This window comes from Actinacidiphila sp. bgisy160, from assembly GCF_057707815.1.
Map to the genome: position 1 here is coordinate 1 of NZ_JBYIQW010000004.1, position 57671 is coordinate 57671.

Here is a 57671-nt window from a genome sequence, read left to right on the forward strand (position 1 = left end):
GCCGCCCCCCCCTGTCCTCCCCCACCCCCGCGCACGCGGGGCATCGGACCCACGTGCGCGTCCTTCCCTATATGGCCCGGATCGCCGCCGCGTCGGCGGCCGGGACCGCGATCGAGTTCCGCGACGCGGCGGACGAACGGCGGGGTGGCCCCACGGTCAGGCGTCGACGTGCTCCTCGTCGTGCTGCTCCGCGGTCGCCTGCTTCCTCGACGCCATGAGGCTGGTCACCGTGGTGACGGCGAGGACCACGACGATGAAGCCGAGGGAGAACGGGATGCTGATCTCGGGGACGTGGACCCCCGACTCGTGCAGGGCGTGCAGGACGAGCTTCACGCCGATGAAGCCGAGGATGATCGACAGCCCGTAGGAGAGGTGGACGAGCTTCCTCAGCAGGCCGCCGATGAGGAAGTACAGCTGGCGAAGGCCCATCAGGGCGAAGGCGTTGGCGGTGAAGACGATGTACGGGTCCTGGGTGAGGCCGAAGATCGCCGGGATGGAGTCCAGCGCGAACAGGACGTCGGTGGTGCCGATCGCCAGCATGACCACGAGCATCGGGGTCATGACCCGCTTGCCGTTCTGCTGGATGAAGAGCTTGGTTCCGTGGTAGCGGTCGGCGACGCCGAAGCGGCGCTCGGCGGCCTTGAGCAGCCGGTTCTCCTCGAATTCCTCGTCGTGTTCCTCGGCACGGGCCTCCTGGATCAGCTTCCACGCGGTCCAGATGAGGAAGGCGCCGAAGATGTAGAAGACCCAGGCGAAGCTGGCGATGATGGCGGCGCCGGCGGCGATGAAGACCGCGCGCAGGACCAGCGCGATGAGCACGCCGAAGAGCAGGACGCGCTGCTGGTACTGGGACGGCACCGCGAACTTCGCCATGATCAGGACGAAGACGAAGAGGTTGTCGACGCTGAGCGACTTCTCGGTGATGTAGCCCGCGAAGAACTCGCCCGCGGGCTGTCCGCCGGCGAGGAGGAGCAGGCCGAGCCCGAACAGGGCGGCCAGGACGATCCAGACGACGGTCCAGATCCCCGCTTCCTTGACCGACACCTCATGGGGCTTGCGCCCGATGAAGAAGTCGGCGGCGATCAGGGCGCACAGACCGGCGATGGTCAGCGCCCAGAGGGTCAGGGATACATCCACGCGATGCCTCCGGCAGATGGGCTGGCGATTGTCAGCGTTGTCGCTGCCGGAGGTCTCTTCCACCCGGGCCCGTGGGCCGGGGCCGGTGTCCCGGGGCCGTTTCGGCCCGTGATGACGGGAGGCACCGCAATGCAGGGAGTACTCCCCTCCGCGTAAAGGAGAGTACATGAAATCCCAAGGAAAGGTAAAGAGAGTAAAGCAACGGTCAATCGTGATGGTTGTCGAGGAGGGCGAGGCTGGGCCCTGTCGCCCGATCGAACGGTCAGTGGCGGCCCGGGTCGTACGTCCGGCGGGCGGCGGCCACCTGGCGCAGCACCTGCGACAGGACCGCGCTGCCGGCCGGGGCGAGCAGCGGTTCGTACGTCCAGGAGTGGCCGACCCAGGGGTCGGCGAGGTGGTCGTCGGGCTGCGGGGTAAGGCGCATCAGCGACCGCCACAGCGGGTCGAGCAGCGGACCGTACTCGCGGGCGTCGTCGCGGTCGGCGACCACCACCAGGTGGACGCCGACCTGCGGGCCCTCGTCGGCGAGGTAGCGCAGCTGGTTGATCGTCCGGTCGTCGAAACCGTACGGGAAGTCGTTGACCACCAGCACCTGGCGGGCCGGGTCGACGCCCGGGGGGACCTCGAAGGGCACGCCGGCGCGCAGGGCCATCTGCACCAGGTCGACCCGCTCGGTGAGCCGGGCGAGCAGTGCCGCCACCCCGGCGGCGCCGGTGGCGGGCGGCTCGCGCAGCGCGCCGGAGTCCGTGAACGGGGTCAGCGCCGTCACGGCGGAGCCCGCCGGGTCGATCACGTGGACGGCGCACTCCCCCGCCGGGTGGGAGGCGAGCAGTCGGGCGGCGAGCGCCACGGCCACGTCCACGGCCCGGCGGCGGTCCTGGGCGCTGTCCACCCACAGACCCCGTTCCAGTGGCAGCCGTACGAGCAGGGGGACGCGCAGCTCAGGACGCTCGGGCAGGTGGAGGTCGCCGAGCCGGACCGCCATGGGCGGCTCGGCAGGGACGCGGTAGCCGTGCCAGACCGGGCTCTCCCAGCCCGCATAGGGCGCCGGCAGCGCGGGCTCGACCACCTCGGCCTCGGCGGTCAGCTGTGCCAGATCACGGTCGAGCACGGCACGGGCCCGGTCCACCAGCTCGGCCTGGCGGGCCCTGGCCTGGTCGCGGGCGGCCTCGGCGGCGGGGCCGACGCGGGTGCGCGGGTCGGCGAGGAGCGTGTCCAGTTCCTGGTCGAGCCGGGACTCGGCGAAGTCGACGGCGCTGCGGTAGGCCGCGATGGTGCGGGCCAGGTCCTCGAACATGCCCCAGACCTGGTTGTAGAGCCGTTCCTCCATGCTCCAGCCCGCGGCGTCACCCGCGACGGGCGCGGACGCCGGGGTCGCCATGTGCGGCACGGAGTCCGCGGGTGGCGGAGACGGGGAGGCCGGGGGAGGCGGGGGCGGGGAGGCCGGGGGAGGCGGGGCGGAGGGCGTGCTGGGCAGCGCGGGCGCGGGGCGTACGGCGTCCGCCACGCGGGCGGCCACCGCGTCCGCGTCGGAGCGGCCCAGCCCCTGGTCGCGCAACAGCTCGGCGAGCCCGCCCGCGTACCCCTGGCCGAGCGCCCGCACCTTCCAGGCGCCCTGGCGACGGTAGAGCTCCAGGACGACGATCGCGGCCTCGGCGCCGAGCCCGGTGGCGGTGAAGCTCACCACCGGTATCCCGTCGGGTCCGGCGACGGTCAGGTGGGGCGCGGGACAGGCCCCGAAGCGGGTCGGCGCCCCCGCGAGCGGCGGCAGCGCCAGCAGGACGTGGACGCGGTCCACGTCCGCCGGGACGGCCGCCAGGTCCGCGGTGACGCGCTGCTCGGCGGCGAGGCGCGCGGGCACCTCGATGCCGGGCAGCCGCGGCGCCCCGGGGTGGGCGACGGACCCGGGGCCGCTCACGCGCCCCTGCCCGTCGCCCAGCGAGACACCGGCCACCACCGGCGTGCCGGCCGACACCCGTACCTCCAGCGAGGTGCCGGGAAGCGGATGGTTCTGCCCGTGGACCAGCTCGATGGTCATGCCCGCGCCCCCCTGTGCCCGGTCAGAGCGCCGGCAGGATCGCCGGCATAAGGTCCTGGAAGGTGCGGCCGTTGGCCGCGGAGCCGATCGCGGTCATCGACCAGCCGTCACCGTTGCGCTGAACCTTCGCCATGATCTGGGCGGTGTAGCCACCGCCTCCTGTCAGGGTGTAGCGGGCGAGCTCCTGCCCGCTGGTCTCGTCGACCAGGCGGCAGAAGGCGTTCTGCACCTCCTGGAAGGTCTGCCCGGTGAAGGAGTTGACGGTGAAGACGATCTGGTCGATGTGCACCGGAACCCGCTGCAGGTCGACCAGGATCGACTCGTCGTCACCGCCCTGTCCGGCACCGCCGACCAGGTTGTCGCCGGTGTGCCGGACGGAGCCGTCATCGCTGACGAGGTGCCGGAAGAACACCACGTCCACGGGCTGCTTGTCGGCGAACAGGACCGCGGAGGCGTCAAGGTCGATCTCCCGGGTACGGGAACCGAAGAGACCGCGACGCGGGGCGGCCTGCCAGCCGAGCCCCATACGGACCGCCGTGAGGGTCCCCCCGTCCGACTTCTGCAGGCTGATCTTCTGACCCTTGGTCATATTGACCGTCACGCGCTGTCCCCTCTCAACCGTTTTGCCGACGTGCGGTTGCTCCGCACCCTATGGGGAGACGCACGGGTAGGGCACCGTGGTTCGGCAAGAGATTCGACAGCCGGTACGGTCAGGCCACCCCGGCCTCCCGCATCTGCCGCAGTTCCTTCTTCAACTCGCCCACCTCGTCGCGCAGCCGGGCCGCGACCTCGAACTGCAGATCCGCGGCGGCGGCGTGCATCTGGTCGGTCAGCTCGCCGATGAGCTCGGCCAGTTCGGCGGCGGGCAGGCTCTTGGCGGCGCGCTTCTCGCCCGCCTTAGCGGACAGCCCCGGCACCGGTGCCTTGCCGCGCGAGCGCTGGCGGCCGGAGCCCAGCAGCTCCTCGGTGTCGGCGTCCTCGCGGGCGAAGGAGTCCAGAATGCCGGCGATCTTCTTCCGCAGCGGCTGCGGGTCGATCCCCCGCTCCTCGTTGTAGGCGATCTGCTTGGCCCGGCGCCGGTTGGTCTCGTCGATGGCCTTCTCCATCGCCGGGGTGATCTTGTCGGCGTACATGTGGACCTGGCCGGAGACGTTGCGCGCAGCACGGCCGATGGTCTGGATCAGGGAGGTGCCGGAGCGCAGGAAGCCCTCCTTGTCGGCGTCGAGGATGGCGACAAGCGACACCTCGGGCAGGTCCAGGCCCTCACGGAGCAGGTTGATGCCGACCAGCACGTCGAACTCACCCGCACGCAGCTCGCGCAGCAGCTCCACCCGGCGCAGGGTGTCGATGTCGCTGTGCAGGTACCGCACCTGGATGCCCAGCTCCAGCATGTAGTCGGTGAGGTCCTCGGCCATCTTCTTGGTGAGGGTGGTGACCAGGACGCGCTCGTCGCGCTCGGCGCGCACCCGGATCTCGTGCACCAGGTCGTCGATCTGCCCCTTGGTGGGCTTGACGATCACCTCGGGGTCGACCAGGCCGGTCGGGCGGATGATCTGCTCGACGACGCCGTCGCCGCGGGAGAGCTCGTACTTGCCCGGGGTGGCCGACAGGTAGACCGTCTGACCGACCCGCCCCAGGAACTCCTCCCACTTCAGCGGCCGGTTGTCGAGGGCGGAGGGCAGGCGGAAGCCGTGGTCGACCAGGGTCCGCTTGCGGGAGGCGTCGCCCTCGTACATGGCACCGATCTGCGGCACGGTGACGTGCGACTCGTCGATGACGAGGAGGAAGTCCTCGGGGAAGTAGTCGATGAGGGTGTCGGGGGCGGAGCCCGCCTCACGGCCGTCGATGTGCCGCGAGTAGTTCTCGATGCCGGAGCAGGTGCCGATCTGCCGCATCATCTCGATGTCGTAGGTGGTGCGCATCCGCAGCCGCTGCGCCTCCAGCAGCTTGCCCTGCTTCTCCATGACAGCGAGCTGCTCGCCGAGCTCCTTCTCGATGCCCGCGATGGCGCGCTCCATGCGCTCGGGGCCGGCGACGTAGTGGGTGGCGGGGAACACGTACAGCTGCTGGTCGTCGGTGACGATCTCACCGGTGAGCGGGTGCAGCGTGTACAGGGCCTCGATCTCGTCGCCGAACATCTCGATGCGGACGGCTAGCTCCTCGTAGACCGGGAAGATCTCGATGGTGTCGCCGCGCACCCGGAAGGTGCCGCGGGTGAACGCCACGTCGTTGCGCGCGTACTGGATGTCGACGAACTTGCGCAGCAGGGCGTCCCGGTCGATCTCGTCGCCGACCTTGAGCCGGACCATGCGGTCGATGTACTCCTGGGGCGTGCCCAGGCCGTAGATGCAGGACACCGAGGCGACGACGACCACGTCGCGGCGGGTCAGCAGCGAGTTGGTGGTGGAGTGGCGCAGCCGCTCGACCTCCTCGTTGATCGAGGAGTCCTTCTCGATGTAGGTGTCCGTCTGCGGGACGTACGCCTCGGGCTGGTAGTAGTCGTAGTACGACACGAAGTACTCGACCGCGTTGTTCGGCAGCAGCTCGCGGAACTCGTTCGCCAGCTGGGCGGCCAGCGTCTTGTTGGGCGCCATGACCAGGGTCGGGCGCTGCAGCCGTTCGATCATCCAGGCCGTGGTCGCCGACTTGCCGGTACCCGTGGCGCCGAGCAGGACGACATCGTTCTCACCCGCGCGGATGCGCCGCTCGAGGTCGTCGATGGCGGTCGGCTGGTCGCCGCTGGGCTGGTAGGGGCTGACGACCTCGAAGGGCGCCACACTGCGTTCGATGTCTGATACGGGCCGCATGGGTCAACGGTACGACCCCCCACTGACAACCGGCTCCGACCGGCCCGGATCAGGGCAGGAGGCGGGGACGGCGCCCCGCGGCAAGGTCCTCCACCAGGCCCGGGAGCAGCATGGCCACCGCGATCAGCACCCACGCCACCCCGAACTGGAACCAGGTGCTGCCCAGCGGCAGCGACAGCTCGAAGGCCCTGACCCGCCACATCAGGTCGATCAGGGGGACGCTGAGCATGAGCGCGACCTCGTGCCACAGGTAGACCGTCACGGCCCGCGCGCTGACGATCCGCACCAGCCGGTCCAGCGGCCGGATCCGCCCGGCCGGCTCGACCAGGCCGGCACATGGCCGGAAGCGCAGCAGGAGCAGCACGAGGCCGGCCGACCACAGGGCCTGGGCGAGGGGGATCTCGTTGAGGTCGTGCGAGCCGTCCACGCGGTGGGACGAGGCCCACCAGGCGCCGGCCGCCATGGCGAGGGCGGCCAGGACCAGCACCAGTCCCGCCCGCACGCGGTCGAGCAGCCCGTCACGGTGGGCGAAGCCGAGCAGCCAGCAGGTGAGGAAGGTCGCAAGGTCGATGACCTCGCTCCCGGCCCGGCCTTCCGGCGGACTCCAGACCGTCTGCAGGAGCACGATGGGGACGAGGGAGACGACGAGCGTGGCGGAGGGCGACCGCCGGAACACGCGCAGCAGCAGGGGCGAGAGCAGGACGAACCACAGGTAGGCACGCACGTACCAGAGCACCCCCGTGGCCTGCTCGGCCCAGGCGCTGCCCGGCGGGTCCGCCACCGGCACCACCCACAGGAGCAGCCGCGCCCACCAGCGTGCTGCGTGGTGCTCGCCGGGCGCCCAGCCGTGGAACAGCATCGCCGGCACCAGGACGGCGCCAAGGCACCACAGCGGCGGCAGGAGCCTGCGCAGCCGGCGCCGCACCACCGGCAGTGCGGGCCCCTCCAGCGACCGCGCCATGAACGAGCCCGCGAGGGCGAACATCACGCCGAGGGAGGGGAACGCCAGGCTCAGCCAGGGCCAGCCGAACGTGTGGTAGGTGACGACGCGGACGAGCGCCAGGACGCGCAGGAGGTCCAGGTAGCGGTCGCGGCCGCCCGGGGCGCCAGGGACGGCGCGGGTGACGGCCCGCGCGCCGCGGCGGGCGGCGTGCCGGCCGGAGGCCCTGGGCCGGGGCAGGGAGGAGGTGTCGGACGCGGTCATCGGGCGGCTCCCGCGGACGCCTGCGGGGAGCCGACCTCGCCGGTGCGCTCGAGCTTCTGCCAGCGCAGCCGGCCTCCGGTCATGGCCGTGACGCAGGAGTGGATCAGGACGAGGTACATCAACTGCCGGTAGACGATCTGCTGCAGCGGCAGCATCAGCAGGTGCCGGTACCGCTCGCCGTCCAGGCGGAAGGCGTAGGCCGCGCACATCACCTGGACGCTCATCAGTGCGGCCCAGGAGACGAGCGACCTGACCGGGTCGACGAAGACGGCGCCGTAGACGGTCAGGAGGTCGATCAGCGGCGCGAACAGGGGCGTGACGATCTGGAAGAGCACGACCAGTGGCATGCCGACCCGGCCGAAGCGTCCGGAGGGCCCGCGGTCCACCAGGGAGCGCCTGTGCTTCCACAGCGCCTGCATGGTGCCGTAGCTCCAGCGGTACCGCTGCCGCCACAACTGGCCGATGGTGCCCGGCGCCTCGGTCCAGGCCCGGGCGTGCTCGGCGTACACCACGCGCCATCCCGCGCGGAGCAGGGCGATGGTGACGTCGGTGTCCTCGGCGAGGGTGTCCCCGCTCATGCCCCCGGCGGAGAGCAGTGCGGCGCGGCGGAAGCCGCCGGCGGCGCCCGGGACGGTGGGCATGCAGCCGAGCAGGTCGTACATGCGGCGGTCGAGGTTGAAGCCCATCACGTACTCGATGTGCTGCCAGGAGCCGATCAGCGTGGCGCGGTTGCCGACCTTGGCGTTGCCCGCGACGGCGCCCACGCGGGGGTCGGCGAAGGGTTGGACGAGCCGGTGCACGGTGTCGGGCTCGAAGACGGTGTCGCCGTCCATCATCACGACGAGGTCGTGACGGGCGCACTCCAGGCCGTGGTTGAGCGCGGCGGCCTTGCCCGCGTTCTCCTGGCGCACGACACGCACCTGGGGCAGGCCCATCGCCTCGACGATGCCGGCGGTGCCGTCGGTCGAGCCGTCGTCCACCACGATGATCTCCACCGGATGGGTGCTCGACACGAGCGAGCCGACCGTGTTGGCGATGCACTCCTTCTCGTTGTAGGCGGGCACGATGACGCTGACCGGTTCGGTGACCGGTGGCCCCCATCTGAAGCGGCGGCGGCCGCGGATCCTGGCGTGCCGGCGGGCGAGGACGAGTATCAGGGCGAAGCGGGCCAGGACGGCGACGCCGACCACGACGAGCAGCCAGAACAGGACGGGCATGGTGAACTCGGCCAGCGCCACGACCCCGACGAGGGCGCGACCCTGCCACAACTCGGCGCCGCTCGCCCGGTGGTTGGCGGTCGTGGCGCCCAGGCTCGCGGTCAGCGTGGTGAAGGTGTATCCCTTCGCCTTTATGGCGTCGATGTACGTGCCGAGCGCCGCCACGGTCTGGGAGCGGTCGCCCCCGGCGTCGTGGAAGAGCACCGAGGCGCCCTTGCCGCCGCTCGGGGTCGCGCCGCGGACGATGCCGGCGACGCCGGGGCGCCGCCAGTCCTCGCTGTCGGTGTCGACGAAGGCGCTGATGTAGCCCTTGGTGCCGAGGTAGCGGTAGACGGGCCACGTGGCGTCGTCGACGGCGTCGGGCTCGGAGGAGTACGGGGCCCGGAAGAGGGAGGTGGTGATGCCCGCGGCGCCCGCGAGCGCCAGTTGGGTCTGGGCGAGTTCGCGGTCGATCCTTCCCCTGCTCTGGTACGCCAGGTCGACGTGGGAGAAGGTGTGGACGCCGATCTCGCCGCCGGAGTCGACGATGTCGCGGATGAGCGCGGGGTACCGGGCGGCCAGCTGGCCCACGACGAAGAAGGTGCCCGGCACGTCGTGCTCGCGCAGTACGGCGAGCACCTTCGCGGTCCACCGGGGGTCGGGGCCGTCGTCGAAGGTGAGCGCGATCGTCCGGGGCGGCAGGGTGTGGCTGACGGGCTCGCCGTCGGCGTCGAAGGTCAGGACCGGCCCGCCGTCGAGGACGGAGGCGGGCACCCGGCCCGCGCTCCCGGACTCGTGGACACGGCTGTCGTTGCCGATCTCCGAGTGCAGGTAGCCGTCCAGCAGCAGCACGCACACCAGCGCCCACAGCCCCAGCACGGCCATGACGACGCGGGGTCTGGGTACGGCCTGCCGACCGGCCGACGCCACCTTGGTGATCGCGCCGGGTGCCGCGTGCCGGGCCGTCCGCGTCATGGCCGCTCAGTCGTCCCAGCCGTCACCGGGTACCGGGTCGCCGCCCGCGTCGCCCGGGGGGAAGGCGGGGGTGTCAGGACCGGGTGTCACGGGGACGGAGGCGGACGGCGGGGCACTGGCGGTGGGGGTGCGGTGGGTCGTGGGCCGCGGGGAGGTGCTCGCCGTCGCGGTGGCACCGGTCCCGCGGGGACCGGCGGAGGCCGTCGCACGGCCCGCGGTGGCGGAGGGGGTGACCTCGGCGGCCGCGACGACGGTGGGCGCCGTGGCAGGGCCGCGGACCGCGGGATTGGGGGCGTGGACGGCGGCCGGGGCGCTCGCGACGCGTTCCGCGGCACCGCCGGTTCTTCCACCCGCCCCGGCCTGCGCCGACGCGCCCCCGGGGACGTCGGCGCCCGGAATCAGGGTCGCCGGCGCGAAAGGGGTGCCTCCCACAAAAGCCACCCCGAGCAGCACGGCATATCCCGCGCAGGCGACCCCGACGGCCAGTCCGGCGCGCCGGATAATGCGCGCCCGGCGGCCCGAGGCGTCGACGAACACGGGCCCTTCCGCCGTGGACTGCCCACGGGGACACGCCCGCCGGGAGAGGAAATGCATGGGCGGAATGCTAGCAGTAAATCCCCTCCTTGAATTCCACGGATCCCCCCGGCGAATTAATCCCACGAATGAATCGCGGACCCTTTTCCAAAATTCCGGGGAAGTGAGATCCTGGATTTCCGGGGCAGATGGTCTCTCCGTCGTGAAGAGCCGCACGGCACAGCTGATCACCGGACTCGTGGCGGTCGCCGTCGCCGCCACGACCGCTTCCCTCCTCACCGGCACGGAGCCCGCCGGCTCCGCGGCACCCCGCGCGCCCGAGGGGAGCGAACCGGTGGCCGCGGTGGCCTTCAGCCCGTACGTGGACGCCTCGCGCTCCACCGCGTACGACATGGAGGGTGCTGCGCGCGGGATGGGGGCCGACGGCTTCGCCCTCGGGTTCGTGACCGCGCGCGACGGCTCCCGTGCGGCCGCCGCGTACACCCGGACGTCACATCGCCCCGGGCAGCGCCGTGATCCGTTCCAGCGGCCCGTACGGCCCTGCTGCCAGCGCCGTGCGCAGGGCGGCGACGACCTCGGCAGGACTGCGGGTGAGCGCGGCGGGCGCGACCCGCAGCACACGCAGTCCCAGCGACTCCAGCCGGCCGCGCCCGGCGCCCGGGCCGAGGTCCAGGACGAGGCCGTCGCGCACCCAGTAGGCGTCGGGCGTACCCAGGAAGGCGCCGTCGAACTGGAGGGTGGGACGCCACAGCGGCTGCCGCAGCCCGGACCGGGACACCAAGGCGCGGGCCTTCGGCTCGGCGGAGGCGGCGCGCGGGCCGGCGTCCATGGCGTCCAGCAGGGCGGCCACGGCGGGGCGCCGGGCGAGCACCGCACCGCCCAGTTCGGCGGCGAGCACGGGAGCGGGCACGCCGAGCGCTATGACCAGTTCGCGGACCACCTCCAGGGCCCACTCGGGGTCGATCGACTCCCGTACGCCGTCGGCCGCGGCCCGGGCCACCGGCGCCACGGGAACACCATCGACGGTCCCGGGCGCGGGGAGACCGCGGCCGTGGTGGACCCGCACCCAGGTGTGGGTGCGGATGCGGCGCTCGCTCGGGACGAGCACGTCCACCACCGGGAGACCGCACGGCGGCGCGGCCACTTCGACCCCGTGCAGGGCGAGCCCCGCAACACCGGTGATCATGGCCGGGACCTGCGGGTACCCGGCGAAGGCCAGGGCCGCCCTGGAGCGCTGGGCGGCACTGAGCGGACCGGGCTGGAGGACGACCACCCGTGGCAGTGGCCGCTGCCACCGGCCGCCGGGTCGGCACCATTCGCGCAGCCTGCTCTGCGGCACGCCCAGCGCGGCGAGCTGGGCGACAGTGGTGACCCGGTCCTGTTCACGGGCGAGGCGGCGGACGGCGGGGACGAAGTCGTTTCGCGTCATGCGCGCCCCATCCCCTCCCGGGACCTGTCAACCACTGCCTGTGACACACCTGTCGAGAACGGCCACCCTCCCGGGTGGCGGAGCGTGCGGCCGGTTGCCGTCGCCGGAGCGGGGACCGGCGGGACCGCGTCCGGACCGGCTGTCAGTGCCCCGTCCTACCCTGGGGACCGTGACGCAACCGCAGACCCCTTCCGCCGAGGTCGCCTGGACGGTGCTGGAGGCACCGATCGGGCGGCTGCTGCTCGCCGCGACCGGGCAGGGCCTGGTCCACGTGGCCTTCCGGACCGGGGAGGAGGAGGCGCCCGCCGTACTGGAGCGGATCTGCTCCCGGCTGGGCGCCGTGCCCTCGCGCAGGCCCGGGCCCGCGAGCGCCGCGGGAGTCCGGCTGGACGAGGCGATACGCCAGGTGGAGGCCTACTTCGCCGGGGAGCGACACACCTTCGACCTCGACCTCGACTGGTCGCTGACGACGGGCTTCAACCGCCGTGTGCTGCGCGAGTTGTCGGCCGGCGTCCCCTTCGGCAGCGTGGTCGGCTACCAGGACCTCGCGAACCGGGTCGGCGAGCCGGGCGCGGCCCGGGCCGTGGGGGTGGCCATGGGCTCCAACCCGCTGCCTGTCGTCGTCCCGTGTCACCGGGTCCTGGAGAGCGACGGGGGCATCGGAGGCTTCGGCGGGGGCCTGCGCATGCTCGACATCAAGCGCTCGCTGCTGGCCCTGGAGGGTGTCCTGCCGGAGCCGCTGTTCTGACGCGTCGTCAACGCACTGCGGGTGGCGACCGATGGCCGGCGCCGGCGATGGCATCTGTACTGATCAACGCCCGCCGCGACGGCGGGTCACACCGGCGGGGGCCGGGGAGGGGTGGAGAAATGAACGAAGAGGCTTTCCGGATCACCGAGGGCGCGCCGGACTCACCGGTGCTCCTCCACGTTCCGCACAGTGCCCGCGCCGTCCCCGGGCACGTCCGTGAGCGCATCCTCCTGGACGACGCCGGGCTGGCGGCCGAACTCGACCACATGACCGACGCGTACACCGACCTGATCGCCGCGCGCGCCGCCGCGCCAACCGGGGCCTGGCAGTTCACCAACCGCCTGTCGCGGCTTGTCGTCGACCCCGAGCGGTTCCCGGACGAACGGGAGGAGATGCGCGCCGTCGGCATGGGCGCCGTCTACACCCGCACCTCGCACGGGGCGCCGCTGCGCGAGGACGACCGCAAGCACGAACGGGCCCTGCTGGAAACCTACTTCGAGCCGTACGCGGCCGCCATGACGGCGGCCGTGCAGGACCGGCTGGAAGCCACCGGACGGGCGGTCGTCATCGACGTGCACTCCTACCCCGGCGCGCCGCTCCCCTACGAGTTGCACGGCGACGGGCCCCGCCCCGCCGTCTGCCTGGGCACCGACATCTTCCACACTCCGCCCTGGCTGCTCGACGCGGCCCGCGAGGCCTTCGCGTCGTGCGGCGAGGTCGGGTTCGACTCACCGTTCGCCGGCACCTACGTGCCGTTGAAGCACTACGGCGAGGTCCGCGAGGTGTCGGCGCTGATGGTCGAGATCCGCCGGGACGGGTACATGACGGAGCCCGGTGGCGCCCCTGGTGACGGGCTGGACCGGCTCGGTGACGCCCTGGCCGCCCTGGTCGCCGCCGTGGGCACGGGTCGGGGCTGAAGGGGACGGGCGGCCTCAGGTGACGCGGAAGCCGGTGAACTCCACCAGGCCGCGGTCCCCCGTGCCGCCGTTCCCCGCGGTCATGAAGAGCCCCACGTCCTGGGTCCGGGCCGCCGCGGGGACGGTCACGGTCGCGACCTTCCGCCACGTCGTCCCGTCGTCGGTGCTGCACTCCCCGGTGTAGGCGCGGCCCCGGCGGCGCAGCCTCAGCAGCACCGGGGCGCGCACCCCGGCGAGCCGCCGGTAGCGGTTCAGCCGGCCGCCGCCGTCGGAGTCGTACGACAGCGTCACCCCGTGCCCGGGGCTGACGGCCAGGTTCAGGAAGCCCGGGGCGGCCGGGTCGTCGAGGTCGTCGCGGACGACGATGCCCGCCCGCGCCCATGCGGCCGTCTCGGCCTGGCTGTCGACCCGGGTGGTGACCGTCACGCCGTCCCGCAGCGCGCCGCGCCGCAGGACCGCCGCGAACTCGGCCGTGCCCTTCCACAGGTCGCGCCCGGCGCCGTCGATGGCGAAGCGGTCGCCGAGTTGCCCGAAGACCGCGCCGGTGCCGTTGACGGTGCGGTACGCACGCTCCAGCGGGCCCGCGACGTACAGGTCCCCCGTGGCGACCGCGGGCACCCTCGCGCCGCCCGGCACCGGCTCGTACGCGGCCCGCGCCTCGTACCGCAGCGGCGACAGGGGCCGCTTCGGACGTGTCTCGGGCGCGGTGACATGCCAGGTCGCACGGCCGGTGCCGCCGGCCGCCACGCGCGGCAGCGACAGCGCCCCGCGCGGCACGGCCCGCACGCCGTCCGCGGTCAGGGAGAAGCCGACGGTGCCCGTCGGGGCGAGACCGTTGGTGTTGATGAACTCCGCGGTGACCAGGGTCCGGCCGCCCGGCACCAGGGTCGCGGGTTCCGCGGTCACGGTCAGCGTGCCCTGGTAGGGGGCGGCGGCGAGGGCCTGGTAGGCCCGCCGGGCAAGCGTGTGCGCGTCGCCGGTGGGCCGGGTGGGGTAGCTTCCGGTGCGTTTCGTCCAGGGCTCCTCGGCGCGGTACCAGTCGACGGCCCGCGGTGCGCGCCGGGTGGTGAGGGCCGCCGCGCACTCGTCCAGGAAGGTCCGCCAGCGCGGCAGGTAGAAGTCCGCGACCAGCCCGTTCCAGTCCCGATTGGCGTACTCGTGCAGTGACGCCGAGGTCGCGCGCCCGCCCCAGGTGGTGGTCAGCACCCGGGCGGTGCGCTCGAGTTCCGCGCGCTGCGCGTCCGCCTTGCCCCAGGCCCGGGCCTCCGCGAGCCAGGGGCCCAGCAGGAACGCGCGGTGGCCGCCCGCGACCTCGTCGGCCAGCCGCATCAGCCGCAGCCACAGCTCGGACAGCTGGCGGAAGACAGCCGCGTCGCCGCGCGCGAACGCGGCACGCAGTTGCGGCAGCAGCTGCCGGCTGCGGTTGGCGACGGCCTGCCGGGCGACGTCGATCAGGTCGTAACGGTAGGCGTCGCGGTCACGCGCCCCCGCGGAGACCGCCAGCAGCGCGGCGAACGCCGTGTCGAATCCGGCGGGATCGTAGGTGAGGGCGTTGGGGGCGTACACGCTGCCGGAGTCGGCGGTCAGTGAGGGGCGGGCGGTGAAGAGGCTGTCGTGGGCGTCTGCGCGCTCCAGCGCGTCGTGCCGGTAGGCGGTGCGGCGCAGGGCCTGCCAGGCGACGCGGGCCTGGCCGTCCGCGGCGCCGTAGCGGGTCCGCGCGTAGGTGTCGAACCAGGTCGGCAGGTCCACCCGCTGTTCGTGCCAGGGCAGTTCGCAGAACAGCTCGAAGGCGGCCGGGTCGCGCTCGGCGGCCTCCGGGAGGTAGCAGGTGCCGACCAGGGCGCTGCCGGGCTTGTCCCGCCAGCTGAAGAAGCGGTCCGCCCACACGTGCGTCTTGGCACCGATCGTCGTCCGGCCGCCGAAGTTGGGGATGGAGCCGAAGGCGTACGGGGTGCCCGCCCAGTCCCGCTCGCGGTCGGTGACCGAGGCGAACCGGTCGGAGACGCCGTCCACGACGAGCATCCGCTCCTTGTCGACGGCTCCCAGCAGATCGGCCCGCGGGTTCTTCTCCCAGCCGAGGATCACCCAGGTGGCGCGGGGGTGCGCCGCACGCAGCGCCGCCTGGACGCCGCGGGCGGCCGCGGCCACGGGCACGCCGCCGGCGGTGCCGCCCTCATGGAGCAGGTCCATCTTGAAGTACGCGGCCTCGCCGAAGAGCTCCTTCTGGTGCCGGTAGAAGGAGGCCGCCACGGCACCGAAGGCACCGGTACGCGGGTCCAGCCAGTCAGGGCGGGCGAAGCCGTGCCAGGTGCCCTGCGGGACGACGCGCGCCCCCGCGTTGCGCCCGGCGAAGCCGTCCGGGACGGTGCCGAAGTAGCCCGGCAGCACCGGGGTCATGCCCAGTTCGCGCAGCCGCGTGGTGATCCTGCGGCCCAGTGCGGCGCGGGCGTCGACGAGGCCCGGAGTCAACGGGCCGCCGTACCCGGACAGGTTCTGCAGCAGCCACCACGGCTGGTGCGACGGGGCCGGCAGCCAGGCCAGGGCCTCCCGGTCGGAGTAGCCGAACTCGCGCAGCACGCGCCGGTAGACGGCCTCCGCACCGGCGACGACCAGCACCTCGTTGCAGCCGTGCAGTGCGAGTACGTCGATGAAGCGCTCCCAGCGCGGCCAGTCGGCGTAGGGGGCGGTGTAACCGTCGTTGGTGTCGTTGAGGACGAAGCGGTGCGGCACGGTGGCGCGCCGGGTGATGCCGCCCGGGGGCGGCGCAGGGAGCGTCGCGGGCAGGGCGTCCAGACTGTCGCCCGCCCAGGAGACGCCCACGCCGCACACGTGCTTGAGGTACCAGCGCACACCGCACAGCAGTGTGGCCGGGGACGTCCCGGCCACCTCGATCCGGCCCCGCGCGCCGGCGATCCGGAAGCGGTCGGGCCCTCCGCCGTCCTTGCCGCCGTTCCCCCGGGCCTGCGCGGTCAGCCGGAACTGCCCCGCATGCCGTGGCAGCAACCGGCCCAGCGCGGCCCGCGCGGGAGCGGTGTCGAAGGCGCCGGCCATGGTCGCGCCCGCCGCCCCCGCCGGGAACACCGCGCCCGCGGCGGTCACGGCGGCCGAACCCAGCAGCATCCGCCTGGTCACTCGAGTCACGGCCGGCTCCCCACAGTTGAGGCTGCGTCAGAACACGTGCCCCGGAACCGTAACGAGAGCGACGATATGGATCAATGTGACGCGAGGGGCGCCCGGCGTAAAACCGGGCGAACTCCCCATTCTGGCTCACGCCGGGTATGGGAAGCGGGCCGCTTGCAGGTAGTCGGGCTTGGGGTCGAGCGCCGCCGCCAGCCGGAAGTGCCGCAGCGCCTCCCCCGAACGGCCGGAACGCTCCAGGGTGCGGCCGAGAGCGAAGTGCGCGTACGCGTTGTCCGGCTCACGCTCCAGGACGACCTGGAACTCCAGCTCGGCGGGGCGTAGCTGCGCGGACAGGAAGAAGGCACGGGCGCGCAGCAGCCGCGCGGCCGTGTTCTCCGGGTGGGCGGCGATGACCGAATCCAGCAGCTTCACCGCCCCACGGGCGTCGCGGACCGCCAGCAGTTGCTCCGCCGCGCGGAAGTCGATGACGTGGTTCTCGGGGCTCTGCTCGGGCACAGCCGCCTCCTTCCCCGGGCGCTCAACAGGTCACAACTACCCAACATCACCATCCGTATATGCATTCCCCTGCGGAACGCCGCGGAGGTCGCTCAGGCCTCCCCGTCGGCCGGCCGCCGTTCCGTCGGCACCGTGGGCCCGGCCGGGCCCTTCGGCGCCTCCAGAGGCTGCGGCGTCGCGCCGTCGACCTCGGTGACGGGCCGCGCGGGCTCGGCGGCCGGAGCCGGAGCAGGGAGCAGGGAGCAGCGGCCGGATCGGCGGGATGGCGTCCCGCCGGGTGGTTCCGGATCAGCTCTTGACGATCTTTTGACGCAACCGCTCCCACACCTGCCGGACCTGGGGCTCCAGCGCCTCCAGCGGCCCGTCGTTGTCGATCACGACGTCGGCGATCGCCAGCCGCCGCTCCCGGGTGGCCTGGGCCGCCATCCGGGCCCGGGCGTCCTCCTCGGCCATGCCGCGCAGGCGCACCAGCCGGTCAAGCTGAGTCTCGGGGGCGGCATCCACCACCACGACCACGTCGTACAGCGGTGCCAGGTCGTTCTCGGCCAGCAACGGCACGTCGTGCACGACGACCGCGTCCGTGCCCGCGGCCCGCTCCAGCGCCGCCGAGCGGTCCCGGACCAGGGGGTGGACGATCGCGTTCAGCGCCCGCAGCCGCTCGGGGTCGGAGAAGACGATCGCGCCCAGCTTCGGCCGGTCCAGGGTGCCGTCGGCGGCCAGTACCCCCTCACCGAACTCGGCTACCACCGCCGCCAGCCCGGGTGTGCCCGGCTCCACCACCTCGCGCGCGATCCGGTCGGCGTCGACCAGCACCGCCCCATAGGAGACCAGCAATCGCGACACCTCGCTCTTGCCCGCCCCGATCCCGCCCGTCAGCCCCACCTTGACCATGGCGCGAGACTATCGGGGCCGCCGTCCGCCCACGAGCCGGGTCAGGAGCCGTCGTCCTCGCGGTCGGCCAGGAAACGCTCGAACTCCGCCGCCAGGTCGTCCGCCGACGGCAGCTCGACCGGCTCGGCGATCAGGTTCTGCCGGCTGCTGCCGCCCGCCAGCGCGTCGTACTGGTTCTCCAGACCCTGCACCACCGCGACCAGCTCCGCGTCGCCGTCGGCGACCTGCCGGTCGATCTCGGCACGTACGGTGTGCGCCTCCATCCGCAGCGCGTGCGCCACCTGCGGCAGCACCAGGCCGGTGGCGGCCGTCAGCGTCTCCACCACGGCCAGCGCCGAGTCCGGGTAACCCGAACGTGCCAGGTAGTGCGGTACGTGCGCGGCGACACCCAGCACGTCACGGCCCGCCTCGGCCAGCCGGTACTCGATCAGCGACTCGGCGCTGCCCGGCACCTGCGCCTCGTCGAACCAGGTGCGGTGCCCCGGCACCAGGTCCAACCGGTTGCCGTGCGGCGTCAGCCCCACCGGGCGGGTGTGCGGTACGCCCATGGGGATGCCGTGGAAGTTGAAGGCCAGCCGCACGCCCAGACGCTCCACGATCTGCACCACCGCCGCGGCGAAACGCTCCCACTCGATGTCCGGCTCCTGGCCCGACAGCAGCAGGAACGGCGAGCCCGTGCTGTCCCGGACCAGCCGCAGCGCGATCTGCGGGGCCTCGTACCCCGACCAGCGGTCGCGCTTGAAGGTCATCAGCGGACGGCGCGCCCGGTAGTCAACCAGGCGGTCCGCGTCGAAACGCGCCACCAGTTGGTGCTCCTGCCGCTCCAGCAGCTCCTCGACGACCTGCGCACCGGTCTCCCCGGCGTCGATGTACCCGTCGAAGTGGTACAGCAGCACGGGTCCGGTCTCACCGAACGCCTCGTCGACCGCCTCTGCCCCGCCCGGCTCGTATGCGTACAGCCCCTGCGGATCCAGCACTGCGCACCCTTCCCTCGGTCTTCGTCAACTCTGGGTGCAACGGCCCGTACGGCCCGCGCATTCCCGCCCGGACTTGGCGAACGAACGCGGAAGGACCCGCCCTCCAGGGGAGAGCGGGTCCTTCCGTGGTGCGTGGGCGATACGCCCTGCGATCAGCTCTGGCCGCCGGCCAGCTTCTCGCGGAGCGCGGCCAGCGCCTCGTCCGACGCGAGGGCGCCGGACTGGTCGCCGGACTCCGAGGAGTACGAGCCACCGGCCGGGCCGGCCGGAGCCGCCTCGCCGGCCGCGGCCGCGGCCTCGGCGTCCGCCTCGCGGGACTTGATGACCTGCGCCTGGTGCTGCTCGAAGCGGGCCTGCGCCTCGGCGTACTGGCGCTCCCACTCCTCGCGCTGCTTCTCGTAACCCTCGAGCCAGTCGTTGGCCTCGGGGTCGAAGCCCTCGGGGTAGATGTAGTTGCCCTGGTCGTCGTAGGACGCGGCCATGCCGTACAGGGTCGGGTCGAACTCGACCGAGGCCGGGTCGGCACCGAAGGACTCGTTGGCCTGCTTCAGCGAGAGGCTGATGCGACGACGCTCGAGGTCGATGTCGATGACCTTGACGAAGATCTCGTCGTTGACCTGGACGACCTGCTCCGGGATCTCCACGTGGCGCTCGGCCAGCTCGGAGATGTGGACCAGACCCTCGATGCCCTCGTCCACGCGGACGAACGCACCGAACGGCACCAGCTTGGTGACCTTGCCGGGGACGACCTGGCCGATCTGGTGGGTCCGGGCGAACTGCTGCCACGGGTCTTCCTGGGTCGCCTTCAGCGACAGCGAGACGCGCTCGCGGTCCATGTCGACGTCCAGGACCTCGACCGTGACCTCCTGGCCGACCTCGACGACCTCGGAGGGGTGGTCGATGTGCTTCCAGGACAGCTCGGACACGTGCACCAGGCCGTCCACGCCACCCAGGTCCACGAAGGCACCGAAGTTGACGATGGAGGAGACGACGCCGGAGCGCACCTGGCCCTTCTGGAGGGTGGTGAGGAAGGTCTGGCGGACCTCGCTCTGGGTCTGCTCCAGCCAGGCACGGCGGGAGAGGACCACGTTGTTGCGGTTCTTGTCCAGCTCGATGATCTTGGCCTCGAGCTCCTTGCCGACATACGGCTGGAGGTCGCGGACACGGCGCATCTCGACCAGGGAGGCGGGGAGGAAGCCGCGGAGGCCGATGTCGAGGATGAGACCACCCTTGACGACCTCGATGACGGTACCGGTGACGATGCCGTCCTCTTCCTTGATCTTCTCGATCGTGCCCCAGGCGCGCTCGTACTGGGCGCGCTTCTTGGACAGGATCAGACGGCCCTCCTTGTCCTCCTTCTGGAGGACCAGGGCCTCGATCTCGTCGCCCACGGCGACGACCTCGTTGGGGTCGACGTCGTGCTTGATCGAAAGCTCGCGCGAGGGGATGACACCCTCGGTCTTGTAACCGATGTCGAGCAGGACCTCGTCCCGGTCGACCTTCACGATGACGCCGTCGACGATGTCGCCGTCGTTGAAGTACTTGATCGTCTCGTCGATCGCGGCGAGGAAGGCTTCCTCGGAACCGATGTCGTTGACCGCCACCTGCGGGGTGGTACGAGGGGCCTGGGCCTCGGTGCTGCTCGTCATTAGGAAAAGGGCTCCGGTACGGACATGAAGTCGTAGGTACTGCTACGCCGTAAGCCCGTTTCGCTCCTGCCGATTCCGGACAGCCCGCAAGGCCGAGAGGTTTACAACAGATGTGAGCGCAGCCTGCTCCGTCCGAGGCGCGCAGGCTCGCAGCGCAACTTGTAGCATACGGGGGCAGCCGGGCACGGTCAATGCACGAAGAGCACACCACGGGCGTAACACCCCGTACCGGGCACTGGTACATGGACGTGCAGCGGCGGCACCGCAGCCACAGGTCACCACAGAGGGTACGACGAGCAGCGCGATGATCCAAGCACCGGCCCCCCGGCCCGATCCCGAAGAACCCGAGGCCACGCGCCGTGTCGCGGGCACCACGGAGAGCAGTCGAGCCAACCGCGGATGGTGGGACCGCAACGCCGACGAATACCAGAACGATCATGGAGAGTTCCTCGGGGACGCCGATTTCGTCTGGGGCCCGGAAGGAGCAACCGAGGACGAGCTCCACCTCCTCGGACCCACCGCCGGACTGAAGGGCGCGGCCGTCCTGGAGATCGGCGCCGGCGCCGCCCAGTGCTCCCGCTGGCTCGCCGCGCAGGGCGCCCGGCCCGTCGCCCTGGACCTCTCCCACCGCCAGCTCCAGCACGCCCGCCGCATCGACGACGCACGCACCGCGTCCACCTCCGCCCCTCCCGCCCCGGCGTTCCCCCTCATCCAGGCCGACGCCGGCGCCCTCCCCTTCGCCGACGCCTCCTTCGACCACGTCTGCTCCGCCTACGGCGCCCTCCCCTTCATCGCCGACACCGCCCACGTCATGCGCGAGGTCCGGCGCGTCCTGCGCCCCGGCGGCCGCTGGGTCTTCTCCGTCACCCACCCCATCCGCTGGGCCTTCCCCGACGAACCCGGCCCCGAGGGGCTCACCGCCTCCGCCTCCTACTTCGACCGCACCCCCTACGTCGAACAGGACGAGACCGGGCACGCCGTCTACGTCGAACACCACCGCACCCTCGGCGACCGCGTCCGCGAACTCGCCGCCGCCGGCTTCCACCTCGTCGACCTCGTCGAACCCGAGTGGCCCGCCTGGAACACCGCGGAATGGGGCGGCTGGTCCCCGCTGCGCGGCCACGTCATCCCCGGTACCGCGATCTTCGTCTGCGTCGCCCCGTGACCCCCCGACCCGCGGGCCTCCGCGAGGACGCCCTCGCCGCGCTCCCGGTGCGCACCGCCCTGCCCGCCCTCCACGACGCCCTCGACAGCCACGGCTGCGCCGTCCTGGCCGCCCCGCCCGGCACCGGCAAGACCACCCTCGTCCCGCTCGCCCTCGCCGGACTGCTCGACGACCGGCCCCGCCGGACCGTCGTCGTCGCCGAACCACGCCGCATGGCCGCCAAAGCCGCCGCCCGCCGCATGGCCTGGCTCCTCGGCGAGGAGCCGGGCGGCCGTGTCGGCCACACCGTACGCGGCGACCGCAGGGTCTCCCCCGCCACCGTCGTCGAAGTCGTCACCACCGGAGTCCTCCTCCAGCGGCTCCAGCGCGACCAGGAACTCCCCGGCACCACCACCGTGCTCCTCGACGAGTGCCACGAGCGCCACCTCGACGCCGACACCGCCATGGCCTTCCTGCTCGACGTGCGCGCCACCCTCCGCCCCGGCCTGCGCATCGTCGCCGCCTCCGCCACCACAGACGCCGACGCCTGGTCCCGGCTGCTCGGCGACGCACCCGTCGTCCAGGCCGAAGGCCGCCTCCACCCCGTCACCGTCACGCACGTACCGCCGCCGCAGGGCATCCGCCCACCGCACGGCACGCGCGTCGACCCCGCGTTCCTCGACCACGTCGCCGCCACCGTCCGCACCGCCCTGCGCACCGCCCACGGCGACGTCCTCTGCTTCCTCCCCGGCACCGGCGAGATCGCCCGTGTCGCGGGCCTGCTCGCCGGCACGGACGCCGAGGTCCTCCAGCTCCACGGCCAGGCACCCGCCGCCGTCCAGGACGCCGTGCTCCGCGGCGGCGACGGCACCCGGCGCCGCGTCGTCCTCGCCACCTCCGTCGCCGAATCCAGCCTCACCGTCCCCGGTGTACGGGTCGTCGTCGACTCCGGCCTCGCCCGCGAACCCCGCACCGACCACGCCCGCGGACTCGGCTCCCTCACCACCGTCCGGGCCTCCCTCGCCACCGCCGCCCAGCGCGCCGGACGCGCCGGACGCGAGGCCCCCGGCACCGCCTACCGCTGCTGGCACGAGGCCGAGGACACCGCCCGGCCCCGCTTCCCCTCCCCCGAGATCACCGTCGCCGACCTCACCCCCTTCGCCCTTCAGGCAGCCGCGTGGGGCGACCCCGACGCCACCGGGCTCGCCCTCCTCGACCCACCCCCGCCCGGCGCCCTGGCCGCCGCCCACGACGTCCTCACGGCCATCGGCGCCCTCCGTCAAGGCGGCCGCACCACCGACCGCGGCGACCGCATGGCCCGCATCGGCCTCCACCCCCGCCTCGCCCGCGCCCTGCTCGACGGCGCCCCCCACACCGGCACCCGCAGGGCCGCCGACATCGTCGCCCTGCTGTCGGAACAGCCCCCGCGCGAACACGGCGACGACCTCGCCGCCGCCTGGCGCACCGCCCGCCGCTCCCGCGACGCCCACGCCGACCGCTGGCGCCGGGAAGCTCGCCGGCTCGCCGCCGCGGCCCCCGACCACCCCGCCACCGCGCTCACCGACGACACCGCCGCCGGCCTCGTCACCGCCCTCGCCTTCCCCGAACGCGTCGCCCGCCGCCGCGCGGGCACGGTGGCGGGCCCTGGCTCCGGCTCCGGCTCCCGCTCCGGCTACCTGATGGCCTCCGGCACCGCCGCCGACCTGGCCGACGGCACCCGACTCGGCACCCCCCAGTGGCTCGCCATCGCCGTGGCCGACCGCCCCGTCGGCTCCCCCTCCGCCCGCGTACGCCTCGCCGCGGCCATCGACGAGGACACCGCCCGCACCGCGGCCGCGCCCCTGCTCACCGAGAACGACGAGGTCACCTGGACCGACAGCGACGTCACCGCCCAGCACACCGACCGCCTCGGTGCGATCACCCTCACCGCCCGCCCCCTCGCCGACCCCGACCCCGCACAACTGCGCACCGCCCTCCTCGACGGCCTCCGCCGCGAGGGACCGCGCCTGCTGAGGTGGACCCGCGACGCCGACACCCTGCGCCGGCGCCTCGCCTTCCTCCACCGCGAGATCGGCGCCCCCTGGCCCGACGTCTCCGACGAGGCCCTGCTCTCCCGCGCGGACGACTGGCTCGCCCCCGAACTCGCCACCGCCCACCGCCGCGCCGACCTCGCCCGCGTCGACGCCGCCGCGGCCCTGGGCCGCCTCCTGCCCTGGGCCGCCGGCGACGCCGCCCGCCTGGACGAACTCGCCCCGGAGCGCCTGGAGATCCCCTCCGGCTCCCGGGTCCGCATCTCCTACGACGACGACCGTCCCGTCCTCGCCGCCAAGCTCCAGGAGCTCTTCGGCTGGACCGCCACCCCGCGTATCGCCGGCGGCCGCGTCCCCCTCCTCGTCCACCTCCTCTCCCCCGCCGGCCGCCCCGCCGCCGTCACCGCCGACCTCGCCTCCTTCTGGCGCGACGGCTACCGCGCGGTGCGCGCGGAACTGCGCGGCCGCTACCCCAAGCACCCCTGGCCCGAGGACCCCACGACGGCGGTCGCCACCCGGCACACGAAGGCGCGCCTCAATACTTCGGGCCGATGAAGCGGTCCATGAGCGCGACGGACTCCCGGCGGGCGACCGAGATGTTGTACGGGTCCTTGCCGCGCCGGGTGACCTTCCATTCCACGCCGACCTTGTCGAGCGTGTCGGAGAGAAGCTCGCGGATGTCGCCGGACTTGTTGGTGAAGAAGTACCGCGGGTACTCGTAGCGCTTGCGCTCCCCGGCCACGGTCCGCGTGGTCCAGTTGGTGATGCGGCACCCGTCGGAATGGATGAGCCCCCGGATGAACTCCCACGGATGCCCGTCCACGACGGCCTGCTGCCATGGCTCCAGCACGATGCGGCGCTCGTGTTTCCTGCCCGCGCCATGCTGCGGGAACATGCACCACAGGTGCTTCGAGTAGACCTTGACGTTGCGGCACCCGGTTCTGCGCACGCGGCACGTTTTGTTCTGCGGGAAGACGGCCCGCATCGCCCTTTCGGCCTCGTCCATGAGACCAGGCCACTCCTCCGAGCAGGTGATCATGAGGCTGGGCACGCGATGCTGGGAGTACTGGATGATGTGGCCGTCACCGAGATAGAGGCCGAGCAGGTACGAGTAGGCAGCCTCGTCGAGTGTGGAGCCGTCACAGCGGGGGCATGACGGGGCAGGCCGCCCAGGGCATTCACCGCGTTCGGCTCGGTCGAGATGCAGCCAGTAGCCGACGGTGCCCAGCGGTACTCCGAGCCTGCGAGCCACTTCGGCGTTTCTTACACCAGCACGGCACAAGGCGACTGCCTGATGACGCAATTCGTTCCCGTGTGCGACCATGCCACTACTCTGCGCAAGGCGCACCTGTCGCACTGACAAACAGTGAACGTTCACACGAACGAGGATTCGTTGAGGTGTGCCGGGTGCGGGACTTGAACCCGCACGCCCTTTCGGGCAATCGCTTTTGAGGCGATCATGTCTGCCGATTCCATCAACCCGGCTAGTTGCGGATCACAGCGTACCGTGTGGGAAGTCGGCACCGCAGCTAGGTAGGCTCTAAACGCAGCACCTGCCCTGGAACGAGGAGTCCCGTGAGCGCCGCCGAGCCCGAGCACGAGCACGTCGACGAGCAGTCGCACGTACCGCCGCAGACCACCCGCGTGGTGATCGCCGAGGACGAGGCGCTGATCAGGCTCGACCTGAAAGAGATGCTCGAGGAGGAGGGCTACTCCGTCGTCGGCGAGGCGGGGGACGGCGAGACGGCCGTGAAGCTCGCCGAGGAGCTGCGGCCGGATCTGGTGATCCTGGACGTGAAGATGCCCGTGCTGGACGGCATCTCCGCCGCCGAGCGGATCGCCAAGGAGAAGATCGCGCCGGTGCTGATGCTGACCGCCTTCTCGCAGCGCGAGCTGGTGGAGCGGGCCCGGGACGCGGGCGCCATGGCCTACCTGGTGAAGCCCTTCAGCAAGAGCGATGTCGTCCCCGCGATCGAGATGGCGGTGTCGCGCTTCACGGAGCTGCGGGCGCTGGAGGAGGAGATCGCGGACCTGAGTCTGCGGCTGGAGACCCGGAAGCTGGTGGACCGGGCGAAGAGCGTCCTGCAGACGAAGTACGGGCTGACCGAGCCGGCCGCTTTCCGGTGGATCCAGAAGACGTCGATGGACCGCCGGATGACGATGCAGGCGGTGGCTCAGGCCGTGCTGGACGAGGTGGACGGCGGCGCCAAGTAGCGTCGGCCGGGGGCTGGTTCCGGCCGGCGGCCGTTCAGGCCGAGTGGTCGGGCCAGTCGCGTTGTGGCAGGGGGATGTCCGATGCGGGCATCCCTTTGTCGTTGGTGACGGCGAGGTGGTGGACGGCGGCGTCGCGGGGGATGTCGAACCACAGGTCGTACTGGGCGCTGTCGTGGGCGCCGATGTCGATGGTGAGCGGCTGGCGCTTGATCTGCATGGCCTCCCAGTCCATGGGGTGCCGGCTGCCGTCGGCGAGGACGAGGCGGTGGAGGTCGTTGTCGAGGCGTGCGCTGACGGAGTCGTCGACGGTGACGAGGACGCGTATGCGGCAGAGGCGGCCTTTGGCGGGGTGTTCGGCGTGGGTGCCGACGATGACGGCGATGCCGCAACGCAGGGCGAGGGCGCGGAATTCGAGGTTCCCCGCCTTGACGGCGGGTGCGTCGAGGGGGATTTCGAGCTGACGGAGGGGTTGGCCGGCCGCGGACGGGGAAGGGTGGGGCCATATCGCGGCGGCGGTGAGGGCCGCTACCGTGGCTCCGGCGAGCGCTCCGGCCAGGGCGGTCAGCGCGGGTCGGCGGGCCGGCCGTCGCAAAAGGCCGCTAAATCGGACCTTTGACTGCATCTCTCCCCCTCGGGTCGTCCGGTTACCGGTAAGGACCGTTCTGTTTCCGGCACATGACCCAGGTCACCGTCCGATCACATATCTTCCTACGACCTATCTGTGTGCCTGATCAGCGGATTACATTCCCGCCAACCCGCGTGATGTTCACGCGGTCGCAATCCGGAGGGCCTACGGCCCGCCGACTCGTAATCTCATTGGGCGGCTCCAGGGGGTCGTAGTGCTCAACAAGAAGTTCGTCAAGTTTGCTATCCCGGTGGCAGTTGGCGCTCTTGCACTCACCGCGTGCGGTGGCGGCAAGGACGACAGCGGCAAGGGCGGCGGCAAGCCGACGTTCTCCATCGGCTTCCAGGGGCCGCTGTCCGGCGACAACAGCGCGCTGGGCATCAACGAGGACAACGGCGTGAAGTTGGCCGTCGAAGAGGCCAACAAGAAGGGCGACCTGCCCTTCACGCTGAAGGTCGTGGACGGTGACGACCAGGGTCTGCCGGACCAGGCGCCCGCTGCCGCCCAGAAGCTCATCGGTGACACCAGCGTCGTCGCCGTCGTCGGCCCGGCGTTCTCCGGCCCGACGAAGGCCTCGGGTGGCCTGTACGCCCAGGCGCAGCTCGCCGCGGTGTCGCCGTCGGCGACCAACCCGGACCTGACGAGCCAGGGCTTCACCTCGTTCCTGCGCGGTGCTCCGAACGACAACGAGCAGGGTGCCGGCATGGCCGAGTACCTGTCGAAGAAGGAGAAGGCCAAGAAGGTCTTCGTCATCGACGACAAGAGCGAGTACGGCGTCGGTCTGGCGAAGGTCGCGATCGACAGCCTGAAGGCCGCGGGTGTCACGGTGGAGACGGACTCCGTCCCGGCGAAGACCCCGGACTACACCGCTGCCGCGACGAAGGTCGTCAACTCGAAGGCCGACGCGCTGATCTACGCGGGTTACTACGCGGACCTGGCGCCCTTCGCCAAGAAGCTGGCCGACGGCGGTTTCAAGGGTATCGGCATCTCGGGTGACGGTTCCAACGACGCGAAGTTCGTGGAGCTGGCCGGCGCCGCGGCCGACAACTGGTTCCTGACCTGCCCGTGCACCGACGCCACGAAGAACGAGAGCACCAAGGCGTTCACCGAGGCGTACACCAAGAAGTTCAACACGCCTCCGGGCACCTACTCGGCCGAGTCGTACGACATCGCGAACCTGGTCATCTCCGAGATGAAGAAGCTCGGCAAGGACGTCACGCGCGAGAAGCTGCTGGCGGCCCTGAAGGGTGTCAACTACAAGGGCCTGACCAAGGAGTTCTCCTTCGACGACAAGGGTGAGCTGAAGATCAAGAACGTGTACCTGTACCAGGTCGCCGACGGCAAGATCGGCTACCTGGGTGACGTTGCCACCCTCAGCAACGGCTGATCCGGCAACCGGCACCTGAGGTGGGGGGCGTGGGGCGCGGCACCGATTCCGGCCGCCGCCCCGCGCTCCCCATCGTCGTGCCGGACGCGTCTTCGCCGCCCTTCACCGGCTTCAGCAAGGATTCCCACGCAGCATGAATCTCTTCCACAACTTCTGGGACTACTTCATCCCAGGCTTGACGACGGGCTCCATGTACGCCGTCATCGCGATCGGGTACACCCTGGTCTACGGCGTGCTCCAGCTCATCAACTTCGCCCACAGCGAGGTCTTCATGATGGGCGGCTTCGGTTCGCTCGTCGTGCTCTCCGAGCTCGCCCCGCAGTCCCCGCACGGGTTCACCTCCGTCGTCTGGGTGATCGTCGGCATGATCGCCGGCGCCCTGGTCGGAGCACTGACCGCGTTCGGGCTGGAGAAGGCGGCGTACAAGCCGCTGCGCAAGCGCAACGCCCCGAAGCTGGTCTTCCTGATCAGCGCGATCGGCGCGTCGTTCTTCCTGTACAACCTGGCGGGCAAGCTGTGGGGCCGCAACCCCGTGCCGATGCCGGAGCTGTACACCAACGGTGAGGTCTTCAGCGTCTTCGGCACCCCGGTGAAGATCACGCAGCTGATCATCATCGGTTCCGCGGTCGCGATGATGATCGGTCTGGACCTGGTCGTCAACCGCACGAAGATGGGTGCGGGCATCCGGGCCGTCGCGCAGGACGCCGAGACGGCGGGTCTGATGGGTGTCGACATCGACAAGATCATCTCCCGTACGTTCATCATCGGCGGTCTGCTGGGTGGTGCGGCCGGCTTCCTGTACGGCTTCGGCATCTCCGGCCAGGTCTGGTTCACGGTGGGCTTCCTGCCGGGCATCAAGGCCTTCGCCGCGGCGGTGCTGGGCGGCATCGGCAACATCCGTGGCGCGATGCTGGGCGGCCTGCTGCTGGGCATCGTCGAGAACCTGAGCTCCCCGCTCTTCGGCACCCAGTGGATCGACGTGACCGCGTTCGTGGTCCTGATCCTGGTGCTGATGTTCCGTCCGACGGGCATCATGGGCGAGCGTCTGGGGAGGTCGGCATGAGCGACGCGACCGCTTCCAAGTCCTTCTCGGTGGACGTGGCGAAGCTGCGCCGCAAGGCGTGGTACCAGGAGCCCCGTTGGACCCGCCTGCTCGGCATGGTGGCGCTGGGCTTCATCCTCGCGCTGATGACGGGCGAGGACGGCAACCCGGCGGAGAAGTTGTCGGCTTTCACCGGCGCCTTCGAGTCGGCGCGGCTGTACATCTGCATCGCCATCCTGGTGGGTGTGTGGGCGCTGGTGGAGTTCGGTGCTCCGGTGCGCCAGGCGGCCCGGCAGGGCGCGCAGGGCGTCAACAAGTCGCTGGAGCCGACCCGGGCGATGTTCCGGTCCAACGGCTGGCTGCGGCTGGGCGCCCTGGTGCTCGTCCTGGTGCTGGCGATCGTCATCCCCGCCAACACCAGCCTGTTCTGGCAGGAGGTCCTCGTCACGCAGATGGGGATCTTCATGATCATCGCGGTCGGTCTGAACGTGGTGGTCGGCTGGGCCGGTCTGCTGGACCTGGGCTTCATCGCCTTCTACGCGATCGGCGCGTACTCCTGTGCCTTCTGGACCGGCCACATGCCGGTGAAGCCGCCGTTCACGGTGGGCGCGCTGGAGTCGATCCCGTTCGCCATCGTCACCTGCCTGATCGCCGGTGTGCTGCTGGGCGCCCCGACGCTGCGGCTGCGCGGTGACTACCTGGCGATCGTGACGCTGGGCTTCCACGAGATCGTGTACCTGGTCGCCAAGAACTCGGACGGGTTCACCAACGGTTCGCGTGGTGTCATCGGCATCCCGCACCCGTCGATCCACATCGGTCCGATCAACTACGACTGGACGCTGGACCCGCTGCCGTACTGGTACCTGCTGCTGTTCTTCCTGGTGGTGCTGATCTTCCTGTACAACCGCCTGGAGCACTCGCGGATCGGCCGGACCTGGACGGCGATCCGGGAGGACGAGGTGGCCGCCTCGGCGACGGGCATCAACACCGTCCGGTACAAGCTGCTGGCGTTCGCGATCGGTGCGTCGACCTCGGGTCTGGCGGGCGTGGTGTACTCCAGCAAGGTCGGCTTCATCAACCCGGAGAACTTCACCATCGTGCTGTCGGTGCTCGCGCTGGCGTACGTGGTGTTCGGCGGCATGGGCTCCATCGCGGGCGTGCTGTTCGGTGCCGCGCTGCTGGTGTGGCTGCCGAACGCGCTGCGCGACTACGTCCCGGAGCAGGACCGCTTCATCTACCTGGGTGCGCTGCTCGTCATCATGATGATCTTCCGTCCGCAGGGTGTGATCCCCTCCCGCCGCAGGCAGCGCGAGCTGCACATGGCGGAGGCGGGCATCGGTGACGCCGATGCGATGACCGAGCCGGCGGGAGGAGTGAAGTCGTGAACGCGGTGAAGGACGCGGGCGTGGAGCCCGCGCAGACCGGCGGGACGGTGCTGCAGGCCCGTGGCGTGACGCTGCGGTTCGGTGGTCTCACCAGCCTCTCGGACGTCAACCTGACGATGCGGCGGGGCGAGATCCTCGCGGTGATCGGCCCGAACGGCGCGGGCAAGACCTCGCTGTTCAACTCCCTGACGGGTGTGTACGTCCCGCAGGAGGGCGCGATCACCTTCCACGAGGAGGGCGGTGCGGAGCACAAGTTGCTCGGCACCAAGCCCTACCTGGTGAACCGTTACGGTGTGGCCCGTACGTACCAGAACATCCGGCTCTTCAGCGCCCTGACGGCGCTGGAGAATGTCAAGATCGCGGCGGAGTCGCGGCAGAAGTCGGGAGCGATCTCGATCATGCTGGGCCTGCCGTGGGCGCGCCGGGACGAGAAGGCCAGCGACCAGCGGGCGCAGGAACTGCTGTCGTACGTGGGCCTGTCGGGCAAGCACAACGAGCTCGCCGCCGGCCTCTCCTACGGTGACCAGCGGCGTCTGGAGATCGCCCGGGCGCTGGCGACCGACCCGAAGGTGCTGCTGCTGGACGAGCCGGCGGCCGGTACTAACCCGACGGAGAAGCTGGAGCTGGAGCAGCTGATCCGCCGGATCAACCGGGACCTGGGCGTCAGTGTGCTGCTGATCGAGCACGACATGAAGCTCGTGATGTCGGTCGCGGACCGTGTCATGGTGCTCAACTTCGGCAAGGTGATCGCCGAGGGTCTGCCCGAGGAGGTGCAGCGCGATCCCGCGGTGATCGAGGCGTACCTGGGTGCGGCCGACGAGGAGGCCGTGGAGGCCGTCGCGGAGATGGTGGAGATCGTCGAGTCCCACCACGCGGCCGATGCTCCGGAAGTCCCCGCGCCGCGTGAGTCCGAGGAGGAGGGCCGATGACCGAGGCCGCCGAGTTCGAGAAGGCGACGGCTGGTTCCGTCACCGAGGCCCCGGCGATGCTGGAGCTGGTCGACCTGCAGGTGTTCTACGGCGCCATCCAGGCGCTGAAGGGCATTAACGTGACGGTCCGGCAGGGCGAGGTCGTGGCCCTGCTGGGCGCGAACGGCGCCGGCAAGACCACCACCTTGCGCACGATCTCCGGTCTGCTGCAGCCCCGTCACGGCGAGGTGCGGCTGGGCGGCGAGCGGATCGACGGCGTTCCGGCGCACAAGGTCGTGGAGCTCGGCATCGGCCAGTCCCCGGAGGGCCGCCGGGTCTTCCCGGTGATGACGGTGCTGGAGAACCTGGAGATGGGTGCGTACCGGTTCAAGGGCGTCCCCAAGGACGACCTGGACCGCGTGCTGACCCTCTTCCCGCGCCTGGCGGAGCGGCGTACGCAGCTGGCGGGCACCCTGTCCGGCGGTGAGCAGCAGATGCTGGCCATCGGCCGGGCCCTGATGGGCCGCCCGAATCTGCTGCTGCTCGACGAGCCGTCGATGGGTCTGGCGCCGCTGATCGTCCAGCAGATCTTCGAGATCATCAAGGAGATCAACGACCAGGGCACCACGGTGCTGCTGGTGGAGCAGAACGCCTCCCAGGCGCTGCAGCTGGCCGACCGCGGCTATGTGCTGGAGACGGGCGAGATCGTCATGGAGGACGCCGCCTCGGCCCTGCTGTCCGACCCGCGCGTGCGTGCCGCATACCTCGGTGAGGGTGCGGCGTAGCGTTCGGCGTCACCTGGTACGCGGAACGGCCCCCGGAGGATACCGGGGGCCGTTCCGCGTGTGTGCGGCGTTCGCGACGGCCGTGCGTCAGGGGGTGACGGTGCCCGGGGCGGCGGGCGTGGCCGGGCGCAGCATGCAGGTGAGGCGGGCGGAGCAGACCCGGCGGTCCTGCTCGTCGCTGATGACGATCTCGTAGGTCGCGGAGGAGCGGCCGCGGTGGACGGGGGTGGCGATCCCGGTCACCTTGCCGGAGCGCAGGCCGCGGTGGTGGGTGCAGTTGAGGTCGACCCCGACGGCGAGCTTGCCGGGGCCGCCGTGCAGCATGGCGCCGATGGAGCCCATGGTCTCGGCCAGGACGGCGGAGGCGCCGCCGTGGAGGAGCCCATAGGGCTGGGTGTTCCCCTCGACGGGCATGGTGCCCACGACGCGCTCCGCGGACGCCTCGACGATCTCGATGCCCATGCGGGAGCCGAGGTCGCCGGCGGAGAACAGCGCCACCAGGTCGACGCCGAGTCCGGCGTACTGCTCGATGACCTCCGGGGAGAAAAGGCTGGTGCTGGTCTGCTCGCCCATGGACGGTGGCTCCGATCGTCGTCGTTCGGTGTACTGGCCCGTTTTCTACCGGACGGTCAGTGGGGACCGCCGACCGGGGTGGTCTGTTCCAGCCGGACGACGACGGACTTGGACGCAGGGGTGTTGCTGGTGTCGGCGGTGTGGTCGAGCGGGACCAGCACATTGGTCTCCGGGTAGTAGGCGGCGGCGCAGCCGCGGGCCGTCGGGTAGTGGACCACCCGGAAGCCCTCGGCGCGGCGTTCGGTGCCGTCCGTCCACTCGCTGACCAGGTTGGTGTAGGCGCCGTCGGCGAAGCCGAGGGCGGCGGCGTCGTCGGGGTGGACCAGGACGACGCGGCGGCCGCCCTTGATGCCGCGGTAGCGGTCGTCGAGGCCGTAGATGGTGGTGTTGTACTGGTCGTGCGAGCGCAGCGTCTGCAGCAGCAGCCGGCCCTCGGGCACGTGGGGGTACTCCAGGGGCGCGGCGGTGAAGTTGGCGAGCCCGGTGGCGGTGGGGAAGCGGCGGGAGTCGCGCGGGGCGTGCGGGAGGGTGAAGCCGCCGGGGCGGCGCACCTTGACGTTGAAGTCGTCGAAGCCGGGGATCACGCGGGAGATGCGGTCGCGGATCCGGTCGTAGTCGCCCTCGAACTCCTGCCAGGGCACCCGGCTGTCCGGGCCGAGGACGGCGCGGGCGAGGCGGCAGATGATGGCCGGCTCGGACAGCAGCAAGGGGCCCGCGGGCTCCAGGCCGCCGCGGGAGGCGTGCACCATGCCCATGGAGTCCTCGACGGTGACGAACTGCTCGCCGGCCGCCTGGACGTCCCTCTCGGTGCGGCCCAGGGTGGGCAGGATCAGGGCGCGGGCGCCGGTGACCACGTGGGAGCGGTTGAGCTTGGTGGACACGTGCACGGTGAGGCGCGCGCGGCGCATGGCGGCCTCGGTGACGTTCGTGTCGGGTGAGGCGGCGACGAAGTTGCCGCCCATGGCGAAGAACACCTTGGCGTCGCCGTCGCGCAGGGCGCGGATGGCGGCGACGGTGTCGAGGCCGTGCTCGCGGGGCGGGGCGAAGCCGAACTCCTTCTCCAGGGCGTCGAGGAAGGCGGGTGCCGGCTTCTCGTAGATGCCCATGGTGCGGTCGCCCTGGACGTTGCTGTGGCCGCGCACGGGGCACACGCCGGCGCCGGGGCGGCCGATGTTGCCACGCAGGAGGAGGAAGTTGACGACCTCCTTGATGGTGGGCACGGAGTGCTTGTGCTGGGTGAGGCCCATGGCCCAGCAGACGATGACACTCTTGGCGTCGAGCACCATGGCGAGCAGCCGGTCGATGTCGGACTGCGGCAGCCCGGTGACGCGCAGCACCTCGTCGGGGTCGGTGGCGCGGGCCGCGGCGGCGCACTCGTCGAAGCCGTGGGTGTGCCCGGCGATGAAGGCCTGGTCGAGGACGGTGCCGGGGGCCTGGTCCTCGGCCTCCAGAAGCGCCTTGTTGAGGGCGCGGAAGAGGGCCTGGTCGCCGCCGAGCCGGATCTGCAGGAAGAGGTCGGCGAGCGGGGTGCCGCCGCCGGCCAGGCCCTTGGGGGTCTGCGGGTTCTTGAAACGCTGCAGGCCGGCCTCGGGCAGCGGGTTGATCGTGACGATCCTCGCGCCGCTCTCCTTCGCCTTCTCCAGGGCGGAGAGCATGCGGGGGTGGTTGGTGCCCGGGTTCTGCCCGGCGACGATGATCAGGTCGGCGCGGTACAGGTCCTCCAGCAGGACGCTGCCCTTGCCGATGCCGATGGTCTCCGCGAGCGCCGAGCCGGACGACTCGTGGCACATGTTGGAGCAGTCGGGCAGGTTGTTGGTGCCGAACTCGCGGGCGAAGAGCTGGTAGAGGAAGGCGGCCTCGTTGCTGGTGCGGCCGGAGGTGTAGAACACGGCCTCGTCGGGGCCCGCCAGGCCGTTCAGCTCGTCGGCGACGATCTCGAAGGCGCGCTCCCACGGGACGGGCTCGTAGTGGTCGGCGCCGTCCGGCAGGTACATGGGCTGGGTGAGACGGCCCTGCTGGCCCAGCCAGTAGCCGCTGCGCCGGGCGAGGTCGGCGACGGGGTGCGCGGCGAAGAAGTCCGGGGTGACCCGGCGCAGGGTGGCCTCCTCGGCGACGGCCTTGGCGCCGTTCTCGCAGAACTCGGCGGTGTGCCGGTGCTCCGGCTCGGGCCAGGCGCAGCCGGGGCAGTCGAAGCCGTCCTTCTGGTTGACCTTGAGGAGGGTGAGCGCGGTGCGGCGCACTCCCATCTGCCGCTGCGCGATGCGGAGGGTGTGCCCGATGGCGGGGAGCCCGGCAGCAGCCTGCTGCGGGGCGCTGACCTCGGGTGCGTCCTGGACGGGGTCGCCTGCTGGTGCTTTGCCTGCCATGGCTCCGATCCTGCCACGACCAGGCGGCGGACCGGCAGTGTCAGTCGGGCGTGGGAGGATCGGGGACGTGGCAGCAAAGGCAGAGAAGACGAACACAGCGACCGGCACGGCACCCCAGGGGGGTGAGCGGCCCCGGTTGCTCCTGCTGGACGGGCATTCGCTGGCGTACCGGGCCTTCTACGCGCTGCCGGTGGAGAACTTCAACACCACCACCGGCCAGCCGACGAACGCGGTGTACGGCTTCGCTTCCATGCTGGCGAACACGCTGCGTGACGAGCAGCCGACGCATCTGGCGGTCGCGTTCGACGTCTCGCGGCGCACGTGGCGCCTGGAGGCGTTCCCGGAGTACAAGGCGACCCGGTCCGCGACGCCGGACGAGTTCCGCAGCCAGGTGGCGCTGATCGGCGAGCTGCTGGACACGATGAACGTGCGGCGCTTCGCCACGGAGGGCTACGAGGCGGACGATGTGATCGCCACACTGGCGACGCAGGCGGAGGCGCTGGGGTACGAGGTGCTGATCGTCACCGGTGACCGCGACTCCTTCCAGCTCGTCTCGGACCACGTCACGGTGCTGTACCCGACCAAGGGCGTCTCGGAGCTGACCCGGTTCACCCCGGGGAAGGTCGCGGAGAAGTACGGGCTGACCCCCGCGCAGTACCCGGACTTCGCGGCGCTGCGCGGCGACCCGTCCGACAACCTGCCGGGCATCCCGGGCGTCGGTGAGAAGACCGCGGCCAAGTGGATCAACCAGTTCGGCTCGTTCGCGGAACTCGTGGAGCGCGCGGACGAGGTGAAGGGCAAGGCGGGTGAGAACCTGCGCGCCCACCTGGAGTCGGTGAAGCGCAATCGCCGGCTGACGGAGCTGGTGCGGGACGTGGAGCTGCCGTGCGGGCCGCAGGAGCTGGGGCGGCAGCCGTACGACCGGGACGCGCTCAACGTGGTGCTGGACACCCTGGAGTTCCGCCACCCCAACTTCCGTGAGCGGCTGTACGCGGCCGACCCTGGCGCCGCGCAGGAGGGCGCGCGCGAGGTCGCCGGCGGCGTCGCCGTCGAGGGCCGGGTGCTGGCCGCGGGCGAGCTGGCCGACTGGCTGGTGGAGCACGCCGGCGGGACGCTGGGCGTGGCGACGGTCGACGCGTGGGCGCTGGGCGCGGGCAGCGTGTCCGAGGTGGCGCTGGCGACGGCACAGGGGCCGGCGGCGTGGTTCGACCCGGCGGCGCTGGACGAGAAGGACGAGCGGGCCTTCGCGGCGTGGCTGGCGGACGCCGCCCGGCCGAAGGTGCTGCACAACGCCAAGAACGCGATGCGGGTGCTCGCCGAGCACGGCTGGAGCGTGGACGGGGTCGCGATGTGCACGGCGCTGGCCGCGTATCTGGTGAAGCCGGGGCGCCGCTCGTTCGCGCTGGACGACCTGTCGGTGGAGTACCTGGGGCGGGAGCTGGCCCCCGCGGGCGGTGAGGACGGCCAGTTGGCCTTCGGCGCCGACGACGAGGCCGAGTCCGAGGCCCTGATGGTGCAGGCGCGCACCGTTCTGGACCTGGGCGACGCGTTCGCCGCGCGGCTGGAGCAGGACGGCGCGCTGCGGCTGCTGCGCGAGGTGGAGCTGCCGACCTCGGCGCTGCTGGCGCGGATGGAGCGGGCGGGCATCGCGGCGGACCGCGAGCATCTTGAGCGCCTGGAGCAGCGGTTCGCGGGCGAGGTGCAGCTCGCGGTGAAGGAGGCGCACGCCGCGGTCGGGCACGAGTTCAACCTGGGCTCCCCCAAGCAGCTGCAGGAAGTACTCTTCGGTGAGCTGGGGCTGCCCAAGACGAAGAAGACGAAGACGGGTTACACCACCGACGCTGACGCGCTGGCGTGGCTGGCGGCGCAGACCGAGCACGAGCTGCCGGTGATCATGCTGCGGCACCGGGAGCAGGCGAAGCTGCGGGTGACGGTCGAGGGGCTGGTCAAGACGATCGCCCCGGACGGGCGGATTCACACCACGTTCAGCCAGATCGTGGCGGCCACGGGCCGGCTGTCGTCGACCGACCCCAATCTGCAGAACGTGCCGGTGCGTACCGACGAGGGCCGGGCGATCCGCCGCGGCTTCGTGGTCGGCGAGGGCTACGAGACGCTGCTGACCGCCGACTACAGCCAGATCGAACTGCGGGTGATGGCCCACCTGTCGGAGGACGAGGGGCTGATCGCGGCCTTCGACTCCGGCGAGGATCTGCACACCACCGTCGGCAGCTACGTCTTCTCGGTGCCGCCGGAGCAGGTGGACGCCGAGATGCGCCGCAAGATCAAGGCGATGTCGTACGGCCTGGCGTACGGGCTGTCGGCCTTCGGCCTGTCGCAGCAGCTGGGCATCGAGGCAGCCGAGGCGCGCGGCCTGATGGAGACGTACTTCCAGCGGTTCGGCGGGGTGCGGGACTATCTGCAGCGCGTGGTGGAGGAGGCGCGCGTCACGGGTTACACCGAGACGCTGATGGGCCGCCGCCGTTACCTGCCGGACCTCAACAGCGACAACCGGCAGCGTCGCGAGATGGCCGAGCGGATGGCGCTCAACGCGCCGATCCAGGGCTCGGCCGCCGACATTGTCAAGATCGCGATGCTGAAGGTGGACGCGGCGCTCGCCCGGGAGGGACTGCGGTCCCGGCTGCTGCTCCAGGTGCACGACGAAATCGTGGTCGAGGTGGCTCCGGGCGAGCGGGCCGCGGTGGAGGAGCTGGTCCGCCGTGAGATGGCGGCCGCCTATCCGTTGCGGGCGCCGCTGGACGTCTCCGTGGGCGCCGGTTCCGACTGGGAGTCGGCGGCCCACTGACCGCCGGCCCCCCGGCCGTCGCGGCGGGTGGCGCGGTGCGTGAGGTGGACCGCGCCGGCGCAGGTCGCGGCGGCCAGGGCGAGCCCCGCCCCGGCGCCGAAGAGCCCGGCCGGGATCATCCCGGCGGCGTCACCGGTCGCGCCGTACCACTGCTCCGCCCGGACGGCGGCTCCGCCGGCCGTGGTGGCGCCGAGGACGGCCAGGGCGAGCCGCCGGGCCCGCTGCGAGAGCCGGGGCACATGCGAGGGGCGGTTTTCGGCCGCTTCGGGCACGGCCCTCAGGGCGCGCAGCCCGTACCAGCCCAGCAGGGCCAGCGCCACGGCCGAGCTGCCGTACTGGACGTACTTGTGCAGGGCGGTGCCGTGCACCTCGTGGTCGAGCACGGGCAGCAGGCGCACGCCCCACCGCCCGGGGTGGGTGAAGGCGTCCCAGACCACGTGGGTCGTCGCCCCGGCAACGGCCGACACCCACAAGGCCGTGACCGAGCGCGCCGAGGGCCGCAGGCGGTCGCCGACGCCCGCCAGGGCGGCGATGGCCGCCTGCCGGTGCTCGGGCAGCAGGGCCACCAGGGGGCCGCGCAGCACCGTCCAGCCGCCCACCAGCCCGGCGGCGATGACCGGGTCCACGAGGACGACGCCCAGGGGGGCGTGGGTGAGCTGCCCGTAGCCGAACAGGCCCCGCACCAGGGAATCGGCGAAGAAGGGCACGTCGGGGGCGAAGGAGCCGGCGACGAGGGCGGCCGCGACGAGCGGGCCGCGTCCCCGTACGGTGCCGGCGCGGTCCTGCCGCAGACCCGGCAGCACAGCCAACGCATGACTCATCGTGAACGGCATGCAACCTCTTCCGGAACACATCGGTCCGATCAGTATGCGACCTGCGGGACGGTGGCTCCTTTCAGGAAGTTGTCGTAGGGTCACCAGGGTTGCCACGCAGGGAGACGGGCGACGCGGCTTTCGGGAGGGGCAACGGGTATGCGAGCGCGGTACGGACGGCGGATCCGCAGGGGAGTCGCGGGCACCGCGGTTGCCGCCGCGGCCATGGCGGCGCTGACGGGTTCCCAGGCTCCCGGACTGCTGCCGGGCATCCTCAACACCAGTGCCGGCGCCCCGATCGTGCCCCCTCCCGGCGACCCCATCGACGGCAACTCGTCGGAGTACTTCACCGAGCTCCCGCCACTCAACACCCCCACTCCGGGCACCTCCGCCACTCCGGGCACCGGCACCGGCACGGTGACCACCGACGGCACGGGCCTGCCCGCGACCGTCCTGGAGGCCTACCGCAGGGCCGAGACGGCGCTCGCCGCCAGCGACCCGGGCTGCAACATGCGCTGGGAGCTGCTGGCCGCGATCGGCCAGGTCGAGTCCAACCAGGCGCGGGGCGGCAACGTCGACTCCGAGGGCACCACGATCTCACCGATCATCGGCCCGACCCTGGACGGCAACGGCTTCGCGAAGATAACGGATACCGACAACGGCGCCTGGGACGGGGACAAGGTCCACGACCACGCGGTCGGCCCGATGCAGTTCATCCCGTCGACCTGGCAGACCTGGGGCGCCGACGGCAACGACGACGGCGCCACCGACCCGAACAACATATTCGACGCGGCGCTCGCCGCCGGCCGCTACCTGTGCGCGGGCAACCGGGACCTGTCCGTCGAACGCGACCTGCACCAGGCGATCCTGGGCTACAACAACTCGACCGCGTACCTGAACACCGTCCTGTCCTGGTACGACCACTTCGGCAAGGGTGACGTCGTCTCCGTCCCCGACGTCGGCGGCGCGGGCAGCGACACGGGGGAGAACCCGCCGTCCTCCGCGTCCCCCACGGCCTCGCCCAGGCCGACGAAGTCCCCGAACGCGAGCACCTCGCCCAGGCCGACGAAGTCGCCCACCCCGACCGCGACCGCCAGCGGCACGATCGGGACCCCGTCGGGGAACCCCTCACCGACGACCTCGCCCACCGATTCCCCGACGACGAGCCCCACCACGGGCCCGACGGACGACCCGACGGACCCCCCGACCTGCCCGACGGACTCCGCGTCGCCCACGGCGACCCCCACCGCCACGGCCTCCCCGTCGCCGACCGGTACTCCCGACCCGTGCGCGACGGCATCCCCCAGCGACAGCCCGTCGCCGACGGAGACCGAGGGCGCCACCGCCTCCGGCCCGGTCAACTGACGCCGTAGAACCTGTTCGCGTTTCAGCTCCCGGTCGCCACGGTGCGCCGGCGTAGCCGTACGGCCGGGACACCACCCGGCGCATGTTCGGGGATGACCTCGTCACCGGGGCCCCGGTCAACGGGGAGGAGGTGAAGTCCCGGCGGCAGGCGGTGCTGCTGATGACCTCCTGCCTGCCGTGGCGCTCCCTTGTGCCGGGCGCCGCGCTGCTGTCGCTCGCGCTCGCCCGGGAGGCGCGCGGCGTCGGCTACGTCAGTGGCGCGAAGGGGAGTCGTCCTCCCCGATGTGGTGCACGCGCACGAGGTTGGTGGTCCCCGGGACGCCGGGCGGCGAGCCCGCCGTGATGACGACGATGTCGCCCTCCTGGCAGCGCCCGATGCGCAGCAGCTGCTCGTCCACCTGGTCCACCATCTCGTCGGTCGTCTGCACCATCGGGCCGAGGAAGGTCTCCACGCCCCAGGTGAGGCTGAGCTGGGAGCGGGTGGCCGGCTCGGGGGTGAAGGCCAGCACGGGGATCGGCGAGCGGTAACGGGAGAGCCGCCGGGCGGTGTCGCCTGACTGGGTGAAGGCCACCAGGTACTCGGCGTCCAGGAAGTCGCCCATCTCCGCGGCCGCCCGCGCGACGGCGCCGCCCTGGGTGCGGGGCTTGTTCTGCCCGGTCAGCGGCGGGAGGCCGGCCGCCAGCATGTCCTCCTCGGCGGCGGCGACGATCCGGCCCATGGTCCGGACCGTCTCGACGGGATGCTTGCCGACGCTGGTCTCGCCGGAGAGCATGACCGCGTCGGCGCCGTCCATGACGGCGTTGGCGACGTCGGAGGCCTCGGCGCGGGTGGGGCGCGAGGAGCCGATCATCGACTCCAGCATCTGCGTCGCGACGATCACCGGCTTGGCGTTGCGCCGGGCGAGGGTCACCGCGCGCTTCTGCACCATGGGCACGGCCTCCAGCGGCATCTCGACGCCGAGGTCGCCGCGGGCCACCATGATGCCGTCGAACGCGGCGACGATCTCCTCGAGGTTGTCGACCGCCTGGGGCTTCTCGATCTTGGCGATGACGGGGACCCGGCGGTCCTCCTCGCGCATGATGCGCAGCACGTCCTCGGCGTCCCGGCCGCTGCGCACGAAGGACAGCGCGATGAAGTCGGCACCGGTGCGCAGCGCCCAGCGCAGGTCCTCGACGTCCTTCTCGGACAAGGCGGGCACGGAGACCGCGACACCGGGGAGGTTCAGCCCCTTGTTGTCGGAGATCAGACCGCCCTCGATGCACAGGGTGCGGACCCGGGAGCCCTCGACGCCGGTGACCTCCAGGGTGACGCGGCCGTCGTCGACGAGGATCCGCTCACCGCGCGTGACGTCGGCGGCCAGGCCCCTGTAGGTGGTGCCGCAGATCAGGCGGTCGCCCTCGATCTCCTCGGTGGTGATCGTGAACTCGTCACCGCGTTCAAGGAGTACGGGGCCTTCCGCGAAGCGTCCCAGCCGGATCTTCGGGCCTTGAAGGTCCGCGAGGATGCCGACGCTGCGGCCGCTCTCGTCGGCGGCCTTTCGCACGCGCCGGTAACGCTCCTCGTGATCGGCGTGGCAGCCATGGCTCATGTTCAGGCGGGCGACGTCCATACCGGCTTCGACCAGGGACTTGATCTGGTCGTATGAATCGGTGGCGGGCCCGAGGGTGCAGACGATTTTTGCTCGGCGCATGGAGCGAGCCTATGACCTACTTCACAGTAGGGCCCTCATGGAAGGCGACTGTCCAACGTCTGCCTGCTTGACGGTTGTTGACAAGTGGTGAAGTGAGCTGAAGTCCGCTCTGATGAGCACACCACCGGGGGACGCCGCCCTCAGCCCGACAGGTCCGGCGCCGTCATGGTGAAGTGCGCGGTGACCTGCGCGTACACGCTCTGTCGCTCCGGCTCCATGTCAAGGGCCTGGGCCATCTCCCCGGCGCCGCCGGGGGCCGCGAAGGCGGCGGTCCGCATCGCCGGACGGGCACGGAAGGGCGCCGACTGCTGCACTCCCTCGTCGGCCAGTTCGACCAGGGCGACCAGGCGGGCGCCGAGCGCCTGCGCGTACTCGCGGGCGCGCTGCACCGCGTCGCGCACGGCCTGCCGGCGGGCCTCGCTGTAGGCCGCGGAGTCGGGCCGCAGCGACCACCAGGGACCGTCGACGCGGGCGAGCTCCAGATCGGCCAGTCGGGTGGTGAGCTCCCCCAGAGCGGTGAAGTCGGTGAGGGCAACCCCCACGCGCACGCTGCCGTGGTACGCCCGCACCCGCTCGCCGCGGCCCCGTTCCCGCAGCTCGGGGGTGATCACGAAGGCACCGGTCTCCAGCTTCTCGACCGCGTCGGCATAGCCCTTGACGAGGTCGAGCACCTGCGCGTTGCGCCGGCTGAGGTCGTCCAGCGTGGCACGGCGGTCGGTGCCGCGGGCGCTGACGGTGACGGCGATCCGGGCGAGCTCGGGCTCGACCTCGAGGGTCGCCTCACCCCGTACTCCCACGTGCGGGGTCTCGGGCGTCGGATACGTCCTGGCCGGTTCTGTGGTCATGTGTCCCACCCTGCCAGTCAGGTGCGGCCGTGACGAGTCATCTGTTCGCAACCTGGCGGGGGTGTTGCCGGGAGCACGCTTGCGCCAGAATCTACGCGCGTTAACACCACAAACAGACGATCATCCCGCCCTGGTGACCGCCCGGGGCGCCCCGGATTCCAGGAGCCGACGTATGCCGCTGAACCGCAGGGACTTCCTCAACCGGTCCGCCGCCACCGGCGCGGGACTCGCGCTGGCCGGCACGGCGGGCGCCGTGGCCGGCGCGGCTCCGGCCCAGGCCACCGGCAGCCAAGGGCACGGACACGCGCCGAAAAAGTACTCCTTCAGCGTCCTCGGCACCACCGACCTGCACGGCAACGTCTTCAACTGGGACTACTTCACCGACGCCGAGTACGACGACAAGGCGCACAACGACGTCGGCCTCGCCAAGATCTCCACCCTGGTCGAGCAGCAGCGCGCGGCGAAGGGCCGGGGCAATACCCTGCTCATCGACGCGGGCGACACCATCCAGGGCACCCAGCTGTCGTACTACTACGCCAGGGTCGACCCGATCACCGCCAAGCACGGCCCGGTGCACCCGATGGCGCAGGCCATGAACGCCATCGGCTACGACGCGGCGGCGCTGGGGAACCACGAGTTCAACTACGGCATCCCCGTGCTGCGCAAGTTCGAGGAGCAGTGCGACTTCCCGCTGCTCGGCGCCAACGCGCTCGACGCGCGAACGGGCCGCCCGGCCTTCCCGCCGTACTCCTTCCACCGGCTGCGCGTGAAGGGCGCGCCCGACGTGAAGGTGGCGGTCCTCGGCCTGACCAACCCCGGCATCGCGATCTGGGACAAGGCCAACGTGCAGGGCAGGATGACCTTCCCGGGTCTGGAGGAGCAGGCCGCGAAGTACGTGCCGCGGCTGCGCGCGATGGGTGCCGACGTGGTCGTCGTCTCGGCCCACAGCGGCTCCTCCGGCACCTCCTCCTACGGTGACCAGCTGCCCTGGATCGAGAACGCGGCGGCGCTCGTCGCCGAGCAGGTGCCCGGCATCGACGCGATCCTGGTCGGCCACGCCCACTCCGAGATCCCCGAGTACGTGGTGGCCAACAAGCAGACCGGCCAGGGCGTGGTGCTGTCCGAGCCGCTGAAGTGGGGCCAGCGCCTCACCGTCTTCGACTTCGACCTGGAGCTGGTCCGCGGCAAGTGGGAGGTCGTCACCGTCGGCGCGTCCGTCCTCAACTCCAACACGGTCGAGGAGGACCCGCGGATCGTCCGGCTGCTCACGGACGAGCACAAGGAGGTCGTGGCGTACGTCAACCAGGTGATCGGCACGTCGGCCGCCGCGATGTCGGCCGAGGAGTCCCCCTACAAGGACACCCCGATCATCGACTTCATCAACTTCGTCCAGGCCGAGACGGTCAGGGCGGCGCTCGCCGGGACCGAGCACGCCTCCCTGCCGGTGCTGTCGCAGGCCGCGTGCTTCTCGCGCACGGCCGCCATCCCGGCGGGCCAGGTCACCATCCGCGACGTCGCCGGGCTGTACGTCTTCGAGAACACCCTGGAGGCCCGGATCCTGACCGGTGCCCAGATCAAGGCGTACATCGAGTTCTCCGCGAACTACTTCGTGCAGACGGCGCCCGACGCGGTCGTCGACGTCTCGAAGCTGACGAACGCCGGCGGGACGCCCGACTACAACTACGACGTGGTCAGCGGTGTCACCTACGACATCGACATCTCGCGGCCCGCCGGTTCGCGGGTGTCGAACGTGCTCTTCCAGGGCGCGCCGATCGACGAGTCGGCCCGCTTCGTCCTGGCCGTCAACAACTACCGGGCCAACGGCGGCGGCAACTTCCCCGCCGTCGCCACGGCGCAGCAGGTGTGGGCGAACTCCGAGGAGATCCGCAACACCATCATCGCCTGGGTGCAGGCCAACGGCTCCATCGACCCGGCGCAGTTCGGCTCGCAGGACTGGAAGCTGACCCGCGGCGGCGTGCCGGTCTTCTAGGCCGTCGTCCACCGGCTCCCGGCGGTGGCCCGGAGGGCAGGTGCGGGCGCGCGCATGCCCTCCGGGCGTTCCCGGTGGCGTCGTGCCGTCGTCGGCCCCCCTGCGCCTCAGGTCGGTACGTGTTCCAGCAGCACGCGGCGTAGTTCCCGGGCGGCGCGCGGGGGCTCGGCGTCCTTGCGGTGCGCCAGGGCGACGGTGCGCTGCAGTCCGGGGGCCTCGAAGGGCGTCGTGCGCAGCCTGGGCCGGCGCCCGGCGACCATGCTGGGCACGACCGCGGGCCCGAGGCCCGCTTCCACGAAGCCCAGCACGGCGTCCATCTCGCCGCCCTCGATCGCGAAGCGCGGCTCGAAACCCGCCGCCCGGCACGCGGCGACGGTGAGCTCCCGCAGGTCGTAGCCGCTGCGGAACATCACCAGCGGCCGGTCCCTGAGCTCGGCGACGCCGATGGGGCCCGCGGAGGGCGGCGGCGCGTCGGCGGCGGTCACCACCACCAGGTCCTCGTGGAGCAGCGGCGTGGCGTCCAGGGCGGGGTCGTGGCTCTGCAGCGGCAGCACGATCAGGGCGAGGTCGAGGCTGCCGGAGGCGAGCTCCCGCACCAGGTCGCGTGAGCCGCCCTCCTCGACGACCAGCCGGATGCCGGGGTAGCGGCCGTGGAAGTCGCGCAGCACGTCCGGCAGCAGGCCGGTGGCCAGGCTGGGGGTCGCGCCGAGGCGCACCCGGCCGCGGCGCAGGTGCACCAGTTCCTGGACCTCCTGGGTGGCGGTCTCGGTGTCGGCGATGATGCGGCGCGCCAGCGGCAGCAGGGCCTCCCCGGCGTCGGTCAGCGCGATGTTGCCGCGGGCGCGGCTGAACAGGTTCGCGCCCAGCTCCCGCTCCAGGGCCTTGATCTGCTGCGACAGGGAGGGCTGGGCGACGTGGACGCGCTCGGCGGCGCGGGTGAAGTGCAGGGTGTCGGCGACCGCCAGGAAGTACACGAGCTGCTGCAGCTGCATGCCAGCACCCTAACCCACGATAGGCGTGCCCTATCGAAACGAGCCGGAACATGTCTTGGACCTGTCGTGGCAGGCAGACCTAGCGTCAAGCGCATGGCTTTGGCGACGACGAGGACGAGGGCGACGACGGGCACCGGGCGCCGCCCTTCGCTCCTACGGGCACTGTGGGGCTCGACCGTGGGCAAGAAGGCGGTCATGGCCGGGACCGGCGTGATCATGCTGCTGTTCCTGGTCGCGCACATGCTGGGGAATCTGAAGATCTTCTTCGGCCCGGGGGAGTTCAACGGGTACGCGGCGTGGCTGCGCACCATCGGTGAGCCCGCCCTGCACAACAGCTGGTACCTGTACATCCAGCGCACCGGACTGGTCGTCGCGGTGGTGCTGCACGGCGTCGCCGCCTACCAGCTGAGCAAGCGCGACATCAAGGCGCGCCCGACGAAGTACGAGCACAAGCGGCCGCGTACGAGCTACGCGACCCGCACGATGCGGTGGGGCGGGGTCATCCTCGGCCTCTACATCGTCTGGCACATCCTGGACCAGACCACGCTCACCGTGAATCCGCTGGGCAAGGAGCACCACCCGTACGAGAATCTGGTGGCCAGCTTCCAGCTCTGGTACGTGGACATCCTCTACATCGTCGCGATGCTCGCCCTCGGCATGCACATCAGGCACGGCTTCTGGAGCGCCGCGCAAACCCTGGGAGCGGTGAACAAGCGCCGCGACCGCGCGCTGAAGATCACGGCGAACGTGCTGGCGGCCGCGCTGACCGCCGGCTTCCTCGTCGTACCCGTCTCCGTGATGACCGGATTGGTGGACTGACCATGGATTACCGACTGGGCGAGCCGATCGCCGACACCAAGGCGCCGGACGTCCCTATCGCGGAGCGCTGGGACCGCCGCAGGTTCGAGGCGAAGCTGGTCAACCCGGCCAACCGCCGCAAGCACACGGTGATCGTGGTCGGCACCGGCCTCGCGGGCGGCTCCGCGGGGGCGACACTGGCCGAACAGGGCTACCACGTCGTGCAGTTCTGCTACCAGGACTCACCGCGCCGGGCGCACTCCATCGCCGCCCAGGGCGGCATCAACGCGGCGAAGAACTATCGCAACGACGGCGACAGCGTGCACCGCCTGTTCTACGACACCGTCAAGGGCGGCGACTTCCGCGCCCGCGAGTCCAACGTGCACCGCCTCGCCGAGGTGTCGGTGCAGATCATCGACCAGTGCGTGGCACAGGGCGTGCCCTTCGCCCGTGAGTACGGCGGCCTGCTGGACACCCGCTCCTTCGGCGGCGTGCAGGTCTCCCGCACCTTCTACGCCCGCGGCCAGACGGGCCAGCAGCTGCTGCTCGGCGCCTACCAGGCGCTGTCCCGGCAGATCGACGCGGGCAACGTGGAGCTCCACCCCCGCACCGAGATGCTCGACCTGATCGTGGTGGACGGCAGGGCCCGCGGCATCGTCGCCCGCGACCTGGTGACGGGCGAGGTCTCGGTGCACATGGGCGACGCCGTGGTGCTGGCGACCGGCGGCTACGGCAACGTCTTCTACCTGTCGACCAACGCCAAGGGCTCCAACGCCACCGCCATCTGGCGGGCCCACCGGCGCGGCGCGTACTTCGCCAACCCCTGCTTCACGCAGATCCACCCCACCTGCATCCCGCGCTCCGGCGACCACCAGTCCAAGCTCACCCTGATGAGCGAGTCGCTGCGCAACGACGGCCGCATATGGGTACCGAAGGCCAAGGGCGACACCCGCCCGCCGCACGAGATCCCCGAGGACGAGCGCGACTACTACCTGGAGCGGATCTACCCCTCCTTCGGCAATCTGGTGCCCCGCGACATCGCCTCCCGCGCCGCCAAGAACGTCTGCGACGAGGGCCGCGGCGTCGGCCCCGGCGGCCAGGGCGTCTACCTGGACTTCGCCGACGCGATCGCCCGCATGGGCCGCGCCAAGGTGGAGGAGAAGTACGGCAACCTCTTCGAGATGTACGAGCGGATCACCGCGGAGGACCCGTACACCCGGCCCATGCGGATCTACCCCGCCGTGCACTACACGATGGGCGGCCTGTGGGTCGACTACGACCTGCAGACCACCGTCCCTGGCCTGTTCGCCATCGGCGAGGCCAACTTCTCCGACCACGGCGCGAACCGCCTCGGCGCCAGCGCCCTCATGCAGGGCCTGGCCGACGGCTACTTCGTGCTCCCGGCCACGATCAACGACTACCTGGCCCGCGGCCCGCACGACACCGTGACGCCGGACCACCCCGCGGTCGCCGAGGCCGTGGCCGAGGTCGAGGACCGGCTGAACCTGCTGCTCGCCGTCGACGGCGACCGCACCCCGGACTCCTTCCACCGCGAGCTCGGCGAGCTGCTGTGGGACGAGTGCGGCATGGCCCGCAACGAGACGGGCCTGCGCAAGGCGCTGGAACGGATCCCCGCCCTGCGCGAGGAGTTCTGGCGCCGGGTGAAGGTGCCCGGCAGCGGCGACGAGCTCAACCAGGCGCTGGAGAAGGCCAACCGGGTCGCGGACTTCCTGGAGCTGGCCGAGCTGATGTGCCTGGACGCCCTGCACCGCGCCGAGTCCTGCGGCGGCCACTTCCGCGAGGAGAGCCAGACCCCGGACGGCGAGGCGCTGCGCGACGACGTGGCCTTCTCGTACGCCGCGGCCTGGGAGTTCACCGGTGCCGGCCAGGACCCGGTGCTCCACAAGGAGGCCCTCGACTTCGAGTACGTACACCCCACCCAGCGGAGCTACGCGTGAACCTCACCCTGCGCATCTGGCGCCAGCCGTCCTCCGGGGACAGCGGCTCCATGGTCACCTACCGCGTCGAGGACATCAGTCCCGACATGTCGTTCCTCGAGATGCTCGACGTCCTCAACGAGGAGCTGATCCTGGCGGGCGACGAGCCCGTCGCCTTCGACCACGACTGCCGCGAGGGCATCTGCGGCGCCTGCGGCATGGTGATCAACGGGCAGGCGCACGGCCCGGAGCGGACCACCACCTGCCAGCTGCACATGCGGCACTTCCAGGACGGCGACACCATCGACGTCGAGCCGTGGCGGGCGGCCGCCTTCCCGGTGGTCAAGGACCTGGTCGTCGACCGCTCCGCCTTCGACCGGGTGATCCAGGCCGGCGGCTACATCAGCGTCCCGACCGGCAGCGCGCCCGAGGCGCACGCCACGCCCGTGCCGAAGGAGGCCGCCGACTTCGCCTTCGAGCACGCGGAGTGCATCGGCTGCGGAGCGTGTGTGGCGGCCTGCCCCAACGGCTCAGCGATGCTCTTCACCTCGGCCAAGGTCAACCACCTCAATGTGCTGCCCCAGGGCCAGCCCGAGCGCGAGACCCGGGTGCTGGACATGGTCGCGGCCATGGACGACCAGGGCTTCGGCGGCTGCACCAACACCGGGGAGTGCGCGACGGCCTGTCCCAAGGGCATCCCACTGCCGTCGATCGCCGCTATGAACCGCGAGTACCTGCGGGCCTTGCGGAAGGAGAAGTCTCGGTCCAAGGGCTGACCGGGTTGGTGGCGGCGCTGAGCCCGAAGGTCGTGAAGGCCGTGCGGGAGGGCAGCGGGTAGGGCTCCTTGCCGGTCACCGCGTTGAGGACGACCGCCGAGCGCCACGCGGACAGCCCCAGGTCGGGGGCGCCGACGCCGTGGGTGTGGCGCTCGGCGTTCTGCACGTGGACGGCCGCGCCGGTGCCGGCGACGACCGGGTCGAGCTCCAGCCGGTGGCACCCGTCGATCCGGGGCCGGCCGGCCGCGTCGCGGCGGATGTACGGGTGGATCGGGCCGAGCAACGCGTCCAGGGAGCGCTCCCGGTAGCCGGTGGCGAGGACGACCGCGTTGGTGATCAGCCGGCTGCGGGTGCCCTGCTGCTCGTGCTCCAGGTGGAGTTCGACGGCTCCCATGCCCATCCGGCCGGCTGTGCGGACCGTCACTCCGGGGGTGAGGACGACGTCCGGCCAGCCGCCGCCCAGGGTGCGGCGGTACAGCTCGTCGTGGACGGCGCCGATCGTGTCGTGGTCGATGGCCCGGTGCAACTGCCACTGCCGCGGGAGCAGCGTGTCGCGGACCGGCTCGGACAGCCCGTGGAAGAACCGCGTGTAGTCCGGCGTGAACTGCTCCAGGCCGAGCTTGCTGTACTCCATCGGGGCGAACGCGGGACTGCGCGCGATCCACGTCAGCCGTTCGTGCCCCGCTGGCCTGGCGCGCAGCAGGTCCAGGAGGACCTCGGCGCCCGACTGCCCGGCGCCGACGACGGTGACGTGCTCGGCGGCCAGCAGCCGCTCCCGGTGCTCCAGATAGTGCGCGGAGTGCACGACGGGGACGGCGGGCGACTCGGCGAGCGGCCGCAGCGGCTCGGGCACGTACGGCGCGCTGCCGACGCCGAGCACCAGGTTGCGGGCGTACGTACGGCCGAGGGCCTCGGCCTGGCCGTCGGCGTCCAGACGGGTGTGGTCCACCTCGAAGACGGCGCGCCCGGGGTTCCAGCGGACGGTGTCGACCTGGTGGCCGAAGTACGTGGTGGGCAGCGACTCGGCGACCCAGCGGCAGTAGGCCTCGTACTCGGCGCGGTACGTGTGGAAGCGCTCGGCGAAGTAGAAGGGGAAGAGCCGCTCGCGGGTCCTGAGGTAGTTCAGGAAACTCCACCGGCTCGTGGGGTCGACCAGGCTCACCAGGTCGGCGAGGAACGGCACCTGGAGGGTGGCGTCGTCGAGCAGCAGCCCGGGGTGCCAGCGGAAGGAGCGCTCCTGCTCGTAGAAGGCCGCGCTGAGGTACGGGACGCCGTCGGCGAGGGCGGCCAGGGACAGGTTGCACGGGCCGATCCCGATGCCGAGCAGGTCGAAGGGCTGGTCCCGGTGCGGGTCGTGATCGTCGGTGGGGGTCATCGGGGGGTGTTGCCTTCCTGGTGGGTCGCGCACACGAGCGTGAGCAGTGCCTCGAGGTCCGTGGGCGTGGTCGTGGGGTTGAGCAGGGTGGCCTTGAGCCAGAGCCGTCCGTCGGCGCGGGCCCGGCCGAGGACGGCGCGGCCGTCGAGCATGAGCCGGCGGCGGATCGCGGCGACCTCCTCGTCGCCGGCGCCGGTGGGGCGGAAGAGCACGGTGCTGATGGCCGGGCGGGCGCGCAGGGCCAGTGCGGGGTGCCGGTCCACCAGGTCCGCGAGGTGCCGGGCCCGGTCGCAGACCGCCTCGACGAGCCCGCCCAGCCCGCGGCGGCCCAGGGCGCGCAGCGTGACGGCGATCTTCAGCACGTCGGGGCGGCGGGAGGTGCGCAGCGAGCGGCCGAGCAGGTCGGGGAAGCCGGCCTCGGTGTCGTCGGCGGCGTTGAGGTAGTCGGCGCGGTGGCCCAGCGGGCGCAGCAGCGCGGCCTCGCGTACCGCGAGCACCCCGGCCGCCACGGGCTGCCAGCCCAGTTTGTGCAGGTCGAGGGTGACGGAGTCGGCCTCCCGCAGGCCGGTGAGCCGCGCCGCCTCCCGGTCGCTGAACAGCAGCGACCCTCCGTACGCGGCGTCGACGTGCAGGCGCGCGCCGTGCTCCCGCGCGGCGCGGGCCAGTTCGGGGAGCGGGTCGATGTCGCCCGAGTCCGTGGTGCCAGCGGTGGCGACCAGCAGGGCCGGGCCCCCACCGGCGGCGAGCGCGGTCCGCACCCGCTCCGGGTCGAGCACGCCGCCAGGAGTGTCCACGACGACGGGAGCGGGCATGCCCAGCAGCCAGGCGGCGCGCGGGACGCTGTGGTGGCCGTTGGCCCCGGCGACGACGCGCACGCCCGGGGCGTCCTCGCGGGCGAGGAGCAGGGCGAGCTGGTTGGACTCCGTGCCGCCGGTCGTGATCAGCGCGTCCGGCGCGGCCGCCCCCGGGTGGACCAGCCGGGCCAGCGCGCGGGTGACCTCCGCCTCCAGCGCGGTCGCGGCCGGGGCCTGGTCCCAGGAGTCCATCGACGGGTTGAGCGCGCTCGCGGCCAGGTCGGCCGCCACGGCCGCCCCCAGCGGCGGGCAGTGCAGATGGGCGGCGCACAACGGGTCCGCCGGGTCGGCCGCGCCCTCGGCGACGACGCCGACCAACGCGCTCAGCGCCTCGACCGCCCCGATGCCTTCCTCCGGCAGGGCTTCCCCCCATGCCTCCCGCACGCGGAACGCGACGGCCTCGGGGCCGCCCGCGGGAAGCGGTCCACCGCGGGCGGCCGCGCCCGCCGCGAGCGCGCCGAGCGCGGCCTCGATCAACGGGCGCAGCCGGTGCGGACCGTCACTGCCGCCGGCGAGGTGGGGGGGCATGGGCTCGGCACCCTCCGGGGTCGCGGGTCACCGGCGCGTGCGCGCCGGGCGACCTGCGTAACGACGCTCCCCCGCCGGGGGTGTTGCCCAGCTGCGCCGGAACGGGCGCCGCCCCGGCGCACCCGCGGACCGTCCACAAGCCGCGGCGCCACCCCGGGCCCCGTGGGCCCGGACGACGGCGAAGCCCGCGCGCGGCGCGGTCAGTGCTGCCGTTCCTGCCACGCCGCCGGGTCGGGCCGGGGCTGCCGCTTGCGCACGACGGCGAGCACGATGCCGAAGACGACGGCGGCCGGTATGACCAAAATCAGGAGCAACTCGGGTGCCCCGATTCTGCCGAACATGCGTACCTCCAGGTTGCTTCTTGGTTGAGCGCCGCTCACTGCGCGGCGGGATGCTTCCGCCGAATGCCGGGCGACAGCGGTCACCGTGACCGTGTTCGCCGCCCGGCTCCCCGCGGGCGCCCTCAGGCACCCCGGACCCGCAGGGCGCGGCGCAGATCGTCGAGCTGGTCGGCGAGGCGACGGCGCAGCGCGGGCGTCGGTGCGGGGTCGCCGGAGCGCAGGCACTCCTCACCGAGGTCGAGCACGGCGCTCTCGACGACGGGGACGGGAAAGGCCCAACGGCCCGCGGCCTCCGCGAGTGCGGGGCCGCGTCGGGCGGCGACCGCGGCGGCGGCGGGGAAGAAGCGGGGCACGTACTCCCGGACGAGGTCGAGCTGTTCGGGTTGCCAGAAGCCTTGTGCGGTGGCGGTGAAGAGGTAGTTGGACAGCGTGTCGCCGTCGAACATCCGCGCCCAGGCGTCCCGCTTGGCCTCCGGGTCGGGCAGCGCGGCCCGGCAGCGGGCGGCGCCTTCCTGGCCGGTGGCGCTGGGGTCGGAGGCCAGTTCGGCCGCGATGTCCTCGGCCGAGGCCGCGCCCAGGACGCTGAGCCGGGTGAGGATCTGCCAGCGCAGTTCGGGGTCGAGCGCGGGCCCGCCGGGCAGGGTGCCCTCGGTGAGCCAGCCGCGCAGGGCGCCGGGGTCGGCGGTGGCGGCGATCAGCTCGCGGGCCGCGGCCAGCCGCAGCCCGGGGTCCTCGCGGGTGAGCAGGTCGCGGGCGAGCGCCTCCAGGGTGGCGAGCGCGGCGGAGCGGTCGGCCGCGGGGAGGTAGCGGTCGGCGATCTGCCCGCGGGCGAAGCCGAGCACGCCCTGCACGACGGCGATGTCGGTCTCGTACGGCAGGTGGGCGCGGGCGACGTCGAGATAGGCGGCGGGCGGGAGTTCGCCGTCCCGGACGAGGTCGCGGGCGGCGTTCCAGACCAGGGCGCGGCTGAGCGGGTCCGGCAGGCCGCGCAGTGCGGCCACCAGGGTGTCCCAGGAACGCGCGTCGAAGCGGACCTTGGCGTAGGTCAGGTCCTGGTCGTTGAGGAGCACCAGGTCGGGGCGGGGGCCGGGACGCGCGCCGGGCTCCTGGCCGTCGGCCGGCACATCGGTCTCGAAGCGCTCGCGCAGCACCAGTTGCGCCGGGTCGGCGTCGGCGCGGTCGTACGCGGCGACGGAGATGCGGTGCGGGCGGCTGCCCTGGTGCGTGACGTCGAGCCGCCAGCCGCCGTCGGCGCCCACCGGGACGGGGGTGAGGGTGTCGACACCGGTCGTGCGCAGCCAGCGGTCGGCCCAGGCGTGGACGTCGCGGTCGGTGGCGTGGGCGAGGGAGTCGATGAAGTCGGCGAGGGCGGCGTTGCCGAAGCGGTGCCGCGCGAAGTGTTCGTTGATGCCGGCGAGGAAGTCCTTGCGGCCGAGCCACGTGACGAGCTGGCGCAGCGCGGAGGCGCCCTTGGCGTAGGAGATGCCGTCGAAGTTGAGCAGCGCCGAGGCCGTGTCGGGGACGGCCTCCGGGGCGGGGGCGACGGGGTGGGTTGAGGGGCGCTGGTCGGCGTCGTACCCCCAGCCCTTGCGGGCGACGGCGAAGTCGGTCCACGTGCCGGTGAACCGGGTGGCCTCGGAGAGCACCTGGTAGCCCATGTACTCGGCGAAGGACTCGTTGAGCCAGATGTCGTCCCACCAGCGCAGGGTGACGAGGTCGCCGAACCACATGTGGGCCATCTCGTGGGCGACGACCATGCCGCGGGTCTGCCGTTCGGTGTCGGTGACGGCGGAGCGGAAGACCATCTCGTCGCGGAAGGTGACCAGGCCCGGGTTCTCCATCGCGCCCGCGTTGAACTCGGGGACGAAGGCCTGGTCGTAGGAGTCGAAGGGGTACGGCTCCTCGAACAGCTCGTGGTAGCGGTCGAAGCAGCGCCGGGTGATGTCGAGGAGTTCCTCGACGTCGGCGTCCAGGTACGGGGCGAGGGAACGACGGCAGTGCAGCCCGAAGGGCAGGCCCGCGTGTCCGGTGCGCACCGAGTGCCAGGGTCCGGCGGCGACGGCGAGCAGGTAGGTGCTGATCGGCGGGGTCGCCGCGACACGCCAGCGGCCCTCGGCCTCCCCGGTGCGCTCGGCGACGCCGTTGCCGAGGACGGTCCACGCGGGGGGCGCGGTCACGGCGACCTCGAAGACGGCCTTGAGGTCGGGCTGGTCGAAGGCGGCGATGACGCGCTGCACGTCGTCCAGGAAGAGCTGCGTGTACAGGTAGGTCTCGCCGTCGGCCGGGTCGGTGAAGCGGTGCATGCCCTCACCGGTGCGGGAGTACCGCATGTCGGCCTCGACCCGCAGTTCGTGCGGGCCGGCCGCGAGCCCGGTGAGCGGCAGCCGGTTGTCGTCCAGAGTCGCGACGTCCAGCGGCCGCCCGTCCAGGACGGCGCCGTGGAGCGCCGCGGGCTTCAGCTCGACGAAGGTGTCGCCGTCCGCGAGGGCGGTGAAGCCGATGACCGTGGTCGATCCGAACACCTCGTCGCCGCGGGTGAGGTCCAGGTCGACGGTGTAGTGCTGGACGGCGATCTGCCGGGCGCGGGTCTCGGCCTCGGCACGTGTGAGAGCAGGCATGCGGTCATGCTGCCCCATGCCCGGCCCGCCGCGCACGGGGGATACCCGCGGCCCGCCGTCGCGCGGGCGGGGGGTTGTGCGGCACGTGGCCGAACCCGTCCACGACCTGTTCCCGTCCGGTCCCGTCGTCACGTCCACCGGCGCCGGGGACTCCCCCGTGCCGCCGGCCGTTCCGCCACCCGCGGCCAGTGCCGGCGGGGCGGCCGCGGCCGGTCCTGCGTGCCTGCCGCCCGGGCTGCCGACACCGGCGGTACCGGACCGGCTCCGGCTGACGAGGCGTCACCCGGTGTCCGCCGGCCCGGCCTCCGGAGGCGGCGGGGAGCCGAGGGGCCCGCGGCGGCGAGGGCGCTCGACTCCGTCATCCGACGCGAGGGCAGCCCCGCTCCCCCGGTCCTCCGCCGCACATGCCGTGGCACCCCCGGGCGGCGCGGGTCAGGAGTGGCGGGCGGCGGTCGCGTGCACGACCAGCGCCCCGGCGGGCCCGCGGCCGTCGTGCCGGTCGCCCGCGCAGGTGTCGAGCCGCAGGGCGGGTACGCCGCCGTCCGTGCGCAGGTCCTGCGCGCGGCGGGAGTGCCATGGGACGTGCTCGACCCTGGTGACGGTGAAGCGGGCGCGGCTGCCGTCACGGCGGGTGACCACGATGGTGTCGGCGGGCCGTACGCGGTGGAGGCCGTGGAAGGCCGCGCGGCCGTGCCCGCCGTCGTCGTGGCCGACGATCACGGAGGTGCCGGTGTCGCCCGGGGTGGCGCTGCGGTCGTACCAGCCGGCGTAGCGGCCCTGCTCGCTCGTGGGGGTCTGTAGGGTGCCGTCCTCGGTCACCCCGAGGTCGACCACGCGGGCGTGCACGTCGGCGCCGGGGATGTCGATGCGCACGGGGGTGTGACCGGCGGGGTCGGAGGCGCGGGCGGGTGTGCTGCCGTGGACCACGGCGGCCGCCTCGCCCCGCCCCGCGTGGGTGACCGCCCAGGCGCTCGCGGCGGCGACGGCGAGCAGGACGAGGGCGAGGACGTTGATGCGACGGTGCGTCATCCTCACCGCCTTCTCACCTCGGGCGGACGGCGTACAGGACGCCGCCGACGCCCGCCGCAGGCAGGAGCGCGCCGGCCAGGGCCGGTCCGGGGACGCCCAGGGCGTCCGGGACCCCGGCCTTCCCGGCCCCGCACACCGCGAGGAAGGCCAGCGCCCCGAGCACCGTCATGAGCGCCGCACGCCGGGCGACGGCGGTGGTCCGGACGGCCGCGCCGGTCCGGACGGCAGCGGCGGAGGCGGCACAGGCGGCGGACATGGGGCGGGGTCCTTCGGACGACGAGGGTAGGGACGCGGTGTCCGGCCGCCGGGCGACGGGCGGCCGGACACGGGTCCACCGTACGGAGCCCGAGGGTGCCGGGGCCTCCCCCGGCCGACCGGTTCCGTATCAGCCGAAAGTATGGTCCCGGAAATGGTGCTGCGTCCCGAGGAGGACGCCGGGCAGGCTCTTTGGGTGATCGCCACCTTGCAGTGCACCGTGATCGACTGCCCGGACCCGACGGCGCTGGGCACCTTCTACCAGGGGATTCTCGGCGGGGCCCTGGACACCGCGGACCCCTCGTGGGTGACCTTGACGGCCCCGGACGGCACCCGGATCGCCTTCCAGGAGGTGCCCTTCCACCGGCCTCCGCGCTGGCCCGACCCGGAGCACCCCCAGCAGTTCCATCTGGACTTCGAAGTCCCCACCCGCGCCGACGTGGAGCGGGCCCACGAGGAGGTGGTCGCGCTGGGCGCCGCCTTCCTGCACGACAGCGGCGGCAGGCGCAGCGGTTTCCGGGTCTTCGCCGACCCGGCCGGGCACCCGTTCTGCCTGTGTTACGGGCAGACGCCGGAGCCGGCCGTCGCAGGATGAGCGGCTGCCCGGTGTCAGTGGCGCCTTGTACGGTGTCCACATGCCGGCGCCGGGTGCGACGGCATCGCCTCGCGCGCGGCCGGGCCGGGGGTGGACGCACACACGGCCGAGGGGGACGGCATGGAAGCGGGGCGGACGGCGTACGAGCCGGTCGAGGAGGACCCTGACCCGGCCTCGGTGCGCCGGGTCACGTTCGTGCCGTTCCTCCCGGGCGGTCTGACGGGCGCGGTGCGCGGCAGGGACGGGGTGGTGCGCCTGCCGTCCGGGGAGGTGCTGCCCGGCGAGGACTGGATGCTCGACACGGCTGCCCGGGTGCCGCTGGAGACCGCCGGCTACTACCGGCAGCGCGTCCACCCCTTCGCCTGGGAGGCGGGGCGGCAACGGCTCTACGCCTGGCTGGACGGCGACCGCTACCGGGGCCGGCGGCCGCACGCCACGGACGCGGACCTGGTCGTGGCCGACGCCGCCACGATCGCGGGCATGCTTTCCCACGGTTCCGAGCGGCGCGCGGTGCTGGACGCGGCGCGCTCCTTCCGGGAGCAGGACGACACCTCGTACTTCGCCGACAACCTGCGCCTGCTGGAGCCCGCCTACCTGCGGGCGACCACGCCCGAGGGCGGTTCGGGCTTCGGCCGGGAGCCGGAGCAGTGGCGGGCGCGGCGCTCGATGGTGGTCGAGGCACTGCACAAGGACGGCACCTTCCTGGACGTCGGCTGTGCCAACGGGCTGCTGATGGAGTCGGTACGGCAGTGGGCGGCGGAGCGGGGGCGGGTGATCGAGCCCCACGGTGTGGACTTCGCGCCGCGCCTGGTGGAGCTGGCCCGGCGCCGGCTGCCGCGGTGGGCCGGGCGGATATCGGTGGGCAACGCGCTGGACTGGCGGCCGGCCGACGGCGGGCGGTTCACCTTCGTGCACACCCTGACCGACTGCGTGCCCGAGCGCAGGCTGGGCGACCTGGTCCGCAGGCTGCTGGCCGAGCTCGTGGAGCCGGGCGGGCGGCTGCTGGTCAGCGTGTACCAGGCGGAGGGCGGATCCGCGCCGACGGCCGCGGAGCGGCTGGCCGCGCTGGGCGTGCCGGTGGCCGGTTCGGCGAGCGGCACGGGCCCGGAACGCACGGCGACAACGGCCTGGGTCGACGCGTAGGCTCGAAGCGTCGTACCCGCTTGGGAGGCGCCGTGACCGAGCCGTCGTCCAGCCCGATCGAGCACGGCTTCCCGCACCTGGAGAAGGTGCGGGCCGCCCTGACCGCGCTCTACCGGCGGCTGTCGTACGACACGGTGAGCCGCTTCCCGGCGAGTGTGCGCCCGGAGTCGGTGGCGTTCCCCGCGGACGAGGACCTCCATCTGGGCGCCCAGCGGGTGGCCCGGGCCATCGTCGAGCACTTCCGGCTGCCGGAGGCCCGCATGGTGGTCAGCTTCCGGGACATGGTGCACGCGGGCAACGTGGAACTGGCCGCCGGACCGGAGTACT

At 72.2% G+C, this 57671-nt stretch carries 46 protein-coding genes and 1 tRNA gene (1 of these 47 running past the window's edge); 19 read left to right on the plus strand and 28 right to left on the minus strand.

Annotated features, from left to right (window positions below):
- Positions 1-156: 156 nt before the first annotated feature.
- The 8 genes from AC3EUJ_RS05675 to AC3EUJ_RS05710 form a co-directional block, all read right to left on the minus strand.
- Complete coding sequence (locus AC3EUJ_RS05675) at positions 157-1137, minus strand: TerC/Alx family metal homeostasis membrane protein (protein WP_431959840.1); 981 nt, start codon at positions 1135-1137, stop codon at positions 157-159.
- 262 nt (positions 1138-1399) lie between these two features.
- Positions 1400-3175 carry a TerD family protein gene (locus tag AC3EUJ_RS05680; protein ID WP_431959841.1) on the minus strand — a complete coding sequence of 592 codons (1776 nt, stop codon included), beginning with the start codon at positions 3173-3175 and terminating at the stop codon, positions 1400-1402.
- Positions 3176-3197: 22 nt separating this feature from the next.
- On the minus strand, positions 3198-3776 hold the full coding sequence (locus AC3EUJ_RS05685) for a TerD family protein (protein WP_431959842.1): 579 nt from the start codon (positions 3774-3776) through the stop codon (positions 3198-3200).
- 109 nt (positions 3777-3885) lie between these two features.
- On the minus strand, positions 3886-5982 hold the full coding sequence (gene uvrB, locus AC3EUJ_RS05690; RefSeq protein ID WP_431959843.1) for an excinuclease ABC subunit UvrB: 2097 nt from the start codon (positions 5980-5982) through the stop codon (positions 3886-3888).
- 49 nt (positions 5983-6031) lie between these two features.
- The gene (locus AC3EUJ_RS05695) at positions 6032-7186 is read right to left on the minus strand and encodes an acyltransferase family protein (RefSeq protein WP_431959844.1); all 1155 of its coding nucleotides are present in this window, start codon (positions 7184-7186) and stop codon (positions 6032-6034) included.
- Complete coding sequence (locus tag AC3EUJ_RS05700) at positions 7183-9357, minus strand: bifunctional polysaccharide deacetylase/glycosyltransferase family 2 protein (protein ID WP_431959845.1); 2175 nt, start codon at positions 9355-9357, stop codon at positions 7183-7185. Before AC3EUJ_RS05700 ends, AC3EUJ_RS05695 begins: the two co-directional genes overlap by 4 nt.
- 6 nt (positions 9358-9363) lie before the next feature.
- Entirely contained in the window at positions 9364-9951 is a 588-nt protein-coding gene (locus AC3EUJ_RS05705; RefSeq protein WP_431959846.1) for a hypothetical protein, read from the minus strand.
- A gap of 430 nt (positions 9952-10381) precedes the next feature.
- Positions 10382-11320, minus strand: coding sequence for a hypothetical protein (locus AC3EUJ_RS05710; protein WP_431959847.1), 939 nt, complete (start codon positions 11318-11320; stop codon positions 10382-10384).
- Between the two features lie 169 nt (positions 11321-11489).
- Here AC3EUJ_RS05710 and AC3EUJ_RS05715 point away from each other — a divergent pair, with 169 nt between their 5' ends.
- Positions 11490-12068 carry a methylated-DNA--[protein]-cysteine S-methyltransferase gene (locus tag AC3EUJ_RS05715; RefSeq protein ID WP_431959848.1) on the plus strand — a complete coding sequence of 193 codons (579 nt, stop codon included), beginning with the start codon at positions 11490-11492 and terminating at the stop codon, positions 12066-12068.
- Positions 12069-12187: 119 nt separating this feature from the next.
- Positions 12188-12985 (plus strand): N-formylglutamate amidohydrolase, encoded by a 798-nt coding sequence (locus AC3EUJ_RS05720; RefSeq protein ID WP_431959849.1) that lies wholly within the window; start codon positions 12188-12190, stop codon positions 12983-12985.
- 15 nt (positions 12986-13000) lie between these two features.
- On the opposite strand, the gene AC3EUJ_RS05725 is transcribed toward AC3EUJ_RS05720, so the two are convergent.
- The 5 genes from AC3EUJ_RS05725 to rpsA all read right to left on the minus strand — a co-directional run bounded on the left by AC3EUJ_RS05725 (position 13001) and on the right by rpsA (position 20138).
- Positions 13001-16105: an alpha-N-acetylglucosaminidase gene (locus AC3EUJ_RS05725; RefSeq protein ID WP_431960033.1), complete on the minus strand. Its 3105-nt coding sequence runs from the start codon at positions 16103-16105 to the stop codon at positions 13001-13003.
- A 147-nt stretch (positions 16106-16252) separates the two neighbouring features.
- Entirely contained in the window at positions 16253-16621 is a 369-nt protein-coding gene (locus AC3EUJ_RS05730; RefSeq protein ID WP_431959850.1) for a tetratricopeptide repeat protein, read from the minus strand.
- 288 nt (positions 16622-16909) lie between these two features.
- Positions 16910-17512, minus strand: coding sequence for a dephospho-CoA kinase (gene coaE, locus AC3EUJ_RS05735; RefSeq protein WP_431959851.1), 603 nt, complete (start codon positions 17510-17512; stop codon positions 16910-16912).
- A gap of 41 nt (positions 17513-17553) precedes the next feature.
- Complete coding sequence (locus tag AC3EUJ_RS05740) at positions 17554-18489, minus strand: PAC2 family protein (RefSeq protein ID WP_431959852.1); 936 nt, start codon at positions 18487-18489, stop codon at positions 17554-17556.
- A 152-nt stretch (positions 18490-18641) separates the two neighbouring features.
- Positions 18642-20138 (minus strand): 30S ribosomal protein S1, encoded by a 1497-nt coding sequence (rpsA, locus tag AC3EUJ_RS05745; protein ID WP_431959853.1) that lies wholly within the window; start codon positions 20136-20138, stop codon positions 18642-18644.
- Positions 20139-20442: 304 nt separating this feature from the next.
- Between rpsA and AC3EUJ_RS05750 the strand changes: the two genes are divergently transcribed.
- Together AC3EUJ_RS05750 and hrpB are read left to right on the plus strand one after the other, a co-directional pair.
- On the plus strand, positions 20443-21303 hold the full coding sequence (locus AC3EUJ_RS05750; RefSeq protein ID WP_431959854.1) for a class I SAM-dependent methyltransferase: 861 nt from the start codon (positions 20443-20445) through the stop codon (positions 21301-21303).
- Complete coding sequence (gene hrpB, locus AC3EUJ_RS05755; RefSeq protein ID WP_431959855.1) at positions 21231-23867, plus strand: ATP-dependent helicase HrpB; 2637 nt, start codon at positions 21231-21233, stop codon at positions 23865-23867. The genes AC3EUJ_RS05750 and hrpB overlap by 73 nt, the downstream gene beginning before the upstream one ends.
- On the opposite strand, the gene AC3EUJ_RS05760 is transcribed toward hrpB, so the two are convergent.
- Both AC3EUJ_RS05760 and AC3EUJ_RS05765 read right to left on the minus strand, forming a co-directional pair.
- Positions 23848-24636, minus strand: coding sequence for a helix-turn-helix domain-containing protein (locus tag AC3EUJ_RS05760; protein ID WP_431959857.1), 789 nt, complete (start codon positions 24634-24636; stop codon positions 23848-23850). The two genes, hrpB and AC3EUJ_RS05760, sit on opposite strands and share 20 nt — an antisense overlap.
- A gap of 77 nt (positions 24637-24713) precedes the next feature.
- Positions 24714-24797 (minus strand) — tRNA-Leu (locus AC3EUJ_RS05765).
- Between the two features lie 90 nt (positions 24798-24887).
- Between AC3EUJ_RS05765 and AC3EUJ_RS05770 the strand changes: the two genes are divergently transcribed.
- Positions 24888-25526: an ANTAR domain-containing response regulator gene (locus AC3EUJ_RS05770; protein WP_431959859.1), complete on the plus strand. Its 639-nt coding sequence runs from the start codon at positions 24888-24890 to the stop codon at positions 25524-25526.
- A 34-nt stretch (positions 25527-25560) separates the two neighbouring features.
- Here AC3EUJ_RS05770 and AC3EUJ_RS05775 read toward each other — a convergent pair whose 3' ends face one another.
- A complete protein-coding gene (locus AC3EUJ_RS05775) occupies positions 25561-26118 on the minus strand; it encodes a hypothetical protein (RefSeq protein WP_431959860.1) in 558 nt (185 codons plus the stop codon).
- Between the two features lie 283 nt (positions 26119-26401).
- Here AC3EUJ_RS05775 and AC3EUJ_RS05780 point away from each other — a divergent pair, with 283 nt between their 5' ends.
- From AC3EUJ_RS05780 to AC3EUJ_RS05800, 5 genes are all read left to right on the plus strand, one after another.
- Positions 26402-27538, plus strand: a complete 1137-nt coding sequence (locus tag AC3EUJ_RS05780) for a branched-chain amino acid ABC transporter substrate-binding protein (protein ID WP_431959861.1) — start codon at positions 26402-26404, stop codon at positions 27536-27538.
- 133 nt (positions 27539-27671) lie between these two features.
- Complete coding sequence (locus AC3EUJ_RS05785) at positions 27672-28601, plus strand: branched-chain amino acid ABC transporter permease (protein WP_018557217.1); 930 nt, start codon at positions 27672-27674, stop codon at positions 28599-28601.
- Complete coding sequence (locus AC3EUJ_RS05790) at positions 28598-29965, plus strand: branched-chain amino acid ABC transporter permease (protein ID WP_431959862.1); 1368 nt, start codon at positions 28598-28600, stop codon at positions 29963-29965. The genes AC3EUJ_RS05785 and AC3EUJ_RS05790 overlap by 4 nt, the downstream gene beginning before the upstream one ends.
- Complete coding sequence (locus AC3EUJ_RS05795; protein ID WP_431959863.1) at positions 29962-30894, plus strand: ABC transporter ATP-binding protein; 933 nt, start codon at positions 29962-29964, stop codon at positions 30892-30894. Before AC3EUJ_RS05790 ends, AC3EUJ_RS05795 begins: the two co-directional genes overlap by 4 nt.
- Positions 30891-31658, plus strand: coding sequence for an ABC transporter ATP-binding protein (locus AC3EUJ_RS05800; protein ID WP_431959865.1), 768 nt, complete (start codon positions 30891-30893; stop codon positions 31656-31658). Before AC3EUJ_RS05795 ends, AC3EUJ_RS05800 begins: the two co-directional genes overlap by 4 nt.
- 87 nt (positions 31659-31745) lie before the next feature.
- Here AC3EUJ_RS05800 and AC3EUJ_RS05805 read toward each other — a convergent pair whose 3' ends face one another.
- Entirely contained in the window at positions 31746-32231 is a 486-nt protein-coding gene (locus tag AC3EUJ_RS05805; protein ID WP_431959866.1) for a PaaI family thioesterase, read from the minus strand.
- Positions 32232-32287: 56 nt separating this feature from the next.
- Positions 32288-34597 (minus strand): FdhF/YdeP family oxidoreductase, encoded by a 2310-nt coding sequence (locus AC3EUJ_RS05810; RefSeq protein WP_431959867.1) that lies wholly within the window; start codon positions 34595-34597, stop codon positions 32288-32290.
- A 67-nt stretch (positions 34598-34664) separates the two neighbouring features.
- Between AC3EUJ_RS05810 and polA the strand changes: the two genes are divergently transcribed.
- Complete coding sequence (gene polA / locus AC3EUJ_RS05815; protein ID WP_431959868.1) at positions 34665-37400, plus strand: DNA polymerase I; 2736 nt, start codon at positions 34665-34667, stop codon at positions 37398-37400.
- Here the strand turns inward: polA and AC3EUJ_RS05820 are convergent.
- Positions 37331-38233 (minus strand): DUF4184 family protein, encoded by a 903-nt coding sequence (locus AC3EUJ_RS05820; RefSeq protein WP_431959869.1) that lies wholly within the window; start codon positions 38231-38233, stop codon positions 37331-37333. The two genes, polA and AC3EUJ_RS05820, sit on opposite strands and share 70 nt — an antisense overlap.
- Before the next feature lie 138 nt (positions 38234-38371).
- On the opposite strand from AC3EUJ_RS05820, the gene AC3EUJ_RS05825 reads away from it, so the two are divergent.
- The gene (locus AC3EUJ_RS05825) at positions 38372-39577 is read left to right on the plus strand and encodes a lytic transglycosylase domain-containing protein (RefSeq protein WP_431959870.1); all 1206 of its coding nucleotides are present in this window, start codon (positions 38372-38374) and stop codon (positions 39575-39577) included.
- 251 nt (positions 39578-39828) lie between these two features.
- Here AC3EUJ_RS05825 and pyk read toward each other — a convergent pair whose 3' ends face one another.
- Positions 39829-41268: a pyruvate kinase gene (gene pyk / locus AC3EUJ_RS05830; protein ID WP_431959871.1), complete on the minus strand. Its 1440-nt coding sequence runs from the start codon at positions 41266-41268 to the stop codon at positions 39829-39831.
- A 140-nt stretch (positions 41269-41408) separates the two neighbouring features.
- Positions 41409-42113, minus strand: coding sequence for an SIMPL domain-containing protein (locus tag AC3EUJ_RS05835; protein WP_431959872.1), 705 nt, complete (start codon positions 42111-42113; stop codon positions 41409-41411).
- Positions 42114-42285: 172 nt separating this feature from the next.
- On the opposite strand from AC3EUJ_RS05835, the gene AC3EUJ_RS05840 reads away from it, so the two are divergent.
- On the plus strand, positions 42286-44103 hold the full coding sequence (locus AC3EUJ_RS05840; protein ID WP_431959873.1) for a bifunctional metallophosphatase/5'-nucleotidase: 1818 nt from the start codon (positions 42286-42288) through the stop codon (positions 44101-44103).
- A gap of 107 nt (positions 44104-44210) precedes the next feature.
- Here the strand turns inward: AC3EUJ_RS05840 and AC3EUJ_RS05845 are convergent, their stop codons facing one another.
- Entirely contained in the window at positions 44211-45095 is an 885-nt protein-coding gene (locus tag AC3EUJ_RS05845) for a LysR family transcriptional regulator (RefSeq protein WP_431959874.1), read from the minus strand.
- Between the two features lie 93 nt (positions 45096-45188).
- Between AC3EUJ_RS05845 and AC3EUJ_RS05850 the strand changes: the two genes are divergently transcribed.
- The 3 genes from AC3EUJ_RS05850 to AC3EUJ_RS05860 are packed head-to-tail and all read left to right on the plus strand — an operon-like array spanning position 45189 to position 48606.
- Positions 45189-45914, plus strand: coding sequence for a succinate dehydrogenase cytochrome b subunit (locus AC3EUJ_RS05850; RefSeq protein WP_431959875.1), 726 nt, complete (start codon positions 45189-45191; stop codon positions 45912-45914).
- Between the two features lie 2 nt (positions 45915-45916).
- A complete protein-coding gene (locus tag AC3EUJ_RS05855) occupies positions 45917-47851 on the plus strand; it encodes a fumarate reductase/succinate dehydrogenase flavoprotein subunit (RefSeq protein ID WP_431959876.1) in 1935 nt (644 codons plus the stop codon).
- Entirely contained in the window at positions 47848-48606 is a 759-nt protein-coding gene (locus AC3EUJ_RS05860) for a succinate dehydrogenase/fumarate reductase iron-sulfur subunit (protein ID WP_431959877.1), read from the plus strand. Before AC3EUJ_RS05855 ends, AC3EUJ_RS05860 begins: the two co-directional genes overlap by 4 nt.
- Here AC3EUJ_RS05860 and AC3EUJ_RS05865 read toward each other — a convergent pair.
- The 6 genes from AC3EUJ_RS05865 to AC3EUJ_RS05890 all read right to left on the minus strand — a co-directional run bounded on the left by AC3EUJ_RS05865 (position 48548) and on the right by AC3EUJ_RS05890 (position 55607).
- Complete coding sequence (locus AC3EUJ_RS05865; protein WP_431959878.1) at positions 48548-49981, minus strand: lysine N(6)-hydroxylase/L-ornithine N(5)-oxygenase family protein; 1434 nt, start codon at positions 49979-49981, stop codon at positions 48548-48550. The genes AC3EUJ_RS05860 and AC3EUJ_RS05865 overlap by 59 nt on opposite strands.
- Entirely contained in the window at positions 49978-51363 is a 1386-nt protein-coding gene (locus AC3EUJ_RS05870) for a pyridoxal phosphate-dependent decarboxylase family protein (protein WP_431959879.1), read from the minus strand. Before AC3EUJ_RS05870 ends, AC3EUJ_RS05865 begins: the two co-directional genes overlap by 4 nt.
- Before the next feature lie 200 nt (positions 51364-51563).
- A complete protein-coding gene (locus AC3EUJ_RS05875) occupies positions 51564-51704 on the minus strand; it encodes a Sec-independent protein translocase family protein (RefSeq protein WP_431959881.1) in 141 nt (46 codons plus the stop codon).
- Between the two features lie 122 nt (positions 51705-51826).
- Positions 51827-54322, minus strand: a complete 2496-nt coding sequence (gene pepN / locus AC3EUJ_RS05880) for an aminopeptidase N (RefSeq protein WP_431959882.1) — start codon at positions 54320-54322, stop codon at positions 51827-51829.
- A gap of 432 nt (positions 54323-54754) precedes the next feature.
- Positions 54755-55351 (minus strand): sortase domain-containing protein, encoded by a 597-nt coding sequence (locus AC3EUJ_RS05885; protein WP_431959883.1) that lies wholly within the window; start codon positions 55349-55351, stop codon positions 54755-54757.
- A gap of 13 nt (positions 55352-55364) precedes the next feature.
- Positions 55365-55607 carry a hypothetical protein gene (locus tag AC3EUJ_RS05890; protein WP_431959884.1) on the minus strand — a complete coding sequence of 81 codons (243 nt, stop codon included), beginning with the start codon at positions 55605-55607 and terminating at the stop codon, positions 55365-55367.
- Between the two features lie 195 nt (positions 55608-55802).
- Between AC3EUJ_RS05890 and AC3EUJ_RS05895 the strand changes: the two genes are divergently transcribed.
- The 3 genes from AC3EUJ_RS05895 to AC3EUJ_RS05905 form a co-directional block, all read left to right on the plus strand.
- The gene (locus tag AC3EUJ_RS05895) at positions 55803-56201 is read left to right on the plus strand and encodes a VOC family protein (protein WP_431960034.1); all 399 of its coding nucleotides are present in this window, start codon (positions 55803-55805) and stop codon (positions 56199-56201) included.
- Positions 56202-56321: 120 nt separating this feature from the next.
- The gene (locus AC3EUJ_RS05900) at positions 56322-57344 is read left to right on the plus strand and encodes a class I SAM-dependent methyltransferase (protein ID WP_431959885.1); all 1023 of its coding nucleotides are present in this window, start codon (positions 56322-56324) and stop codon (positions 57342-57344) included.
- A 32-nt stretch (positions 57345-57376) separates the two neighbouring features.
- Positions 57377-57671, plus strand: the 5' portion of a protein-coding gene (locus tag AC3EUJ_RS05905) for a hypothetical protein (RefSeq protein WP_431959886.1). It continues 608 nt past the right edge of the window; the window shows 295 of its 903 coding nt (coding positions 1-295); the start codon lies at positions 57377-57379; the stop codon falls past the right edge of the window.

Excerpts from the sequence above, each read along its gene's own strand:
- AC3EUJ_RS05680 (WP_431959841.1), bottom strand. The coding sequence starts at position 3,175 with ATGACCATCGAGCTGGTCCACGGGCAGAACCATCCGCTTCCCGGCACC.
- uvrB (WP_431959843.1), bottom strand. The coding sequence starts at position 5,982 with ATGCGGCCCGTATCAGACATCGAACGCAGTGTGGCGCCCTTCGAGGTC.
- AC3EUJ_RS05695 (WP_431959844.1), bottom strand. The coding sequence starts at position 7,186 with ATGACCGCGTCCGACACCTCCTCCCTGCCCCGGCCCAGGGCCTCCGGC.
- AC3EUJ_RS05700 (WP_431959845.1), bottom strand. The coding sequence starts at position 9,357 with ATGACGCGGACGGCCCGGCACGCGGCACCCGGCGCGATCACCAAGGTG.
- AC3EUJ_RS05705 (WP_431959846.1), bottom strand. The coding sequence starts at position 9,951 with ATGCATTTCCTCTCCCGGCGGGCGTGTCCCCGTGGGCAGTCCACGGCG.
- AC3EUJ_RS05710 (WP_431959847.1), bottom strand. The coding sequence starts at position 11,320 with ATGACGCGAAACGACTTCGTCCCCGCCGTCCGCCGCCTCGCCCGTGAA.
- AC3EUJ_RS05720 (WP_431959849.1), top strand. The coding sequence starts at position 12,188 with ATGAACGAAGAGGCTTTCCGGATCACCGAGGGCGCGCCGGACTCACCG.
- AC3EUJ_RS05725 (WP_431960033.1), bottom strand. The coding sequence starts at position 16,105 with ATGCTGCTGGGTTCGGCCGCCGTGACCGCCGCGGGCGCGGTGTTCCCG.
- coaE (WP_431959851.1), bottom strand. The coding sequence starts at position 17,512 with ATGGTCAAGGTGGGGCTGACGGGCGGGATCGGGGCGGGCAAGAGCGAG.
- rpsA (WP_431959853.1), bottom strand. The coding sequence starts at position 20,138 with ATGACGAGCAGCACCGAGGCCCAGGCCCCTCGTACCACCCCGCAGGTG.
- AC3EUJ_RS05750 (WP_431959854.1), top strand. The coding sequence starts at position 20,443 with ATGATCCAAGCACCGGCCCCCCGGCCCGATCCCGAAGAACCCGAGGCC.
- hrpB (WP_431959855.1), top strand. The coding sequence starts at position 21,231 with ATGGGGCGGCTGGTCCCCGCTGCGCGGCCACGTCATCCCCGGTACCGC.
- AC3EUJ_RS05760 (WP_431959857.1), bottom strand. The coding sequence starts at position 24,636 with ATGGTCGCACACGGGAACGAATTGCGTCATCAGGCAGTCGCCTTGTGC.
- AC3EUJ_RS05785 (WP_018557217.1), top strand. The coding sequence starts at position 27,672 with ATGAATCTCTTCCACAACTTCTGGGACTACTTCATCCCAGGCTTGACG.
- AC3EUJ_RS05790 (WP_431959862.1), top strand. The coding sequence starts at position 28,598 with ATGAGCGACGCGACCGCTTCCAAGTCCTTCTCGGTGGACGTGGCGAAG.
- AC3EUJ_RS05800 (WP_431959865.1), top strand. The coding sequence starts at position 30,891 with ATGACCGAGGCCGCCGAGTTCGAGAAGGCGACGGCTGGTTCCGTCACC.
- AC3EUJ_RS05805 (WP_431959866.1), bottom strand. The coding sequence starts at position 32,231 with ATGGGCGAGCAGACCAGCACCAGCCTTTTCTCCCCGGAGGTCATCGAG.
- AC3EUJ_RS05810 (WP_431959867.1), bottom strand. The coding sequence starts at position 34,597 with ATGGCAGGCAAAGCACCAGCAGGCGACCCCGTCCAGGACGCACCCGAG.
- AC3EUJ_RS05820 (WP_431959869.1), bottom strand. The coding sequence starts at position 38,233 with ATGCCGTTCACGATGAGTCATGCGTTGGCTGTGCTGCCGGGTCTGCGG.
- AC3EUJ_RS05825 (WP_431959870.1), top strand. The coding sequence starts at position 38,372 with ATGCGAGCGCGGTACGGACGGCGGATCCGCAGGGGAGTCGCGGGCACC.
- pyk (WP_431959871.1), bottom strand. The coding sequence starts at position 41,268 with ATGCGCCGAGCAAAAATCGTCTGCACCCTCGGGCCCGCCACCGATTCA.
- AC3EUJ_RS05835 (WP_431959872.1), bottom strand. The coding sequence starts at position 42,113 with ATGACCACAGAACCGGCCAGGACGTATCCGACGCCCGAGACCCCGCAC.
- AC3EUJ_RS05840 (WP_431959873.1), top strand. The coding sequence starts at position 42,286 with ATGCCGCTGAACCGCAGGGACTTCCTCAACCGGTCCGCCGCCACCGGC.
- AC3EUJ_RS05845 (WP_431959874.1), bottom strand. The coding sequence starts at position 45,095 with ATGCAGCTGCAGCAGCTCGTGTACTTCCTGGCGGTCGCCGACACCCTG.
- AC3EUJ_RS05850 (WP_431959875.1), top strand. The coding sequence starts at position 45,189 with ATGGCTTTGGCGACGACGAGGACGAGGGCGACGACGGGCACCGGGCGC.
- AC3EUJ_RS05855 (WP_431959876.1), top strand. The coding sequence starts at position 45,917 with ATGGATTACCGACTGGGCGAGCCGATCGCCGACACCAAGGCGCCGGAC.
- AC3EUJ_RS05865 (WP_431959878.1), bottom strand. The coding sequence starts at position 49,981 with ATGACCCCCACCGACGATCACGACCCGCACCGGGACCAGCCCTTCGAC.
- AC3EUJ_RS05870 (WP_431959879.1), bottom strand. The coding sequence starts at position 51,363 with ATGCCCCCCCACCTCGCCGGCGGCAGTGACGGTCCGCACCGGCTGCGC.
- AC3EUJ_RS05875 (WP_431959881.1), bottom strand. The coding sequence starts at position 51,704 with ATGTTCGGCAGAATCGGGGCACCCGAGTTGCTCCTGATTTTGGTCATA.
- pepN (WP_431959882.1), bottom strand. The coding sequence starts at position 54,322 with ATGCCTGCTCTCACACGTGCCGAGGCCGAGACCCGCGCCCGGCAGATC.
- AC3EUJ_RS05885 (WP_431959883.1), bottom strand. The coding sequence starts at position 55,351 with ATGACGCACCGTCGCATCAACGTCCTCGCCCTCGTCCTGCTCGCCGTC.
- AC3EUJ_RS05890 (WP_431959884.1), bottom strand. The coding sequence starts at position 55,607 with ATGTCCGCCGCCTGTGCCGCCTCCGCCGCTGCCGTCCGGACCGGCGCG.
- AC3EUJ_RS05900 (WP_431959885.1), top strand. The coding sequence starts at position 56,322 with ATGGAAGCGGGGCGGACGGCGTACGAGCCGGTCGAGGAGGACCCTGAC.